Raw genomic sequence first — 56,260 nt, 5'->3', positions numbered from 1 at the left:
CGGCTGGCAGCTGTTTGCCGATACCCCGGAGCAGTTGGCGAATTCGCAAACCATGCCGGCAGAAGGTCGCGCGGCGGGCAGTACGGCAGATGCTCTGAAACAGATGATGGATCAGGTCGCCGACACGCTGGCGGCTAAGTATGCCGTGCCGCTGGGCGGCGCAGCCAGTGATGCCTTCGCCATTGAGGTGGCTAATATCCGCAGCACGGAAGATTTCTTTGCCCTGGAGCGGTTGCTGACCAACCTCACATCGGTCGCTTCGGTCAATGCCAGCCGCTTGCAAGGAAATAGCGTGATCTTTGCCGTGAACCTGTTGAGTACAGAAAACGCGTTTTATCAGGAGCTGGGCCGGGATACCCGCCTGAGCCGGGCATCGGTGGCATTGCCGGGCTCTGAGTCGGGGTCTTCGGAAGTGATGACTCCGGAAGAGAAGCTGCAGGTGTTGTACGCCGGTGTTGAATCGGATACGGCGGCCGATTCGGATGCAGTGGATGTGTCAGCGACCCTGGCTCAGCCTCGGATCGAGCGGAACCAGTTCTACTGGCGCCCTTAGTCCGCTCCCACGTAGCGGTACTGTGAATGATAAAAAACCGGCCCTCTCTGAGAGGGCCGGTTTTTTTATTGTTGCCAGGTTGGTTCCGAGTTGAGGTCGGGTTACTTTTCTTTTTTCTCGTGGGCTTCCCGTTCTTCTTTTTCGACCTGAGACAGTCTTTTCAGCTTAATGCCCAACTCCCGGCCACGCTGACGAGCAAACAGGATGTTGGCGATAAATGCGCTGGTGGTAATGCCCAACTCAATAAAGGCCAGCAGACGCTCTCCATCGTCAATCCACAAAATCGTCAGGGCGTGGAGGAAGTAAAACATCAGAATGAAGTTGGCCCAGGCGTGGGTGTAGGGCTTTCCTTCCAGGATCCCCTTGAGCGGCAACAGCATCGGCAAGACCCACATCCCGGCCACGACCAGATTGTTAAGGTGCGGGTGCGGGGAGATCACACTCTGCCACAGGCCAACCCAAAGGATCAGCGACAGATTGGCGGTCAGCGCGAAGTAACGCAGGTTTTGCGTTGAAGGGCTCATCGGTGTCATGCATTGATCCTTTTATGCCTGATGCAGCTTTTTGGCCGTGTCAGCCAGGCGCTTGCCCAGCGCCTGTGCCAGGGCCGTTTCATCTTGATCCAGTCCGAGGTTCGGGCTGTGGTTGAGGTGCGACGCGCCGTAGGGGGTGCCTCCGGAGCGGGTGGTATGCAGCAGGGGCTCCGAGTAGGGCAGGCCGACAATCAGCATCCCGTGGTGCAGCAAAGGCAGCATCATCGACTGCAGGGTGGTCTCCTGTCCGCCGTGCATGGAAGAAGAAGCCGTAAAAACGCAGGCGGGCTTGCCGATTAAGGTGCCTGAGAGCCAGTGCGCACTGGTACTGTCGATAAAATGCTTGAGCGGCGCGGCCATGTTGCCAAAGCGGACCGGGCTCCCCATCGCCAGACCGGCGCAGGTTTTCAGATCGTCCAGGGTGACACAGGGATCGCCGTCGGTGGGCGATCCTGTGGTCTGGCCCTGGCTGTCGATGTCCGCCACCGTGCGCAGGACGGCTTCGCAGCCGGCTACTTGCTCAATGCCGCGGGCAATGTGCCGGGCCAGCTGGCGGGTGCTGCCGTGGCGGCTGTAGTAAAGCACCAGGAGTTTCAACATTACAGAATATCCAGCACTTGCTCCGGTGGGCGGCCCATCGCGGCTTTGTCGCCGTTGACCACGATCGGGCGCTCAATCAGTTTCGGGTGAGCGGCCATGGCTTCGAACAGTTGCGCTTCGGTGATCCCGGCGTCGCCCAGTCCCAACTCCTTATACAGTTCTTCTTTGGTCCGCATCATGTCACGGGCAGAAGCGTAGCCCAGCTGGCTGAGCAGGGTTTGCAGTTGCGCGACACTCGGGGTTTGCTCCAGGTATTTGACAATCTCCGGGGCGATCCCTTTCTCTTCCAGTAGGGCCAGGGTCTGGCGGCTCTTTGAACAGCGCGGGTTATGGTAAATAGTTACGGCCATGAGATCTCCAATCGATATGGTGCATCCTGCTGTCCCGGTGGGTTAGCGGGATGGAAAATAAATGTTGCAGCCCTATTGTAGTGGAACTGCAACCCGGAATAAAAGTGAAGTGGCTCAGAGATCTGCGACTCTGGCGCGGGCGAGGCGCAGCTGATCGATGCGGGCATCATAGCGGGCCTGATCCAGAGAATTGATTTCCACCAGTTGGCTGGCTTCGATGTAATACTTGATGGCTTTATCCCACTGACCACGCAGGGCCATTAGCTCGGCCCGGGCCGCCAGCTCGGCATCGCGGCGTCCGCTGTGGGCATAAGCCTGGGCCAACAGGTACCAGCCGTTGGTATCGTCGGGATGATCGTGGCTGTAGCGGTTCAGGATCGGGATGCTCTCGCCCGGGCGTCCGGCTTCTTGCAGGGCGTTGGCCAGGTTCAGGCGCAGTACCTGATGTTCCGGATTAGCCTTGAGGGCTTTCTCCAGCCGCGAAATCGCACGGTCGAACTGTTTCTCGTACAGATCAAGATCGGTGGCGGCATCAATATAAAAGCGGTTGTTCGGATCGCCGGCCAGCAGGGGATCCAGCAGCGCATGGGCTTGCTGAAATTGGCGGGCATCAATGTAAACCAGTGCTTTGCCGTAGTTCAGCGCGTCTTTACGGGCGCCGCGGGCTTTTTTCAGCTGGCGATCAAACCAGTCCTGGGCGGCATCGCTGTCGATCCCGGCGTAGCGGGCGACGATTCGGGCCCGGGCCAGCTGGTAGCGGGCTGAGGTTTCGGTTTGTTGAACCGGATACTGATTGGCCCGGCTGCGGGAATCGGAAATCCGGGATTCCGGCAGGGGGTGAGTCAGCAACATGGCCGGCGGTGTGCTGGCATAGCGGTACTGATCGGCCAGTCGGCCGAAAAAGCGTGGCATGGCCTGAGCCTCAAAGCCGGATTTGGCCAGCGTGGCAATCCCGATCCGATCCGCTTCTTTCTCGTTACTGCGGGTATAGTTGATTTGCCCCTGTGCTGAGGCTGCTGTGGTTGCATGGATAGCCGCAATTCCGGCTTCCGGGGAAGCGATGGCCAGCATCATCGAGCCGACCAGGGCTGCCAGGGTCACCGGCGATTTCCGGGCCTGATCTTCCATGCTGCGCGCCAGGTGGCGCTGGGTCACGTGCGCAATTTCGTGAGCCACGACCGAGGCCAGCTCGCTTTCGGTGTTAGCGTGCAGAAATAAACCACTATGGATGGCGACGTGACCGCCGAAAAAGGCGAAGGCATTGATTTCGCGGTTCTGGATCAGGAAAAAGTTAAACGGGGTACGCACATCATTGGCATTGGCAACTAAGCGGTGGCCGAGGTCCTGAATATACTCTGAGAGCAAAGGATCGCTGATCACCGGCATGCTGGCCCGCAGCATGCGCATGTAGGCGTCGCCATAGGCCATTTCTTTCTCGATGGTCAGGGTAGAGGCCGCGGTGGTCCCGATTTCCGGCAAGGCATTGAAATTATCTGCCTGGGCTGCCTGACCCGAGCCCATCAGGGCGGTCAGCAACAGGCAGAGCGGCGCTTTGGTCAATCGAATCATATCTTTAATACAGCCACCAGTCTGAGGTCCTTTTTTGCATTCCGGCAAGGCTGGCGACGGCGCTCAGTTGCCGTGCAAACCTCTCGGGAAAGGTATAACTTACGGAGATATGACAGCAAAACCACTGTCAGGTTTCTTTTTTGTGGTGACAATGTCCATTACAATACTCCGATGGATAATAACTGTCAGCATACCGGAATGGAAATCCCATCGCTCAATTTGACGGCGGAACGTTGCCCCATGGCTTTATTATTGGCGAAGCGGGCGACGAAAGCACTCCGATACGGTCAGCGTATGAAAATACATCTCTCTGACACGGGTGCCAGGCAAGATATCCCCCGATATCTGTTAAACCACGGATTTACTATCGAAGAGCAGGTTGCCGAGGCGCAATCGCTCGTAATTATTGTGACCAGAAGGCAGTAACGAATTTATGCTGGAAATGCTAAACCGCTGGTATCAGCGCCGATTCTCTGATCCTCATGCCGTCAGTCTGGTGGCCATTCTGCTGTTTGGCTTTCTGACGATTTATTTCTTCGGCAATTTGATCGCCCCGTTGCTGGTCGCGATTGTGCTGGCTTACCTGCTTGAATGGCCGGTGATGATGCTGGTCCGGCTGCGGGTGCCCCGCCTGCTGGCGGTGATCCTGGTCTTGCTGCTGTTTGTCGGCCTGATGGTGATGGCGGTGTTCGGGTTGGTGCCGACGATTTGGCATCAGGTCGGCAATCTGATCGCCGATGTGCCGACCATGTTTAACGGCTTGCAGCAATACGTCTCCAGCCTGCCGGAGCGTTATCCGGATTTTGTGCAGCCACACCAGATTGACACCTTCATGAACACCTTACGCGAAAACGTGCTGGGGATGGGGGAGCGCGTGGTGAAAAGCTCATTCTCCTCGCTGGTCAGCCTCGCGACGCTGGCGGTGTACCTGATCCTGGTGCCGTTGCTGGTCTTTTTCCTGCTCAAGGACAAGGATGAAATGCTGGTCACCTTTAAGGGTCTGCTGCCGAAGAACCGACGTCTGGCAAGCAAGGTGGGGGTCGAAATGAACCAGCAAATTTCGAACTATATCCGCGGTAAGGTGACGGAGATCTTTATCGTTGGGATTGTCAGCTACATCACATTTGCGGTGATGGACCTGCGCTACGCCGTGTTGCTTGGGGTGCTGGTGGGCTTCTCGGTATTGATCCCGTATATCGGTGCCGCTGCGGTGACCTTGCCGGTCGCCATGGTCGGCCTGTTCCAGTGGGGGATCAGCCCGGATTTCTGGTGGCTGCTGGTGGCGTACGGCATTATTCAGGCGCTGGACGGCAACGTGCTGGTCCCGATCCTGTTCTCTGAAGCGGTGAACCTGCACCCGGTGGCGATCATCGTGGCTGTTCTGGTTTTCGGCGGCCTGTGGGGATTCTGGGGGGTGTTCTTCGCGATCCCGTTGGCGACTCTGGTGAAGGCGGTCTGGAATGCGCTGCCGTCGACGGAAGTGCAGGAGCCTACGGATCACAGTGCGCCATAAGCGCAGTCAGCCCATCCAAACAACAAAGGCCGCGTAATGCGGCCTTTTTGACCGGTCGATAGGGGATGCGAGCGGTACTGAATGAACTCGGGAAATTGACCTCAGTTCAGACCGGGCAACAATCAATCGTTTCGGTTCAGGTAGTTCAGCACCACCTCGTGGTGGTCTTTGGTTTTGAACTTGTTGAAGACGTGTTCAATCGTGCCGTTTTCGTCAATCAGGAAGCTGATGCGGTGCAGGCCGTCGTACACTTTCCCCATGAATTTTTTCTCGCCCCACACACCGAACTGCTCGGCCACGGCATGGTCTTCGTCTGACAGCAGCGTGAAGTTCAGGTTGTCGCGCTCGATAAATTTCGGCAGGCGTTTTACCGGGTCGATACTGATCCCCAACACTTCGACATTCAGCGCATCCAGCTCAGCTTTGCTGTCGCGCAGGGCACAGGCCTGCGTGGTACAGCCCGGTGTCATCGCTTTGGGATAAAAATATGCCAGGACTTTTTTCCCCCGGAAATCAGACAGCGCGACAGGCTGGTTGTCTTGGTTCAGCAACGTGAAGTCTGGCGCAGGCGTACCGGCGGTCAAGGTCTTCATAGCAGTTTTCCTTATTGATTATGGCCGATAAAAGTCACCGTGCCGGTGACCAGCAGGTCCTGGCAAAGTGCTTCATATTCTTCTTGTAAGGTCATCAGGTTACAGCCATCAGGCAGGTTGGTGCTGATCTGTAGCTGAAAGCGGCTCGGGCCGCCGGCCTGCTCGGCCTCGTGGGTATGGGCACTGAGCGAGGCAATGTCCACCGCTCGGGTGGCAAAGAAATGGGTGAACTGTTCAATCAGCCCCGGGCTGTCATCGGCCTCGATATGGAAATCTGCAGTGTAAGGGAAGAAGCGGTACTCATGCTTGGTTGTTCGCTTCATTACCGTGAGCAGGTCATGTTCCTGGGCCTTGAGGGGCAGGGTCGACTCCACCCGGGAAATGGCGTTGCTGTTGCCGCTCAACAGCATAATGAGGGTAAACTCACTGCCGAAAATGGCAATCCGGCTATCGACGATATTACAGCCGCAATGGGTAATAAGCCGGGTGATTTCGTCTGAGATGCCCGGGCGATCCGTACCAACGGCCGTGATGACTAGGTAATGTTCCATATTTATACACATCGTATTCTTGATTATCTTCAGCATGGTAGCACAGTCATTGCAACTCAGGCCAATGGGGGACCCGCGTTTCTCGGATCCTGTGTCAGCGGAGACACAGTCGGGGAAATCTTCTGCTAAATGTAGAAAATCCAGCAGATTACCGAGTGCCGAAACCGCGGCTTTACTTCACTGATTTACATACTTCTGTCTTGTGTTTGCGGTCACTGAAAAGTACCATGAAAGCTTACAGATATAGGGGAGATGGACATGTTTTCAGGAAGCATGGTAGCGCTAGTGACGCCGCTGGATGAAGCCGGTGAAGTGGATTACGCCAGCCTGGCATCATTAGTGGAATACCACATTGCAGCAGGGACTGATGCAATTGTGGCAGTTGGCACGACAGGTGAATCAGCCACCTTAACGGTTGATGAGCACGTGAAGGTCGTCAGGAAAACCGTTGAGTATGCCAACGGCCGAATTCCGGTGATTGCCGGTACGGGTGCCAATGCGACGCATGAAGCCATCACCTTCAGTAAATTGTTCTCAGGAACTGGTGTCGCCGGTTGCCTGAGTGTCACACCTTATTACAACAAGCCGACTCAGGAAGGCTTGTACCAGCATTACAAAGCCATTTCCGAGTCGACGGATCTGCCGCAGATTCTCTATAACGTGCCGGGCCGTACCGCCGTGGACATGCTGCCGGAAACCGTTGCCCGTCTGGCGAAGCTGAAAAATATCGTCGGGATCAAAGATGCGACCGGTGATTTGACACGCGTTCAGAAAACCCGGGAACTTTGTGGCGAAGACTTTATCCAACTGAGCGGTGATGATGCGACCGGGTTGGATTTCGTCGCTGCCGGCGGTCACGGCGTGATTTCCGTGACGGCAAACATTGCGGCGGCGGATATGGCCACCATGTTCAAGCTGGCTCTTAACGGACAGATGGAAGCCGCGCAGGAGATCAATGCGCGATTGATGCCGTTGCACAAGCATCTGTTTATCGAATCCAATCCAATCCCGGTGAAATGGGCAGCACACCAATTGGGACTGATTGAGCACGGCACCTTGCGTCTGCCGCTGACAGAGCTGAGTGAGTCGGCGCAATCTGTCGTGGCTGAAGCGCTGAAAGATGCCAATGTGCAGCTGTAATTTGCGAGCGTAGGTAGGAGCGCAGAAACTGAATGAAGAATCAATACAGGCTGGCAATCACGGCCGTGATGGTTGCGACGCTGGCTGGATGCTCGGGTGGTGCGGAGCAGCGCCGTCAGGCGAACCAGGATTTTAACTATCTGAACACCAAGCCATTGCAATCCTGGAATGTTCCGGCGGAGGCCCAGCGGTCTCAGGTTGACGATTACCTGATCCCGGTGCAGACCTTCCCCGGCGCGCTGGGGCGTGAGGTCGATATTCGTCCGCCTCAACAAGTGCTGACATTGATCCCCGGCACGCGCGTCGTCAATGACAGCCAGGGGGTCACCCTGGTGCTTGCCAGGCAAGCCGATCAGGCCAAGCTGTGGCGGATGACGCAAAACGTGCTGACCGAGCGCAATGTTCCGCTGCTGAGCCAGTCGGAAAGCCGGATTGAAACGGACTGGGTGAGCTGGGAGCAGAGCGACGAAGATGTCGTGGTGAGCAGCCGTTACCGGATTGAAAAATCAGAGGTGAACAACCAGCCGACCTACCGGATTATTCTGACCGACTGGCGTGAAGGCACGACGGAGGTTCCGGTTTCTGCAAGCAACAAAGAGCGCTACAGCATTCTGATGACCAACCTGATGATGGCACGCTATGATCTTCAGGAGCGTGAGTTGGCCCGTCAGCGGGCACAGGAGCTGGTGAAGCAGATCCCAATTTCGATGGGTAAAGATCGCAGCGGCTTGCCGGTGATTATTGCCCGGGCGCCGTACAACGTGTTCTGGGAGCGTCTGCCGGGCCTGTTGACGCAGCTTGGATTTACGGTCGAAGGCCGAAACCGTTCGCAGGGGATTGTTGAAGTGGAATTTCGCGCGCCGGATGACGAGTTCTGGAGCGAGTTGGGCACCATGCCAATCCAGCTCAACAACCGGGCGTACCGCCTGCAACTGGGTGACCTGGGCAACCGGACCTCGATTAACGTGACCAATACTGATGGCAAACCGGTGACCGAAGCGGCTCTGGAGAGCCTGGCCCCTGTCTTTGCTGCTGTGGTTGAGCGTGATAACAACAGTTAACCCGGGTCCAGCGATGGCTTCAGATTGACTGGAGCTTTGGGCAGCCTGCAACAGAGAATAAAAAACCGCTTCGGTCTCCCGAAGCGGTTTTTTTATTGCCTTGAGCGCGAGTACTGTCTTAAGCGCGAGGCTAAAGGTTGGGCGAACCGGATCGTCCGCCGCAACGGAGCGGTGAGGGTCTTATTTGACCTCTTCCCCTTTGGCCTGCAGATCTGCATGGTAAGAAGAGCGCACGAACGGACCACAGGCGGCATGGGTAAAGCCCAGCGCCAGTGCAATCTCTTTCAGCTCTTCAAACTCTGAAGGCGGAACATAACGCTCGACCGGCAGGTGGTGGCGGCTTGGAGCCAGGTACTGACCCAAGGTCAGCATGGTCACGCCGTGGGCACGCAGATCCTTGAGCACTTCAATGATCTCTTCTTTGGTCTCGCCCAGGCCCATCATCAGACCGGATTTGGTCGGTACTTCTGGGTGCATTTCTTTGAATTTCTTCAGTAGATCCAGCGACCACTGGTAGTTGGCACCCGGGCGGGCCTTACGGTACAGGCGCGGCGCGGTCTCCAGGTTGTGGTTGAAGACATCCGGCGGGCTGTCGCGCAGGATTTCCAGGGCACGATCCATCCGGCCGCGGAAATCCGGGACCAGGGTCTCGATCTTGATGTCCGGGTTCTTGGCACGGATCTCGCGGGTACAATCCGCAAAGTGCTGGGCACCGCCGTCACGCAGATCGTCACGGTCGACCGAGGTCACGACGACGTAGCGCAGTTTCATGTCAGCAATGGTCTGGGCCAGTTGGGTCGGCTCTTCGGCATTCGGTGGCAGCGGACGGCCATGGGCAACATCGCAGAACGGACAGCGGCGGGTACAGATGGCACCCAGGATCATAAAGGTGGCGGTACCGTGGCTGAAACACTCGGCCAGATTCGGGCAGGAGGCTTCTTCACACACCGAGTGAAGGTTATTCTTGCGCATGGCGGACTTGATGTCACGGATGCGTTGACTGTCTGCCGGCAGCTTGATCTTCATCCATTCCGGCTTACGCAGAACCTCTTTCGGCGCTTCTTCCGCAACATTGCGGACCGGGATCAGCGCCATTTTATCGGCATCGCGGTATTTGACACCTTGTTCGATTTTGATTGGTTTGCTCATGAATTGCTTTCCGTTATCCACTCAACGCTCTGATATTCGAGCAGTTTGACAAGCTCTTCTATTAGTACAGGCTGAACGTCTGCCAGTTCAGATGGGCCATTTAAGGATGCTGTCTGGGTCATTTCCATCCCCTGATACCCGCATGGGTTGATCCGTAAAAAAGGCGCCAGGTCCATGTTGATATTGAGTGCCAGACCATGAAAAGAGCAACCACGCCGGATGCGCAGCCCGAGGGAGCATATCTTCTTGCCGTCGACATACACACCTGGGGCATCCGGGCGGGCGTTTGACTCGATCCCGAAATGGGACAGAGTATTAATGACCGTGTTTTCAATATGTGTGACCAGCTCGCGCACACCGATTTTCTTGCGGCGCAGGTCAATCAGAAAGTAAGCGACTTGCTGACCGGGACCGTGATAGGTCACCTGGCCGCCGCGATCACTTTGCACCACAGGAATGTCGCCGGTGTTGAGCAGGTGCTCAGCCTTTCCCGCCTGACCCTGAGTGAAGACCGGATGGTGTTCAACCAGCCAGACTTCGTCTGTGGTGTCGGTCCCACGATGATCGGTAAAATCGTGCATGGCTTGCCAAGTCTGTTCGTACGCTCGGCGGCCAAGGTTCCGAATGATGATGTTCTGTTGCAATGTTACACCCATATTGTCGCCAGGCTCTGCCTGGTTCAATGCACCCAGCCGGGGTGCATTCTGAGACTTGGCAGGCGATGAATCAGCTGCCACAAAGTCGGGGCTTTCGGGATGAATTAAAGCACGACACGAACGATATCGATTTCACCCAGCTCTTGATACAGCGTTTCAACCTGCTCAATCGAGGTGGCCGTGATGGACACGGAGACGGCGCTGTAAGTACCTTTGCCGCTTGGTTTCACGTCCGGGGTGTAGTCACCCGGTGCATGACGCTGGATCACTTCCACAACAAGATCCGGCAGCTCAGGCTTATTGTAACCCATGACCTTGTACGTGAACTTGCACGGAAACTCTAGCAGGTCTTTTAATTTTGGCTGTTCTTGCGGTTGCATTCTGAACTCCAGGAATTGTATTCGGTATGACTGTGGTTTAGCCGAGCATATTAATGGCTCAACCGGGAGAACACAAGCATCGGCCGGGTCGCAGAATGGCAAAAGAGGCAACCGCAGTTGCCTCTTTGTTTGTGTTTTCAAGCGACTGGATTAGCTCAGCCATCCTTTGAACAGCAGCATAATATAGTCGATCAAACGACTGAACAGGCCACCTTCGTTGACATCGTTCAGGGCCAGCAGCGGGTACTCGGCAATATCTTCTTCACCGACACGGTAGTACAGCTTGCCGACCACATCGCCCTTGGCGATCGGCGCTCTGAGCTCTTTCTCCAGCACGAAGCTGGCTTTGAGATCTTTGGTCTGGCCGCGTGGCAGGGTGACAAAGGTATCTTCGCTCACACCCAGCGAGACTTCATCGCTGTCGCCCATCCAGACTTTCTCGGTCACGAACGTGGCGTTAGCCTTGTGCGGAGACACGGTTTCAAAGAAGCGGAAACCGTAGTTCAGCAGCTTCTTGCTTTCGGCTTTGCGTGCATTTGGGCTGTTGGTGCCCATCACCACGGCAATCAGGCGCATCTGACCTTCGGTCGCGGTGCTGACCAGGCTGTAGCCGGCATTGTTGGTGTGACCGGTTTTCAGGCCGTCGACATTCAGGCTTTTATCCCACAGCAGGCTGTTGCGGTTGTACTGGGTGATGCCGTTGTAGGTGAACGATTTTTCTTTGTAGATGGCAAACTCGTCTGGAACGTCGCGGATCAGGCCCTGTGCCAGCAGCGCCATGTCATACGGCGTGGTGAACAGATCCGGGTTATCCAGGCCGTGCACGTTGGCAAAATGGGTTGAATCCATCCCCAGGGTCCGTGCCCAGGCATTCATCAGATCGACAAACGAGTCTTCCGAGCCCGCGACGTGTTCAGCCATGGCGACGCAGGCGTCGTTTCCGGACTGGATTACAATCCCGCGGTTAAGGTCAGACACCTTCACCTCGCTGCCCACCTCGATGAACATTTTCGAAGAGCCCGGGAAGTTCTTGGCCCAGGCATTCTTGCTGATCACCACTGTGTCATCCATCGAGATGTTACCGCGGTTGATCTCCTGGCCAATGACATAGCTGGTCATCATTTTGGTCAGGCTGGCTGGGGGAATCTTGTCGTGTTCCTTGTTGCCGGCCAGAATTTTGCCGGAATGGTAGTCCATCAGGACATAGCCTTTCGCAGCAATTTGAGGCGCTTCAGGCACAACTGCCGGCGCCGCAGCTACAGAAGCTGAAGCGAGCAGCGTCGCAGAGACAGCCACAGAACGAATGAGTGCAGCAGATTTTTTCATGATAGTTGTAACTTAGTTTGTCGAGTGCAAAAAACTGCACACACTATATCAGATTGAACCTTGAGCACCAGTTTTGCGGCCGGATCGTCTCGCGGGCGCATAAACGGAGCGGCTGATATGCGTGTGTCAGACCGTACAGGGTTGCCTGCGCTCAGAGCGTTTGCTCTGACTGGCGCTGGGCAGAAATGATAAATGCCTGCGGGTAGCTGCCGGACTGGGCTTTATCCCGCTGTGCAATGGCTTCATCGCGATCCACATATGGACCGAGTCGCAGCCGGTAGACCTCGGCCGCCTCAGCTTTGACCATATCGACCGGGGTCGCGAAATCCTGTGCCAACTGTTTGGCCATGGCTTGTGCCCGGGCCTGGTCGGTGACGGCGGCCAGCTGAACGAAATACACGTTCAGGTTGGCACTTTGCCATTCATCGCTGTTGGCCGGTTTCGGTACCTGGATCAGCTCGATTTTGACCGGCGCGGTGCCGTGCTTCACCACATCCAGCTTGGTCGCGGCGGCCATGCTCAAGTCGATGATCCGACCGTCATGGAACGGGCCGCGATCATTGACCCGGACCACGGCGGTTTTGCCGTTGTGGGTATTGGTGACTTTGACATAACTTGGCAGCGGCAGGGTCTTATGCGCGGCTGTCATGGAATACATGTCATAAATTTCGCCGTTCGAGGTCTTGTGGCCGTGGAACTTCTTGCCGTACCAGGAAGCAAATCCTTCCTCACTGAACGGCTGGCGGGCATCGACGATCTGGTAGTCTTTGCCCCGCAGGGTGTAATCCTTGTTCCCGGCCAGGCTCAGTGGCTCGTATCGGGGTTGAGCATCTTCAATATGATCCAGGGTCGGCGACGACTCCGGGGCGGTATCGTCGGCCAGATCATAGCGCTTGTGATCGGAAACTGAGCTACAGCCCGCCAGGAGGAGAATAATTAAAACAGGAATTACGCGCATTAGGTCGCCTTAGACAACATTTTTCTGTGAGTGTGGATAGACATCAGGATCCCGAATCCAGCCATCAGGGTGACCATTGAAGTCCCGCCGTAACTGACCAGCGGCAGGGGCACCCCCACCACAGGTAACAGGCCGCTGACCATACCGATGTTTACGAAAATATAAACAAAGAAACTCAGGACGATACTGCCGGCCATCATGCGGCCGAAGGCGGTCTGGGCCCGGCTGGCCAGCAGCAGGCCGCGGCCGATAATGAACAGGTACAGGGCCAGCAGGCAGACGACGCCGATCAGGCCCCATTCTTCGGCGATCACGGCGAAGATAAAGTCGGTATGGCGCTCGGGCAGAAACTCCAGCTGGGACTGGGTGCCTTGCATCCAGCCTTTGCCGGTCAGGCCACCGGAGCCGATGGCAATCTTGGACTGGATAATATGGTAGCCGGCCCCGAGCGGATCGGATTCCGGGTTAAACAGGGTCAGCACCCGGGTGCGCTGATAGTCGTGCATTAAAAACAGCCACAGGACCGGGATAAAGGCGCCGAGCAGAACCGCGGCGGCCCCGATGATTCTCCAACTGATCCCGGACAGGAACAGGACGAAAATCCCGGAGGCTGCGATCAGGATTGAGGTGCCGAGATCCGGCTGCTTGGCAATCAGAATTGTCGGCACGAAAATCATGGTCAGCGCGATGATGATATTGCGAAAACTCGGCGGCAGCGGCTGGTTGCCGATAAAGCGGGCGACCATCAGCGGCACCGCCAGCTTGATCAGCTCCGAGGGCTGGAAGCGGACAAAGCCCAGATTCAGCCAGCGCTGGGCGCCTTTGGAGACCTCTCCGAAGGCCAGCACCCCGATCAGCAGTAACAGCCCGACCCCGAACAGGTAGGGGGCCCAGGCTTCATAGTGGCGCGGCGCAATCTGGGCCAGAATGAACATCACCCCCAGTGACAGACACATCCGCACGGCCTGACGTTCCATCATCGGCAGGCTCTGGCCGCTGGCGCTGTACATCACGACCAGGGCAAAGCCCATCAGGGCCAGGATCCCCAGCAGCAGCGGCATATCCAGGTGTAAGCGATCACTCAGGGTACGTTTAGTGCCGGTGGCGGCCATCACATTCATTGGTTTACCTCGGCTAGCTTGGGATCCGTGACGGATAACGACGGCGTCTCAGGCTTGAGCAGCATATGGTCAAAAATCTTCCGGGCCACCGGGCCCCCGTTGGACGAACCGCCCCCGGCGTTTTCCAGCACCATGGACACCACGACTCGCGGATCCTCATAAGGCGCGAAGGCAGTGAACAGGGCGTGGTCACGTAGGTGCTCTTCCAGCTCGTCGGCGTTGTATTCTTCGTCTTCAGCCAGGCCGAACACCTGTGCCGAGCCGGATTTCCCCCCGGCTTTGTACTCAGCACCGTAGAATGCGCGTCGTGCGGTACCACGCTGGCCGAACAGGACCCGGAACATGCCGTCTTTGGCGATTTCCCAGTGTTTCGGGTTCACATTGTCAATCGGCGGATACTCATCAAAAATCGCCGGCATTTCCGTTTCATTGTCGATGATTCCTTTCAGCAGATGCGGGGGACGGACCACGCCGTTATTGACCAGCACCGTGGTGGCCTTGGCGATCTGCAGCGGTGTTGCGGTCCAGTAACCCTGGCCGATCCCGACCGGAATGGTATCGCCCTGATACCAAGGTTGGCGGAACCGGGCCTGTTTCCACTCCCGGGTCGGCATGTTGGCCTGGCTCTCTTCATGGATATCGATCCCGGTGTATTCGCCGTAACCAAAGCGGCTCATCCACGCCGACAGGCGATCGATCCCCATGTCGTAGGCAATCTGGTAGAAGAAGGTATCCACCGATTCTTCGATGGCTTTGTGAATATTGACCTTGCCATGGCCCCAGCGGAGCCAGTCCCGGAACGGACGGCTCTTGGAGTTCGGGATTTTCCAGAAACCGGGGTCGTTGCGGGTGGTACGCGGGGTGATCACCCCTTCGGTTAGGGCTGCGACCGCGATCATCGGTTTGACCGTTGATGCCGGCGGGTAGATCCCGAGGGTCACCCGGTTGACCAGCGGACGGTTTTTATCGTGCAGCAGGGCCCGGTATGCCTGGCCGGAGATCCCGTGGACAAACAGGTTCGGGTCGTAGCTCGGACTGGAGATCATGGCCAGCACGGACGAGTCACGTGGATCCAGCACCACCACTGAGCCACGCTTGTGGCGGATGATCTCCTCGCCGGTATCCGGATCCTGTTTACGCTCGGTCAGCAGCTCCTGCACATAGAGCTGAAGCTCGATATCCAGGTTGAGGCGGATGTCTTTGCCCGGGATCGGTGGCACGTACTTCAGGGTCCGGATCACCCGGCCGCGGCTGTTGACTTCGACTTCCTGGTAGCCGGACGTGCCGTGGAGCAGATCTTCGTAGTATTTTTCGACCCCCAGTTTGCCGATATCCCGGGTTGCCTTGTAATTGTTGAGTTTGTCTTCGTCTTCCAGGCGGCGCAGATCCCGATCGTTGATCTTGGCTACGTAACCCAGGACATGGGTCAGGGCTTCGCCGTACGGGTAGTAGCGTTTGAGGTACGCCTTGACCTCCACTCCGGGGAATTTGTGCTGGTTGACCGAGAACAGGGCTACCTGCTGCTCGGTGAGCTGGTTCAGGATCGGAACGGATTTAAAGCGGCGGGTACGACGGCGCTCTTTCTGAAACCGCTCGATGTGCTCCTCGGTCAGCCCCATCATCGGCGTGAGCCGGGCAAACATGGCGTCGAGATCCGGGACTTTCTCGGTGGTAATTTCCAGGGAATAGACCGGCCGGTTTTCGGCCAGCAGAATGCCGTTCCGATCGTAAATCAGACCACGGTTCGGTGCGACCGGGACAATTTTGATCCGGTTGTCGTTGGAGCGGGTTTGGTAGTCGTCGTGCTGACTGACCTGAATGCGGTACAGGTTGGTGAGCAGCACGCCGACCAGCGCGATGATGCCGGCAAATGAGACAAGAGCCCGGCGAAAAAACAATGCCGATTCAGCGCGATGGTCGCGGATCTGGGTTCGCTTTTGTCTCATTGGCACCTATTCTCTGTGGTAAGGGTGATTGGCGGTGATACTCCACGCACGGTAGAGGCTTTCAGCCATCACAATTCGTACCAGTGGATGCGGCAGGGTGAGCGGAGAAAGCGACCAGCTCTGCTCGGCGGCAGCTTTACAGGCCGGCGCCAGCCCTTCCGGACCGCCGATCAGGATGGAGACGTCGCGTCCGTCCAGTTTCCAGCTTTCCAACTGGCCGGCCAGCTGGTCGGTATCCCAGCGTTTGCCCGGAATATCCAGGGTGACAATGCGGTTGCCCTTGGCCACCGCAGCCAGCATGGCTTCGCCTTCTTTTTGTAAAATGCGTGCAATGTCAGCATTTTTACCGCGTTTGCCCGCCGGGATCTCAATTAGCTCCAGGGGCATGTCTTTCGGGAAGCGGCGGCTGTATTCCTTGTAGCCTTCCTCGACCCATTTCGGCATTTTGGTGCCAACCGCAATCAGTTGAAGCTTCATGGTGACGTCAGGCCCAAAGTTTCTCCAGCTGATACAGGTTGCGTGCATCTTCCTGCATGATGTGCAGGATCACGCTGCCCATGTCGACAATCACCCACTCGCCGTCTTCTTCGCCGCTGATGCCATACGGCGGGAAGTCGATCAGCTTGGATTCTTTGCTGACATGATCCGCAATTGAGTTGACGTGACGGTTGGATGTCCCGGTGCAGACCACCATGAAATCGGTGATGCTGGATTTACCGCGCACGTCCAGGGTGACGATGTCCTGAGCCTTGATATCGTCAACTTTGTCAACAATGAAATCGTGTAGTTCTTGTACCTGCAAAGGAATCCCCTCATTTGAGTAACTGGTGTAATTTCTGTGGCTTCAGGCAGATCTGAGTCACAATTTAGCGGCGCAGTATAGCATGCACAACCCTGTTCGATACAAGTTGGCAATAACTTTACATTGTCGGTGACGGCCCTTGCGTGTGGGTGGTAATACCGCACATTTCGGCACAGAGCGCCGCCAGCGCCGGCCAGGGCTGCGTATCAAAATCAGTCTTGACCCTTACTTCAAGCATAGCCAGTTGCCGCAGCAGCCGGATCAGGGTCTTGAGCGGCAAGCGGTGCAGGGCGCCGGTATAGAGATCGCGCCGGCTTTGCCACACCCGGAACTGCTCGAAAATGAGGTTAAGCGGGGTGCCTTTGCTGCCCATTTCCTGCATTTTATACAGTTGGGTCAGCTCCCGTTGCAGGGTGCGCAGCAGAATCACTGCTTCGACGCCTTCCCCTTCAAGTTGACGCAGCACCCGTTGGCTGCGCTTGCTTTGTCCGGCCAGGATGGCATCGACCAACTGGAACGGGGTGTAATGGTTGTGGCGGCTCAGGGCGTCTTCCAGGCGAACCACGGTCAGGGCGCCGTCCGGATAGAGCAGGACCAGCTTTTGCAGGCTTTGTGCCAGGGCCAGCAGATTGCCTTCATGCCACTGGGCCAGCATTTGCACCGACTCATGATCGGGCTTGAGGCCGAGCTGTTGGCAGCGGGCCTGGATAAACCGCGGCAGGTGGCGGGCGTCCGGGGTATTACACGGCACGTACAGGCCGAGTGCCAGCAGAGCCTTGAACCACTTGGTGCCTTCCTGCTTCTTGTTCAGCCGCGGACCGTGCATCAGCAGCAGAATATCGTCGTGCAAGGTGGCGATCACTTCCTGCAACGCCTTGGTTTGGTTGGCGTTGAGTCCGGTCTCCGGCACCTCCAGCTCAATGATCTGCCGGGCCGAAAACAGGCTCATGGCCTGGGTACAGTCCAGAACCTGGTTCCAGTCCAGTTGGGCATCGATGGTGAACGCATGGCGCTCGTCAAATCCATGTTGCTGGGCGGCCTGGCGGATCTGCAACTGACACTCCTGTTTCAGCAACGGCTCGTTGCCAAACAACAGGTAGGTTTGACGCAGCCCTTTGGCCAGTTGCTGCGTCAGTTGTTCCGGGTAGACTCTCATGGTGTGGCGGTACCTGGCTCGATGATCTGCGTGGTGCTGCCGGCACCGTCATTGAGCATGGCTTCGAGCTCAGCTTCTTCGAGTTTGTTGAATACCGCGGTCAATCGGGCCAGCTGGCGCATGATCTGGCGCGCTGCCTGCTGGCGCATTTCATCTTCGATCATGTCGCGCTCGACGGATTTCGCCAGCGCGGTCAGCGGGTTGTCGAGGAACGTCCGGTTGACGCGGGTGGTGTAGGCTTGCGAGCCTTTGTCCGGCACCACGATGCTGTAGTTGACGGTATAGGTCAGCTCATACTCGGCTGCGCGGCTGTTCTGGTACAGCGACAGGGTACGCTGGCCGACCGATTCGCTGATCAGGTGCAGGTTCGGGACGGTTTCTGACGGTGGGACGGCTTCAATCCCGTGCATTTCGAACTGGGATTCGACCTGGCGCTTGAGCTGGCCATATTCGTCGAAACTGGTCAGGGAGAGTTTGGCGATGTCGTCCGGCAGCATGTAGTTCCCGCGCAGGTGGAAGCCGCAGGAGGCCGTGGCCAGGGCAAGCAGGCTGACAAGAAGAAACCGGATGGTTTGTGTAAGGGAAAAGACAGCTTTCACCGTGTCTGCTCCATGAAAAATTAAGTGGCAACGGACCGGTCTGGGATGTCAAACCGGTAAAATGAGGATGGACCGGTCGGGGCCATCCAGGGCCCCCGCCAGGCGGGGACCACTGGTTAGGCAAGATGATATTGTTTTAGTTCGCAACAATATTCAGCAGTTTACCCGGGACATAGATGACCTTGCGGATCGTCTTGTCGTCGGTGAACTTGGTCACGTTCTCATCGCTCATTGCCAGCGCTTCGACCTGATCTTTGTCGGCATCGGCCGCGACGGTCAGTTTCGCACGCAGCTTACCGTTGACCTGAACAATGATCAGCTTCTCGTCTTCAACCAATGCCTTCTCGTCTGCAACCGGCCATTCGGTGCTGTCGACATCGCCTTCACCCAGAGCTTCCCACATGGTGAAACAAATGTGTGGGGTCATCGGGTACAGCATGCGAACAATGGCTTTCAGGGCTTCGTCCAGCAGGGCACGGTCTTGTGCACTGTCCTGAGCCGCTTTCGCCAGTTTGTTCATCAGCTCCATGATCGCCGCGATCGCGGTGTTGAAGGTCTGACGACGGCCGATATCATCGCTGACTTTGGCAATGGTCTTGTGGACGTCACGGCGCAGCGCTTTCTGATCAGAGGTCAGTGCGGCCACATCCAGAGCTTCCACGGCACCTTTTGACGTATGCTCGTGCACCAGTTTCCAGACGCGTTTCAGGAAGCGGTTGGCCCCTTCTACGCCGGATTCCTGCCATTCCAGCGTCATATCGGCCGGAGAAGCAAACATCATGAACAGACGCACGGTATCGGCACCGTACTTGTCGACCATTTCCTGCGGGTCGATGCCGTTGTTTTTCGACTTCGACATTTTGGTCATGCCGGAGTGAATCACTTCGTTACCGTCGTTATCGACTGCTTTGGTGATGCGGCCTTTCTCATCACGCTCTACGGTGACATCCGTCGGCGATACCCAAATCTTGGCGCCTTTGTCGTTGTTGTAGTAGTAAGCATCGGCCAGCACCATGCCCTGGCACAGCAGTTGTTTGAACGGCTCGTCGCTGCTGACCATGCCGCTGTCGCGCAGCAGTTTATGGAAGAAGCGCGAGTACAGCAGGTGCATACAGGCGTGTTCAATCCCGCCGATGTACTGGTCAACCGGCAGCCAGTAGTTGGCCGCATCAGAATCCAGCATCTCGTCTGCTTGTGGTGAGCAGTAACGCGCGTAGTACCAGGAAGACTCCATGAAGGTGTCGAAGGTATCGGTTTCACGCAGGGCTGGCTCGCCGTTGAACGTGGTTTCCGCCCAGGACTTGTCCGCTTTGATTGGGCTGGTGACGCCGTCCATGACCACATCTTCCGGCAGGATCACCGGCAGTTGGTCAGCTGGAACCGGATGCACTTCGCCGTCTGCTGTAGTCACCATCGGGATCGGTGCGCCCCAGTAACGCTGACGGGAAACCCCCCAGTCGCGCAGGCGGAAGTTGACGGTTTTCTTGCCTTTACCTTCGGCTTCCAGTTTGGCGGCAATCGCATCAAACGCGTCCTGGAAGTTCAGGCCGTCGAATTCACCAGAATCGAACAGTACACCTTTCTCGGTGTAAGCGCCTGCAGAGATATCCAGCTCGCTGCCGTCTTCCGGCTTGATCACCGGGATAATATCCAGGCCGTACTTGGTCGCAAACTCAAAGTCACGCTGATCGTGGGCAGGAACAGCCATCACGGCGCCAGTGCCGTAGTCCATCAGCACGAAGTTCGCGATGTAGACCGGGACTTCACGGCCGTTCAGCGGGTGAATGGCCGTCAGGCCGGTGGCCATGCCTTTTTTCTCCATCGTTGCCAGCTCAGCTTCGGCAACTTTGGTGTTTCGGCACTCGTCGATGAAGGCTGCCAGCTCCGGATTGTTCTCGGCTGCTTTTTCTGCCAGCGGGTGACCGGCAGCAATCCCCACGTACGTCACACCCATCAGGGTGTCCGGACGGGTGGTGTAGACTTCCAGATTGGTATGGCCTTTGACTTCAAAGCTCAGTCCAACCCCTTCAGAGCGGCCGATCCAGTTGCGCTGCATGGTTTTGACCATGTCCGGCCAGCCTTCCAGCGTATCCAGATCGTCCAGCAGCTCCTGAGCGTACTCGGTGATCTTGATAAACCACTGTGGGATTTCTTTCTGTTCTACCGGGGTGTCACAGCGCCAGCAGCAGCCGTCTTCCACCTGCTCGTTGGCCAGCACGGTCTGATCGTTCGGACACCAGTTCACGGAAGAAGTCTTCTTGTAAACCAGGCCCTTGTTGTACAGCTTGGTGAAGAACTCCTGCTCCCAGCGGTAGTATTCCGGGGTACAAGTTGCGAACTCACGGTTCCAGTCGTAGCCGAAGCCCAGCAGTTTCAGCTGGTTCTTCATGTATTCGATGTTTTCGTAGGTCCATGGCGCCGGTGCGGTCTTGTTCTTCACCGCGGCATTTTCCGCCGGCAGACCGAAGGCATCCCAACCGATTGGCTGCATCACATTTTTGCCCTGCAGACGCTGGTAACGGGAGATCACATCACCGATGGTGTAGTTACGAACGTGACCCATGTGCAGTCGACCACTCGGGTACGGGAACATGGAGAGACAGTAGAATTTTTCTTTATTTGGGTCTTCACTTACAACAAAGGTCTTGTTGTTGTCCCAGTATTCTTGAACTTTCTGTTCAATGTCCTGTGGGCGATATTGTTCTTGCATCGATGACATCCAGGATTTTGTGAGTTGAGTACAAACACATTCAATATAATCGACATAGAATAACCAAAGGGAGAGACGTCAACAATAGCTGAGGCCATTTCGGCCGGGAAATGTGGCGATTGTGCTGATGTTGGCCGGTAAGCCGGGTCAGCGTGGTTGCTGGTGCGGGTATATTGCTGATGACGGTGAGTAGGAGGTGATCGATGGCGACTCAGAAAAAGGACTATGAAGCCCTGCTGGAGCAAGTAACAGAAGCCCTGAAGCACAGCCCGGATGAGCTGAAGCACTGGGGTGAGGTCACGGCAAAATACCGGGAAGCGGCGAGTGACATGACCAAGGATGAGCTGGCACTGATTTCAGCTTATCTGAAGCGGGACTTGCAGGAGTTCGGTCAGAACGTCGAGGAGAGCCCGGTGCCGTTCAGTGAGAGTCCGTTTTATCAGGTGGTGAAGGAAACCATCTGGGAAGGGCTGGCTGAGATCACCGACAAAACCCAGATTGAATGGCGCGAGATTATGGACGACCTGCAGCATCAGGGGGTGTACCAAGCCGGAGAAATCGTGGCGCTGGGGAACCTGGTGTGTGAAAAGTGCGGCCACCGGGAGTTGATCACGCATGTGAAAAAAATTGAGCCTTGCCTCAAGTGTGGTCATACCCAGTTTACCCGCCAGCCTTTGTCTCCCTGACGCTCCGGTGACGAGGGAGGTGGAACGCTTGCGTTGGATCGCTGGCACAGGCACCCGCTCGGGTTTTGGCTTGGGTTTTCGGTTCGGTGTTTTGCTCGGGACACAACATTAGCTTGAGCTACATCATTTGCTTGAGCCACAAAAAAGGCGAAGTACTCACTTCGCCTTTTGTCGTTTTCAGGGGGCCTGCCGGTTAGTCGTGGTAGTTGATCTCGGGCTGGTGATCGCGAAAGCGACCGGCCTGGCGGCGGATCAGGATCCACGACAGGGTGACGGACCACAGAATGTAGAGATACAGCGGCCAGCTGCCCAGTGTGGTATACGGGGTCAGGCCGTTGGTCGGCACCACGGTGGCCTTGAGGACCGCGGTTTCAAATTGCGGGATTTGCGCCGTGATCCGGCCGGTGTGGTCGACAACGCCGGTGATGCCGTTGTTAGTCGATCGCAGCAGTGGCTTGCCAAGCTCCAGCGCGCGCATCTGGGCAATTTCCATATGTTGGAACGGGCCGATGGAATGACCGAACCAGGCATCGTTGGACAGGGTGAGCAGCAGATCGGTTCCGAGTCCGACGTTCTGGCGCACCTGCTCGCTGAAGGCGATTTCATAACAGAGCGCCGGTGCAATGGCATACCCGTTGGCTTCCAGATTGGGCTGGATGAACGTACCGCGGCTGAAAGACGACATCGGCAGGTTGAACAACGGTGCCAGCGGACGCAGCAGCTCGCCAAACGGGACAAACTCGCCAAACGGCAGCAGGTGATGCTTGCTGTAGCGGGTGGCAGCCTCGTACTGATAAGGACCGTCGGCATTGACGCCCAGCGCCAGAATATTATTGAAATATTCACCGCTTTCCGTTTGATCCAGGACCCCGGTGATCACCGTGCTGTTGTTATAGCGGGCGGCGCTGTCGAGGTTTTGCAAAAAGCGCTGCACCTGGGTTTCCAGTGCTGGGATCGCCGCTTCCGGCCAGACGATCAAATCCGCACTCCAGTTCTCGCGGGTCAGATCGGTATATTTCATCAGGGTCGGCCAGCGCTGGCTCGGGAGCCATTTGAGCTCCTGCGGCACATTGCCCTGGATCAGGGCGACATCCAGGCTTTTCTCCGGCGCTGGCGTGACCCACTGGAGCTGACTCAGGCCATAGGTGAAGCCGGTCAGCAAGAGTGGCACCAGCAACGGCTTCCAGGTCTGGTAAAACAGGGCGGCGGTCAGGGCCGCGCTGCCCAGCACCAGCACCAGGGTGATCCCCTCGACACCGAAGACCGGCGCCAGTGCGGTTAATGGGCTGTTGATTTGGCTGTAGCCCAGCCACAGCCAGGGAAAGCCGGTCAGGAACCAGCCGCGGAACCAATCCAGCAGCAGCCAGATCACCGGACCGCTCAGCATCAGCTGGTGGAACGGGCGGCCGCGGTTAATGCGGTTGAACAGGGCACCAAAGGCGGCAGGGAACAGGGCCAGATAGCTAATCAGCAGGACCATCAGAAACAGGCTGGCGATTTTCGGCATCCCGCCGAAAGTATCAATGCTGACGTGGACCCAGCTGATCCCGGTACCGAATAATCCCAAACCCCATCCCAAACCGATCAGGGCGGAGCGTTTCGGGGTTTGATGGAGGAGCAGGGAGAAAAAGAGAATCAGGGAGACTGGCGCGAGATACCAGTGTTGATAGGGGGCAAACGCCAGGGTGGCGAGGGCACCCGCTGGGGCGGCAATTGCCAGCCGCCCCAACGTTGATAATGAAATACGCTTCATTCGTTATGATGTCGCCGTCTGTTGATGAACTTCGCTCGGCACGGTTACCTGTAACTGAATGACCCGACGGTTGTCGGCAGAGGTCACCTTGAAGGAATAGCCATCCAGTTCGACGATTTCTCCCCGGGTGGGCAGGTGGCCGAAGCTGGTCATGACCAAACCGCCGACGGTGTCGACTTCTTCATCGCTGAAGCGGGTCTGGAACATGGTGTTGAAGTCTTCAATGGTGGTCAATGCTTTGACCGAGTAGGTATGTTTACTTAGTTGGCGAATATCCTGCTCTTCCTGATCGTCGAATTCATCTTCGATTTCACCGACAATCTGCTCCAGGATGTCTTCAATGGTGATAACACCGGATACCCCACCGAACTCATCGACGACAATCGCCATATGGTAGCGTTCTTCGCGGAATTCCTTGAGCAGGCGATCCACGCGCTTGCTTTCCGGCACCACGACGGCCGGGCGCAGGATTTCATCCAGATCAAACGGCTCGCTGTCCTGGCGCAGGTAGCGCAGCAAATCTTTGGCCAGCAGAATGCCTTCGACATGATCTTTGTCGTCACTGATCACCGGGTAGCGGGAGTGTTGGGCGTCCACAATTAAATCAATCAGGTCTTCCAACTTCTGAGAACGTTCGATGGTGACCATTTGCGAGCGGGGGATCATGATGTCCCGGACCCGCATTTCTGCTATTTCCATGACCCCTTCGAGCATGTCGCGGGTATCGTGGTCAATCAGGTCATTTTCTTCCGAGTCACGGAAAACTTCGACCAGGTCCTCGCGGTTTTGTGGTTCACCCTGGAACAACTGGCCTAAACGTTCAAAGAAGGACTTTCTACTCGGACCTTCAGAATTTTGTGAGTTATCTTCGTTCATTGATTTAAGAAAAACATCTTTCAGTTATGTGGCAACAGCCACGGGATGGTTTACGTGCCCCAGAACAATTCTGGGGTACGTATTGGACAACGGTTTTGCGGAAATATTACCGTTTCTCGTCGGCATAAGGATCGGCGAAGCCCATTTTTTCCATGATTTCGGTTTCCAGCGCTTCCATTTCTTCGGCTTCGTCATCCTCAATGTGATCATAACCTAGCAAATGAAGGCTGCCATGTACAACCATATGAGCCCAATGAGCATGGAGCGGCTTTTCTTGCTCCCGGGCTTCCTGTTCGACGACCTGACGGCAGATGATGAGATCGCCCAGCAGATCCAGCTCGATCCCCGGTGGGGCGTCAAACGGGAACGACAGGACATTGGTCGGTTTGTCCTTGCCCCGGTACTCATGGTTCAGGGCATGGCTTTCGGCATTGTCGACCAGGCGAACGGTAACTTCGGCATCGGCCTGGAACGGGGTAATTGCCGCATCCAGCCACTGTTGAAATTCAGCTTCGCTCGGCATGCCGTCCGGGTCGTCTGTCGCGACCTGGAGATCAAGATAAATGGCCATCAGTCTGTGTTTTCCGTTGCTGTTTCTGTCATGACAGGGGCCGGTGCGACGGCGGCTTGTCGGGCAGCCTGCTCATCCCGGCGGCGCTGCTCGGCGAGCTTGCGCTGTTTTTGATCTTCGTTTTCCCACACTTCGTAGGCCTGGACGATCCGGGCTACGACCGGGTGACGGACGACGTCATCGGCCTGGAAGAAGTTGAAGCTGATTTCATCGACTTCAGACAACACTTCAATGGCGTGGCGCAGGCCGGAGCGGGCACCGCGCGGCAGGTCGATCTGGGTGACGTCACCGGTGATCACTGCCCGGGAGTTGAAGCCGATCCGGGTCAGGAACATTTTCATCTGTTCGACTGTGGTGTTCTGGCTCTCGTCAAGGATGATAAACGCATCATTGAGGGTCCGGCCGCGCATGTAAGCCAGCGGCGCGACTTCAATCACGTTGCGCTCAATCAGCTTCTCAACGCGCTCAAAACCCAGCATTTCAAACAGGGCATCGTAGAGCGGGCGCAGGTACGGGTCGACTTTCTGGCTCAGATCACCCGGCAGAAAGCCCAGCTTTTCACCGGCTTCGACGGCCGGGCGGGTCAGCAGGATCCGGCGAATTTCCTGGCGTTCCAGGGCGTCAACTGCCGCAGCGACAGCCAGGTAGGTTTTCCCGGTCCCGGCCGGGCCGATGCCGAAGGTAATGTCATGGCGTACCATGTTGGCAATGTACTGGGCCTGGTTCGGCGTCCGCGGCTTGATCACCCCTTTCTTGGTTTTGATCGTGACTTCTTTACCATAGGGGATGCTACTTTCGGTATGTTGCTCCAGCACGCCGGATTCTTTGATCGCAAGGTGGATCTGCTCGGGCTCAATATCCGGGATGGTATTGTGGACCGGGGCGGTATCGACGTACAGGGTTTTGATAATGTGCGCTGTGGCCTCGGCCGTATGCGGCTGGCCGACCACACTGAAACTGTTGCTGCGATGGTTAATTTCGACACCCAGACGGCGTTCAAGTTGCTTGATGTTATCGTCGAAAGGGCCACAAAGGCTGGAAAGACGCTGGTTATTGGCGGGTTCCAGATTGAATTCTACAGTAATAACTTTGCTCAAGATTTGCCTCTCAGTGCGGCTGCCCGGTGTGCGGGCAGCCAATAGTTCAGGGCGCGTCAGACGTGGTGTTCAGACGGACGTCTTACTATGGAGTATATACGCCAACACCCAATTCATCTTCCTTGCGTGTTTTCTCTATCACTTCGCTTGGCGACATGGCAACACGCAGATTCATTTCGGCTTCGGTCCGGAGCAGCTCGCCACGCAGGGAGTTGCTGAAGACGTCGGTAATTTTGACATCGACGAACTGGCCGATCAGGTCAGCAGAGCCTTCGAAGTTCACCACGCGGTTGTTCTCGGTGCGGCCGCGCAGCTCCATGATGTTCTTCTTCGACGGTCCTTCGACCAGAATGCGTTGCTCGGTATCCAGCATCTGGCGGGAATAGCGCATCGCCTGAGTATTGATCTGCTGTTGCAGTTCATACAAGCGTTGCTTCTTCACTTCTTCAGACAGATCACATGGATAGTCGGCTGCCGGGGTGCCCGGACGCGCGGAGAAGATGAAGCTGAAGCTCATGTCGAAGTCGACATCGCGGATCAGTTTCATGGTGTCCTGGAAGTCCTGATCGCTTTCCCCCGGGAAGGCCACGATAAAGTCGGAACTGATGGTAATGTCCGGACGGGCTTTACGCAGCTTACGGATTTTCGACTTATATTCAATCGCGGTGTGCGGACGCTTCATCATCGCCAGAATGCGATCGGAGCCGCTCTGGACCGGCAGGTGCAGGAAGCTGACCAGTTCCGGGGTATCGGTGTACACGTCGATGATATCGTCGGTAAATTCAATTGGGTGGCTGGTGGTGTAACGAATGCGGTCAATCCCGTCGATCGCCGCGACCAGGCGCAGCAGCTCAGCAAAGGTGGCAATGCCGCCATCGTGGGTTTCGCCGCGGAAGGCGTTCACGTTCTGGCCCAGGAGGTTGACTTCCCGGACGCCTTGCTCCGCCAGTTGTGCAATTTCGAACAGTACGTCATCCAGCGGACGGCTGACTTCTTCACCACGGGTGTAAGGCACCACACAGTAAGTACAGTACTTCGAGCAGCCTTCCATGATCGAGACAAATGCAGTCGGGCCTTCGGCACGCGGTTCCGGCAGGCGGTCGAATTTCTCGATTTCCGGGAATGAAATATCCATGACAGGCGCATCGGTCGATTGTGACTGTTTGATCATTTCCGGCAGGCGGTGCAGGGTTTGCGGACCGAAGATCACGTCGACATACGGAGCACGAACGCGGATGGAATCGCCTTCCTGCGTTGCTACACAACCCCCGACGCCGATCACTAAATCAGGCTTTTTGTCTTTGAGTGTTTTCCAGCGGCCCAGCTGATGGAACACTTTTTCTTGCGCCTTTTCACGGATCGAGCAGGTGTTAAGCAGCAGAACATCTGCTTCTTCTGGTTCTTCCGTTAACTCGAAGCCATTGGCTGCATTGAGAAGATCGGCCATTTTTGATGAATCATACTCGTTCATCTGGCAGCCCCAGGTTTTAATAAGCAGTTTCTTAGCCATGTTTAACTCTTCACTCGTAGTGTATTTTCATTGCATTCAACAGTGCTGCACTCGGCTAACAAGGCGCGCAACGGGCCGTTAGCGGTAGCAAGCCGCGTATTGTACTGCTTTCGGTCCTGCCTGACCAGATCATCGCCACCCCGAATCCATTGTGGGTTTTCGCGTTACAGCCGATCAAGGGTTTGTAGGCCCAGTTGGCGCATTTTCTGGCGGATCCAGCGGCTACGCCGGGCGACGTAGTCGCTCATCGGGGTCGGGCGGATCTTGTACGGGTTGGGCAGCACCGCCGCCAATTGGGCGGCTTGCCGGGCAGACAGCCTTGCCGCCGGGACGCCAAAGTAAGTTTGGCTGGCCGCTTCGATGCCGTACAGTCCGGGACCGAATTCAGCAATATTGAGATAGACTTCGAGAATACGCGACTTGTCCCACAGGCCCTCCATCCACAGGCTGAAATATAGCTCAATCCCTTTGCGCCAGAAGGTACGCGAAGGAAACAGGAACAGGTTCTTGGCGGTTTGCTGGGTGATGGTACTGGCGCCCCGGCGCAGACCGTCCGTACCACTTTGTTTAATCAGGGTCAGGACAGCGTTGATATCCAGGCCGAAATGATCCGGGAAATGCTGGTCTTCCGAGGCGATCACCGCCAGCTGGGCATGACGGGAAATGGCCGACAGCGGCTGCCAGTCATGGATGGCCCGGTCCGGATAACCGACGGGCGGAAACAGGCTGCGGTGGATCTGCCAGCCCCAGAGCGGCGGATTGAGAACCTTGCCGGCAGCCACCAGAGCGGGTGAGAGAAGCAACAGGAACAGGAGCAGCGTGAGCAGTACACGTTTCAGGCGGGTGAACATCGGGGACGGGTCTCCATAGTGGCCGACTGCTGTCATGTTGCGATTAAGCACTGATTGCGTTGTCAAAATTAGGTAAAATGAACGCAAAGCAGGTCACAGGACCTGGCAACCCTAGAGTAGTGAGCATAACAAATGGAAACCGGAATGGAACAGTTTGATGTGGTCGTCGCCGGTGGCGGCATGGTCGGGGCTGCGACGGCTATCGGCCTGGCGCAGCAGGGATTACACGTTGTGGTGCTTGAGGGCACGGCGCCCGCGGTGTTTGCAGCGGATCAGCCGATGGATCTTCGGGTTTCTGCCATTTCACCAAACTCTGTGGCGTTGCTGGAGCGCCTGGGTGCCTGGGACCATGTGCGGGCGATGCGCCTGTGTCCTTACAAGCGGTTGGAAACCTGGGAGCATCCGGAGTGCCGGACCCGCTTCAGCGCTGAGCAGATGCACCTGGAGCAACTGGGCTTTATCGTGGAAAACCGGGTGATCCAATTGGCGCTATGGCAGCAGTTTGAGCACTACCCGAATTTGACGCTTCGCTGTCCGGCCCGGATGGCGACCGCGACGGCCACTGATGCCGGATATACGATCCAACTGGCCGATGGCGAAAGGCTTCAGACCCGCTTGCTGATCGGAGCGGACGGAGCCAACTCTCAGGTGCGCCAGCAAGCAGGGATCGGGGTCACGGCCTGGGACTACCGTCAGCACTGTATGCTGATTAATATTGCCACGGCACTGCCGCAACAAGACATCACCTGGCAGCAATTCACCCCGCAAGGGCCACGATCGTTTTTGCCGCTGCCGGGTCATCAGGGCTCTTTGGTTTGGTATGACAGCCCGTCTCGCATCAAGCAGCTCTCGGCGATGGGCCCCGAACAGCTCAAAGCAGAAATTCAGGCTCATTTTCCGCCGGAGCTGGGGGATTTCACCGTGCTGGGGCAGGGGAGCTTTCCATTGACCCGACGCCATGCTCAGCACTATTGCAAACCGGGCGTGGTGTTACTGGGCGATGCAGCCCATACCATCAACCCGCTGGCCGGACAGGGGGTTAACCTAGGCTTTAAAGATGTTGATACCCTGCTGCATGAGATTGAAAAAGCGGGCAGCGATTGGGCTGACTACCGGGTATTGCGCGCTTATGAGCGCCGCCGCCGGCCGGATAATCTGCTGATGCAAAGTGGAATGGACTTTTTCTACACCACTTTCAGCAATGATCTGCTGCCGGTGAAATTATTGAGAAATGCCGGACTGAAACTGGCCGAGCATGCCGGACCGATGAAACAGCAGGTGCTGAAGTACGCGATGGGGATGTAGCGCGTTGTTGAGGTTGAATCGTTAACGTGTTGAAGTTGAATAGTAAATGAGTGGGCTGCGGCCCACTTTTTGTATCTGAGGTTGAATAGCTGCGTCGTCAGAAGATCGCCGGTGATCTGTTGGCGGGTGTTACAGCAAGAGATGAAAAAAGAAAAAGCCGAATGCGATATCGGCATTCGGCCGTACAACCAGAGAGATACGATCATTGGGTAGGTTGTTAAAGTGGTATGGTCCGGAGATAAGCTCCAGACACAAGAAAACCCACCAAAGGGTGGGTTTTCTGAATAATGGTGCGGAGGGAGGGACTTGAACCCTCACGTCCTTGCGGACACTAGCACCTGAAGCTAGCGCGTCTACCAATTCCGCCACCACCGCACGTGGTATTTGTTGCCCAGCCCTGAAATAATCAGAACCGTTTTAATAATGGCAGGGCTACCTGGATTCGAACCAGGGAATGGCGGCATCAAAAGCCGCTGCCTTACCGCTTGGCGATAGCCCTGCAGGGTGTTGCTTTCACAACTGCTTCAATTGAAGCTCAGAATCATGGTGCGGAAGGAGAGACTTGAACTCTCACACCTTGCGGCGCCAGAACCTAAATCTGGTGCGTCTACCAATTCCGCCACTTCCGCATAATTCTATGTCATCGATCCGAATATTGGCAATTCAGAACGAATTTGTATTGGTGCGGAGGGAGGGACTTGAACCCTCACGTCCTTGCGGACACTAGCACCTGAAGCTAGCGCGTCTACCAATTCCGCCACCACCGCACGTGGTATTTTTTACCCAGTTCAGAAATACTCAGAACTGTTTGAAAATGGCAGGTCTACCTGGATTCGAACCAGGGAATGGCGGCATCAAAAGCCGCTGCCTTACCGCTTGGCGATAGACCTGCAGTTGCTCTTTTCAGAGACTTAAATCATGGTGCGGAAGGAGAGACTTGAACTCTCACACCTTGCGGCGCCAGAACCTAAATCTGGTGCGTCTACCAATTTCGCCACTTCCGCATGATTTTTCTATCAACCTGAACATTGGCATTTCAGATCGAATTAATTTTGGTGCGGAGGGAGAGACTTGAACTCTCACGTCCTTGCGGACACTAGCACCTGAAGCTAGCGCGTCTACCAATTCCGCCACCACCGCACGTGGTTTATTTTTACATTCTCCGGGGAGAATGGTGGCTACGACGGGATTCGAACCTGTGACCCCATCATTATGAGTGATGTGCTCTAACCAACTGAGCTACGTAGCCATTTCAGAGATGATGATTGAAAACCAGCATCTTCAAATGATGGCAGGTCTACCTGGATTCGAACCAGGGAATGGCGGCATCAAAAGCCGCTGCCTTACCGCTTGGCGATAGACCTGCAGTTGCTCTTTTCAGAGACTTAAATCATGGTGCGGAAGGAGAGACTTGAACTCTCACACCTTGCGGCGCCAGAACCTAAATCTGGTGCGTCTACCAATTTCGCCACTTCCGCATCAGAAACGTTGAAACAACGTCTCCTTAAATAATGGCAGGTCTACCTGGATTCGAACCAGGGAATGGCGGCATCAAAAGCCGCTGCCTTACCGCTTGGCGATAGACCTGCAGTTGCTCTTTACAGAGACTTAAATCATGGTGCGGAAGGAGAGACTTGAACTCTCACACCTTGCGGCGCCAGAACCTAAATCTGGTGCGTCTACCAATTTCGCCACTTCCGCATGATTTTTTATATCAATCTGAACATTGGCATTTCAGATCGAATTGTTTTGGTGCGGAGGGAGAGACTTGAACTCTCACGTCCTTGCGGACACTAGCACCTGAAGCTAGCGCGTCTACCAATTCCGCCACCACCGCACGTGGTTTATTTTTACATTCTCGCGGGGAGAATGGTGGCTACGACGGGATTCGAACCTGTGACCCCATCATTATGAGTGATGTGCTCTAACCAACTGAGCTACGTAGCCATTTCAGAGATGATGATTGAAAACCAACATCTTCAAATGATGGCAGGTCTACCTGGATTCGAACCAGGGAATGGCGGCATCAAAAGCCGCTGCCTTACCGCTTGGCGATAGACCTGCAGTTGCTCTTTTCAGAGACTTAAAGCATGGTGCGGAAGGAGAGACTTGAACTCTCACACCTTGCGGCGCCAGAACCTAAATCTGGTGCGTCTACCAATTTCGCCACTTCCGCATGATTTTTATATCAACCTGAACATTGGCATTTCAGATCGAACTAATTTTGGTGCGGAGGGAGAGACTTGAACTCTCACGTCCTTGCGGACACTAGCACCTGAAGCTAGCGCGTCTACCAATTCCGCCACCACCGCACGTGGTTTATTTTTACATTCTCCGGGGAGAATGGTGGCTACGACGGGATTCGAACCTGTGACCCCATCATTATGAGTGATGTGCTCTAACCAACTGAGCTACGTAGCCGCTTTAGGGTTGCCGACTATACCGATAATCCACAACCTTGTAAAGATGGCAGGTCTACCTGGATTCGAACCAGGGAATGGCGGCATCAAAAGCCGCTGCCTTACCGCTTGGCGATAGACCTGCAGGGTTACTCTTACAAAAGAGTTGAACCAAATTTTGGTGCGGAGGGAGGGACTTGAACCCTCACGTCCTTGCGGACACTAGCACCTGAAGCTAGCGCGTCTACCAATTCCGCCACCACCGCACGTGGTTTATTTTTACATTCTCGCGGGGAGAATGGTGGCTACGACGGGATTCGAACCTGTGACCCCATCATTATGAGTGATGTGCTCTAACCAACTGAGCTACGTAGCCGCTTTAGGGTTGCCGACTATACCGATAATCCACAACCTTGTAAAGATGGCAGGTCTACCTGGATTCGAACCAGGGAATGGCGGCATCAAAAGCCGCTGCCTTACCGCTTGGCGATAGACCTGCAGTTGCTCTTTTCAGAGACTTGAATCATGGTGCGGAAGGAGAGACTTGAACTCTCACACCTTGCGGCGCCAGAACCTAAATCTGGTGCGTCTACCAATTTCGCCACTTCCGCATGATTTTTTCTATCAACCTGAACATTGGCAATTCAGATCGAATAAATTTTGGTGCGGAGGGAGAGACTTGAACTCTCACGTCCTTGCGGACACTAGCACCTGAAGCTAGCGCGTCTACCAATTCCGCCACCACCGCACGTGGTTTATTTTTACATTCTCGCGGGAGAATGGTGGCTACGACGGGATTCGAACCTGTGACCCCATCATTATGAGTGATGTGCTCTAACCAACTGAGCTACGTAGCCATTTTCTTCATTCCCAGCGGGCGTTTAGCACAAGCCGCTGTGTCGGGAACGGGGCGCATTATGCTTACCGCAGTCAAAAGCGTCAATAGTTTTTTTTAATATCTCCATAAAATCCGCTTGTTCGATGGATATTTGGACGAAATGCACGAATGGCGGACGGAAACGGACGGGGAAGGGCACAATATCGAGTCTTGGCGGCAAAAGCCTGGCAAAAAATAAGCCAGCTGGCAGGCTGGCTTATCAAAAATTCACTGCGAATTATGGGTGAAAATTACACGTTGAAGCGGAAGTGAACCACATCGCCGTCCTGAACGATGTAATCTTTACCTTCCAGACGCCACTTACCGGCTTCTTTGGCACCACTTTCACCGTTGAACTCGATGAAATTGTCGTAGCCGATAACTTCGGCGCGGATGAAGCCTTTTTCGAAGTCGGTGTGGATTTTACCGGCGGCTTGCGGTGCGGTTGCCCCGACAGGAATGGTCCAGGCACGCACTTCTTTCACGCCAGCGGTGAAGTACGTTTGCAGGTTCAGCAGCTCGTAACCGGAACGGATCACGCGGTTCAGGCCCGGCTCTTCGATGCCCATATCTGCCAGGAACTCTTCGCGATCCGCATCTTCCAGTTCGGCGATTTCAGATTCGATAGCCGCACAAACTGCCACAACAACCGCATTTTCTTTGGCCGCGTGTTCACGAACCAGATCCAGGAATGGATTGTCTTCAAAACCATCTTCATTGACGTTGGCAATGTACATGGTTGGTTTCAGCGTCAGGAAGTTCAGGTAACCGATCGCCGCTGCTTCTTCTTTGCTCAGCTCAACCGAGCGTACCATCCCGCCTTCTGTCAGAGTCGGCAGTATTTTTTCCAGCACGGTGATTTCAAACTTCGCGTCTTTGTCACCACCTTTGGCGCGCTTGGCCTGGCGTTGGATGGCGCGTTCACAGGTATCCAGATCAGCCAGGGCCAGTTCCAGGTTGATGATTTCGATATCGTCCAGCGGGCTGATCTTGCCGGCAACATGCACGATGTTGTCGTTTTCGAAACAACGCACCACGTGACCGATCGCATCGGTTTCACGGATGTTTGCCAGGAACTTGTTCCCCAGACCTTCACCTTTGGATGCCCCGGCAACCAGGCCAGCGATATCGACGAATTCCATGGTGGTCGGCATGACGCGTTCCGGGTTGACGATCTTCGCCAGTGCGTCCAGACGCAGATCCGGCACCGGTACGACACCGGTGTTTGGCTCGATTGTACAGAACGGGAAGTTTGCTGCTTCGATGCCTGCTTTCGTCAAGGCGTTGAATAGGGTGGACTTACCGACGTTTGGCAGGCCCACGATTCCGCATTTAAAACCCATGGTTGGAAACCCTTTTGGTGATGATTCGGTGAAACAACTCAGTGCCTGGGCAGGCATGCCGCCCGGGCCGAGTCAGAACAAATGAGTAAGACTACGCTTATTCGGCTTTGAATGAATGTAGTCGATTCTGCGCCTTATTCAGGCCGTCTTTGAGCAGAATATCCATGCAGCGCACCGCTTCGTCGACGGCCGCATCAATATTTTCTTGCTCTTTGGCCGGCGCTTTGCCCAGGACAAAGCCGGACACTTTGTTTTTGTCACCCGGATGGCCGATGCCGATCCGCAGGCGATAGAAATCTTTGTTGTTGCCCATCTTGCTGATGATGTCACGTAAGCCGTTGTGGCCGCCGTGGCCGCCGCCTTTCTTGAACTTAGCCACACCCGGCGGCAAATCCAGTTCATCATGGGCGACCAGGATCTCTTCCGGTTTGATCTGGAAGAAATTGGCCAGGGACGAGACTGATTTACCGGACAGGTTCATGTACGTCGACGGGATCAGTAAGCGAAGATCGTGACCATTGGCCTGGATCCGACCGGTCTGGCCGAAATATTTGGGCTCTTCCCGCAGGGTGATCTGATGGGCACGGGCCAGTTCTTCAACCACCCATGCGCCCGCGTTATGGCGGGTTCTCGCATACTCGGCACCAGGATTGGCCAGGCCGACCAATAGACGGATATTGTTACTCACGCTAGTCTCTCAAGTCTCAGGGGCTCAAACGCGCGCTATGTTATACCAAACGGCGCTGGATTGATACTGATAGCAAAACGCCCCGCGGGTGCGGGGCGTTTTATGGGCGGTGCTGTCGCAGCAGGACGCTTATTGCGCGAACATCGCCGAAATCGATTCTTCGTTGCTGATGCGACGAATGGCTTCAGCCAGCATGCCTGACAGTGTCAGTACAGAAACTTTACCGGTATCCAGCATTTCCTGAGACAGCGGGATAGAGTCGGTCACGATCACTTCATCGATCACGGACTCGCGGATGTTCTGTGGTGCGTTGCCTGAGAACACCGGGTGGGTTGCGTAAGCAAACACGCGGTTGGCGCCACGCTCTTTCAGCGCTTCAGCAGCTTTACACAGCGTACCGCCGGTGTCGATCATGTCGTCAACGATGATACAGTCGCGGCCTTCAACATCCCCGATCAGGTGCATCACCTGGGAAACGTTGGCGCGTGGACGACGCTTGTCGATGATCGCGATGTCGGTGTCATCCAGCAGTTTTGCCGTTGCACGGGCACGAACCACGCCACCGATGTCCGGAGAAACGACGACTGGATCGTCTAAGTTTTTCGCCAGCATGTCTTCCAGCAGAACCGGGCTGCCGAAGATGTTGTCTACAGGCACATCAAAGAAGCCCTGGATTTGTTCAGCGTGCAGATCAACGGTCAGGACGCGGTCAACACCCACGTTTGACAGGAAGTCAGCAACGACTTTCGCTGTAATTGGCACACGCGCAGAGCGGACGCGACGGTCTTGGCGGGCATAGCCGAAGTAAGGGATAACAGCAGTAATACGGCCTGCAGAAGCACGGCGAAGTGCATCGATCATCACAACCAGTTCCATCAGGTTGTCATTGGTTGGTGCACAGGTTGATTGAATGATGAATACGTCGCTACCACGAACGTTCTCATTAATCTGAACACATACTTCACCATCGGAAAAGCGGTTGACTGTGGCATCTCCCAGGGAGATGTAAAGACGGTCAGCAATGCGTTGGGCTAGTTCTGGTGTAGCGTTACCAGCAAACAGCTTCATATCAGGCACGGTGGAAACCTCAGGTTGCGTCCAAGTTGTAGTTACTGACTTTCCGTAGAGTATGCGTTCAAGGTGTTCAAAAGCGGAGATGTGTTAACACCTTTTGCGACGAATCCTTGGAGCCAGTCAGGTAGTTGTTTCAGCGTAGCATCGGCGGCCTGTTGGGTGCTAAATTCCGCAAACATGCAAGCGCCGGTGCCGGTCAATCTTGACGGCGCGTATTCTAACAGCCACAAAAGAGCCTTATCAACCTCAGGGTACACTCTTCGGACGATTTTTTCGCAATCGTTTTCGTAAACACCGGCCAAACGTGCTGCCAGGCTCATTTTTGCGCTGTTTCGCGGCAAGTCCGGGTGGGTAAAAATATCGACAGTCGCGATACTTACCTCCGGTTTGACCACCAGATACCACTTCTCCTGCGGTGCGGCCGGCTGCAAGACTTCGCCCACCCCTTCGGCAAAGGCGCTGAAGCCGCGGACAAACACCGGGACATCGGCGCCCAGCCTAAGGCCAATTTCGGCTAGTTCGTCATTGCTCAGCCCGGTTTGCCACAGGTAATTCAGAGCCACCAGGGTGGTGGCAGCATTTGACGAGCCGCCGCCGAGTCCGCCGCCCATCGGCAGTACCTTGTTGATTTCGATGTCGGCCCCGGCGCGGATCCCGGCCGCGCGGCGCAAGGCATCAGCGGCGCGGTAGATCAGGTTATCTTCGGTTGCAACGCCGTCGATGTCCGGCAGCAGACGAATTTCATCTGAAGTATTGGCCGTAATGGTCAACGTATCCCCGAAGTCCAGGAACTGAAACAGGGTTTGCAGTTCGTGGTAACCGTTCGGGCGACGGCCGGTGATATAAAGGAACAGGTTGAGCTTGGCCGGTGCCGGCCAGCGGGTGGTACGGGTAATCATCGTCGGATTCGTGCTCATATCGGTTACTTGGAGTTTAGTTGCCATTCATTGATGACCAGCGTAATACGGAGGGTGTCCTGGGTCAGCTGCAGGCGGCGCGGCAGTGCTGGGGTGACGGCGTCGTCATATTCCAGATAATCCAGTTGCCAGAGCTGATCGCCAATCTGTTTGGCCAGGTAGGCCACCCGGTTGTCGCTGTTGAGCTGATAGGTATCAGCCCCGGTCGGCAGGCCGATCAGCCAGTGACGCATATGCTCTACGGGCAAGTTGATGTCGGTCAGCTGATAGATCAGCAGCGAGGCATCGCGACCCTGGTAGGTTTTGCCGTCATGGCTGAGCAGGGTGACCCGGCTCGGTGTGGCATCCAGTTTGAGCAGCGTCTTGCCGAGGAAATTGGTCAGCAGCAGGTGATCGGCTCCCGGTACGGTTTGCCACACCAGGTTGGCGCCAAAACGCTTGGTGCCGCGATAGCCCAGTTTGCCCTTGGCCTGATAATGACTCAGTTGGGTCAGGCTGGCCTGGTGCGATGGCCAGTCGACAGCCTGGCGTTCCGGTTGGGCGGCACAGCCGGCCAGCAGGGCCAGCAGCAGCGAGGCGCTGGCGACGTGCCGAAGCCATTTGCCGGACGGCGTGCGGGACAAGCGTTGCGAAAAACTTGAGAACATAACTTGTGATATACGAAATGAGTTTAGGCAAACAATAGCGATTCTTGAGCCATAATACCAACGACGACAATGAATTGTTGTCCTGATTAATTCCTGAAAAGGGTATTTGAATCACAACATTTGGCCCGGAATGCCATATTGATTACATGAGTATTCTTTTATTACGTTGGGGCATCAAGTAAAATCCCGGCCTGGATCTTTTTCACCGGCGAAGTGGTACACCGTCTCCATGACCTTGCTTGCATTAGGAATCAATCATAAAACAGCTTCTGTGGACTTGCGCGAGCGGGTTGCGTTTTCTCCGGAAAAGCTGACTCAGGCGCTGCAGCAACTCGAAGCTCATCCGGATGTGACCAGTGGTGTGATCCTTTCGACCTGTAACCGTACCGAAATCTATTGTGACGTGACCCACAGCGGTCCGGGCATCCTGATTGACTGGCTGACCAAATTCCATCAGCTCAATGCCGAGGATCTGATGCCGAGCCTGTATTTCCACGAAGAGCAGGCTGCGGTCCGCCATCTGATGCGGGTTTCCTGCGGGCTCGACTCTCTGGTACTGGGCGAGCCGCAAATTCTAGGTCAGGTGAAGCAGTCTTATTCAAATGCCCGAGAGAGCTCGGCAGTGAATGGCATGCTGGAGAAGCTGTTCCATAAATCGTTCACCGTGGCCAAGCGGGTGCGCACCGAAACCGACATTGGCGGCAATGCGGTTTCCGTGGCATTTGCGGCCTGTACCCTGGCGAAACAGATTTTTGAGTCCCTGTCGGAAGCGACCGTGTTGCTGGTCGGCGCCGGGGAGACCATCGAGCTGGTGGCCCGCCACTTGGCTGAGCAGGGGTGTAATCGCCTGATCGTAGCCAACCGGACCAAAGAGCGCGCCGACAACCTGGCACAGGAATTCGGCGCTGAGGTGATTGGCCTGCCGGAGATCCCTGAACACCTGCACCGGGCGGATATTGTGATCAGCTCGACGGCCAGCCCGCTGCCGATCATCGGCAAGGGGATGGTTGAGAAGGCGATCAAAGTTCGCCGCCATCAGCCGATGCTGCTGGTGGATATCGCGGTGCCGCGGGATATTGAAACCGAGGTCGGTGATCTCAATGATGCCTACCTTTATACGGTCGATGACTTGCAAAGTATTGTTGAGAAGAACCGTGAGCAGCGCAAGCTGGCAGCCATTCAGGCAGAAGCTATCGTTAGTGAGGAAAGCGCTGCCTTCATGAGCTGGCTGCGCTCGCTGGAAGCCGTCGACAGTATTCGTCAATATCGTTGTCATGCCGAAGAGATCAAAAGCGAGCTGCTGGCGCGAAGCCTGCAGGCAATTGCCAACGGCAGCGATCCGGAAAAAGTGCTGGCGGAGCTGAGCAACAAACTGACCAACAAACTCATTCACGCCCCGACCCGGGCAATGCAGCAGGCTGCCCACAATGGTGAGCCGGAGAAGCTGGCGGTGATCCGGGAGACGCTGGGGCTCGATCCCTTCAAGAATTAATATGAGGCAGGGCGAGTGCGCCCTGCCGTGATTCGGACATAAGTTAAGTCAACTATGAAACCTTCAATTTTAGTGAAATTAGAAACGCTGGTTGAGCGCTACGAAGAAGTCCAGCACCTGCTGGGCGATCCTGGTGTGATCGGTGATCAGGAACGATTCCGTGCGCTGTCCCGCGAATATTCTCAGCTGGAGGAAGTGACCCAGTGCTTCCAGGCCTATCAACAGGCGAAAGAAAATCTGGAAACCGCTGAGGAAATGGCGAAGGAAGACGATCCGGACATGCGCGAGATGGCTTTGGAAGAAGTCAAAGATGCCAAGGCAGACATTGAGCGCCTGGAAGATGAGTTGCAGGTGCTGCTGATCCCGAAAGATCCGAATGACGAGCGTAACTGTTTCATTGAAATTCGTGCCGGTGCCGGCGGGGATGAAGCAGGTATTTTTGCCGGAGACCTGTTCCGGATGTACAGCAAATACTCAGAAAGCCGCGGCTGGCGGATTGAAGTGATGAGTGCCAACGTGGCAGAGCATGGCGGTTATAAAGAAATGATTGCCAAGATCAGCGGCGAAGGCGCGTACGGGATCCTGAAATTCGAGTCCGGTGGTCACCGGGTTCAGCGTGTTCCGGCGACCGAATCTCAGGGCCGGGTGCATACATCGGCCTGTACCGTCGCGGTTTTGCCGGAGATCCCGGAAGCGGAGATCCCGGAAATCAATGCCGGCGATCTGAAAATCGATACCTTCCGCGCCTCGGGTGCCGGTGGTCAGCACGTCAATACCACCGACTCCGCGATCCGGATCACCCACTTGCCGACCGGGATTGTGGTTGAATGTCAGGATGAACGTTCGCAGCACAAGAACAAGGCCAAAGCCATGTCCGTGCTGGCAGCCCGGATCATTCAGGCGGAAGAAGAGAAGCGTCATGCCGAAGAAGCAAGCACGCGCCGAAATCTGCTGGGCTCGGGCGATCGCTCGGACCGTATCCGGACCTATAACTACCCGCAGGGCCGGGTTTCGGATCACCGCATTAACCTCACCATTTACCGTCTGAATGAGGTGATGGAAGGGGAGATTGATACCCTGATCCAGCCGGTGCTGCAGGAGTACCAGGCCGATCAGCTGGCCGCGATGGCCGAGCAGAGCTGATGGCGTTGAGCATTGAGGCGCTGCTGAAACAGGCAGCGCTCCAACTGAGCGATTCCGGCTCCGACAGCCCGCAGATCGATGCTGCGGTGCTGCTGTGTCATGTGCTGGACAAGCCGCGCAGCTACCTGCTGACCTGGCCGGAGAAAGTGCCGGAGCCGGCGCAGCAGGCTGCGTTTGATGCTTTACTCCAGCGCCGTCTTGCCGGTGAGCCGGTGGCGTATCTGGTCGGGGAGCGGGAATTCTGGTCGCTGCCGCTGAAGGTGGCGCCGCATACCCTGATCCCGCGTCCGGATACCGAACGTCTGGTTGAGCTGGCGCTGGAGAAAATCCCGGCGGGTCCGGGGGCGGTGCTGGATCTCGGTACCGGAACCGGCGCGATTGCGCTGGCGATTGCGTCCGAGCGACCGGATCTGACCGTTACCGGGATTGATTTGCGCCCGGAAGCGGCTGCGCTGGCTGGCGAGAATGGCAAGCGGTTGCAGATCCGCAATACCCGCTTTTTGTCGGGAAGCTGGTATAGTCCCCTGGCGGCCGACGAACAATTTGCGGTCATTGTCAGTAATCCGCCTTATATTGATGCGGCCGATCCGCATCTGGCGCAGGGCGATGTTCGCTTTGAACCGAAAAGTGCGCTGGTGGCGGACGATCATGGCTTGGCCGACATCCGCCACATCAGCGAGCAGGGGCGACAGTTTCTGTTGCCGGGCGGCTGGCTGCTGATGGAGCACGGCTTTGAGCAGGGAGAGGCTGTGCGGCATATTTTACAGGACCTGGGGTATCAGCAGATCATGACGGCACAAGATTATGCCGGTCTGGATCGGGTCACCCTGGGCTGCTGGCAAGGATAGAGAGAGAAAAGAATGTACGTTGCACTGAAACATATTCACATGGTTGCCATCGCACTGAGCGTGCTGCTGTTTGTCGCGCGTTACGGCCTGATGATGGCTAACTCGTCGCTGCTGGAGCGCAAAGCCCTGAAGATCACCCCGCATGTGGTGGATACCTTCATGTTGCTTAGCGGTGTGGCCCTGATTGGGGTGACCGGCTTTATTCCGTTTACCGAAGCCGGTGGCTGGCTGACCGAAAAACTGAGCTGTGTGCTGGCCTATATCGCGCTGGCATTCTTTACCCTGAAGTTCGGTAAGAACAAGGTCTTTAAGACCTTTGCCTTCCTGGGCGCACTGGGCTGGGTGGTTGCTGCCGGCAAGATTGCCGTCACCAAGACACCGTTTCTGGGGTGAGCATGTTCGAGATTGATTTCGACGAGCTGGAGCAGATGGCCCTGGTCGAAGGCGTACTGGAATTGACAGCAGCGCTGGACCCGGGCTTTCCGACAGGCTGGGTCCGGTTGCAACTGGAACGGCTGGCTCAGGAAGCGGAACACGCCCTGATGGAGGAAGTGAATCCGCAGCTGCGTCTGGATGGCCTGATCCGCCTGTTCTATCGGGAATGGGGATTTCGGGGCGATCAGGACCAGTATTATGCTTCTCAGAACCTGTATCTGGATCAGGTGCTGGATCGCAAAATGGGGATCCCGGTGACCCTCGGTGCCGTGTTCTTGTATCTGGCCCGTCATCTGGAATTGCCGGTCAGCAGTGTCGGCTTCCCGACCCAGTATCTGATCAAGATCGACTGGCGGGATCGCGAGCCGCAGTATCTCAACCCGTTCGACGGGGAATACCTTAGCCGGCGGACGATGGCTGCCTGGCTGAAAGGGCACCGTGGCCCGTTTGCCGAGCTGCGCCGTGAGCACCTGGAAGAAGCCGACAACGGCGATATTCTGGCGCGCTGGCTGACGGTCATGAAAAGCGCTCTGCTGCGGGAAGAGCGTTATGCCGATGCGTTGCGTTGCAGCGATTTGGCGCTGGCGTTTCGTCCCGGTGACCCGCATGAGATCCGCGATCGCGGCTATATTTACCAGCAGCTTGACTGCAATCATGCGGCGGCGATGGATTATGAGTATTTCATCGAGCAGTGCCCGGAAGATCCGGCGGCGAAGCTGCTGAAGCTGCAGGTGAAAGCCCTGCATGAAGAGCCTTTGGTGCTGCACTGAGTCCGAAATGAATCCAGGGGGGCTGCTGTAATACCAATCGCAGTAAATAAGGGGTCATCCTAGCTTGTTAAAATGCTCGATAACCGCGTTAGAATTTTTGATTGTAGAGTCACTACTTATCAAAAAATCCCGCTTTGTTCTCAAACATTTTTCCTGCGCTATTATTGAACACTTACTTACTTTGATTGGTATAAAGCGGGCAGCTACCCGTACAACAGAATGAGAAGAGAGTTGATCATGGAACAAAAAGTTGTTCGAGTCGGCGATATTGAGGTTGCCAACGACAAGCCGTTCGTCCTGTTTGGTGGCATGAATGTCCTGGAGTCTCGCGATCTGGCGATGGCGATCTGTGAAAAATATGTCGAAGTGACGGACAAACTGGGGATCCCATACGTCTTTAAAGCCTCTTTCGACAAGGCAAACCGCTCTTCCGTGCATTCTTACCGCGGTCCGGGGATGGAAGAAGGCCTGAAAATCTTTCAGGAGCTGAAAGATACCTTCGGCGTGAAAATTATCACCGATATCCACGAGCAGTACCAGGCGCAGCCTGTGGCCGATGTGGTCGATGTGATCCAGCTGCCGGCTTTCCTGGCGCGTCAGACTGACCTGGTTGAGACGATGGCCAAAACCGGCGCGGTGATTAATGTGAAAAAACCTCAGTTCATGAGCCCGGGGCAGGTCGGCAATATCGTCGAGAAATTTGCCGAGTGCGGCAATGAGCAGATTATCCTGTGTGAGCGCGGCGCGCTGCATGGTTACGATAACCTGGTTGTGGATATGCTGGGCTTTGATGTGATGAAAAAGGCCTCCAAGGGCAGCCCGATCATCTTTGATGTCACCCACGCGCTGCAGTGCCGTGACCCGTTGGGTGCCGCGTCCGGCGGTCGCCGGGAGCAAACGGTCGATCTGGCGCGTGCCGGCATTGCGACCGGGATTGCCGGTCTGTTTATGGAAGCGCATCCGAATCCGGATCAGGCCCGTTGTGACGGCCCGTCAGCCTTCCCGCTGGATAAACTGGAACCGTTCCTGGCGCAAATCAAACAGCTGGATGATCTGATCAAGAGCTTTGCCCCGATAGATATTCAATAATCGATATCACGTCCTGATGTCGCGCCCGGCGGCATAGGGGAGGCATGGTCTCGTGCTCTCGGGCTAATCTTTCAAGATTGATATCAATGACTTGCGGGTAACCGATCTCAGACCCGGCAGCGTAGGCTGCCGGGTCTTTTTTTGTCCGTTTCAACACCTGTATCGGTTTTAAGCGGGAATGTGCTGTATTTATCCCGAAATTTTTTTTCAAAATGTAAAAATTCAGAGAATAATACTGCCAATATCGACTGTTTATAGTGTCATCGCACAACGGGTTCCTGATTGATGGACTATCCCCCTGGTGATGCGGGGAAACGGGAGTGTGATGTCTGCCAGTGCCCAAATGAGAATTTAATCCTGTATGGGTATACTCCTGCCGCTTAAAATTTTAAATGTGTAGGGTGTTGCGTGGCATTATCTCAAAACAAAGCTCTGAGTCAGACAGGGGAAGCGGCTCCACGCTGGAGTCAGCACGATACCAGCTGGATGCTGAGTTTATTTGGAACGGCCGTGGGGGCCGGGATTTTATTTCTGCCGATTAATATCGGGGTCGGCGGATTTTGGCCGCTGGTGATCATGGCCCTGCTGGCCGGGCCGATGACCTTTCTGGCGCACCGCGGGCTGGCGCGTTTCGTGCTGTCTTCATCGCGTCCGGATGCAGATTTTACCGATGTGGTCGAAGAGCATTTCGGTGTCGGGGCCGGACGGTTGATTGCGCTCCTTTACTTCCTGTCGATCTTTCCGATTTTGCTGATCTACGGTGTCGGTCTGACCAATACGGTCGAAAGCTTCCTGATCCATCAGTTGGGGATCACCCCGCCGTCGCGGGTGCTGCTCTCGGGCGGGCTGATCTTTGCCATGATTGCGGTCATGATGGCCGGTGAGAAAGCCATGCTCAAAGCCTTCGCCGTGATTGTCTATCCGCTGGCTGCGATCCTGGCCGGGCTATCCCTGTATCTGGTCCCGAACTGGCAGTTCCCTGTGATGACGGTATGGCCGCAGTGGCAGGAGCTGTCGCTGACCCTGTGGCTGGCGGTGCCGGTGACGGTGTTCGCGTTCAGCCATGCGGCTGCGATTTCCAGTTTCGTTCATGCCCAGCGGCGCCATTACGGGGCGCAGGCAGGCGCCAAGAGTGAGCACATCTTGCGGCGTACCTCGGTGATGCTGATTGTCTTTGTGCTGTTCTTTGTCTTTTCCTGTGTCCTGAGCCTGACTCCGGCGCAGCTGATGGAAGCCAAGGCACAGAACGTGTCGGTGCTGTCCTACCTGGCCAATGTGCACAACAGCCCGTTCATTGTCGCCCTGGGACCGTTGATTGCCTTCATCGCCATTACCTCGTCGTTCCTCGGACACTTCATGGGGGCGCGCGAGAGCCTGAACGGATTACTGCACAAGCAAACCGGGGTGGCCGTTGCCAAACTGGATAAGCTGGGAATTGTGCTGATGTTTCTGTCGATCTGGCTGGCGGCAGTCCTGAACCCGAGCATCCTCGGCATGATGGAGGCCCTGTCCGGCCCGGTGATTGCGATGATCCTGTTCATTCTGCCGATGCTGGCGGTCTACCGGGTGGAGGGGTTGAAAGCCTATCGCGGGCAGTTGAGTACGTATTTTGTGCTGGTGGTGGGGTTGCTGGCCGTCTCGGCCATTCTCTATAACTTGCTTTAATTGCTTCCCCGACGCGCTTCGGGCGGGCGAAAACAAAAAGGCTTGCCGCGGGGCAAGCCTTTTTTTAGATCGCTTCTCGGGGCCGGTTTACAGCTTAAAGCGGTTGATTTCCTGTTGCAGCTCATGGGAGAGGTGCGACAGTTCTGCCGCCTGTTTCGCGGCTTCCTCCGCTTCCATCGCCAGCTCATTCGATACATCACGGATCCCTTCGGTATTGCGGGTAATTTCCGAGGTGACGGACGATTGCTCTTCGGCTGCCGAGGCAATTTGGGTGGCCATATCACTGATGTTGGTCACGGCACTGTTAATTTGTGACAGGCTGGCCGAAGCGGCGTTGGCATCATCGACACTGGTCTCAGCCAGGCGACGGCTGTCTTCCATGATCCCGACGGCACGACCTGTGGTCTGCTGCAAGGTTTCAATCATTTGCTGAATTTCTTGCGTGGAAGCATGGGTACGCTGGCTCAGTACGCGCACCTCATCAGCAACCACGGCAAATCCGCGGCCTTGCTCACCGGCACGGGCTGCTTCAATGGCCGCATTCAGCGCCAGCAGGTTGGTTTGCTCGGCAATGTCCTGGATGGTCGACAAAATGGTGTTGATGCTCTGGGCATGGGTGTTCAGCTCGCCGATCACCCCGGTGGCCATATCCACTTCTGTGGCCAGGCTGGTGATTGATTGCTGGCTCTGGCTGACCTGTTGAGCGCCGTGCTCGGATACATCTACCGTTTCACCCGAGGTGCGGGCCGTATTGTCGGCGTTGCCGGCGATTTCTTGGGTTGCGGCGGCCATCTCGTTGATGGCGGTCGCGACCATATTGATCTCATCCTGCTGGTGCTGGATACGGGTGCTACGCTCTTCCGCTTGCGAGGCCGTGAGATGGGCCTGCTGGCTCAGGGCTGAAGAGACTTCGTTCAGGCGGCTGACCATGCCGTGCATGTTGCCGACAAACCGGTTGAAGTTATGGGCCAGTTGGCCGACTTCATCGTCGCTGCGCGGCTCCAGGCGCTGGGTCAGATCCCCTTCACCGGTGGCGATTTCAGCCAGGGCTTGCGAGACGCGGCCTAGGTCGCGGAACAGGAAGCCGACCAGCCAGGCAACGGCAGCAACCACTGCCAGGGTAATGATAATCGAAGCGATGATCAGCTGGCTCAGCAGTTCGCTGTGGCTGGCTTCTTCAGTCGCGCGATCCAGCTCTAGGCCCAGGATCCAGTCGGTGCCCGGCACGTTGGCAAAATACAGCAGTTTATCCTGGCCTTTGACCGTCGCTGCGGTAATTTCATGCGATTGAACGGCAGTATTGATTGTCGCCATGCTGATGTTTTTGCTGTAGCGGCTGATCGGCTGGAGCAGCAGAGACTTATCAGGATGGGCTAGAAAAGTGTTGTCCTGCTTGTTGATCAGCATTGCAAAGGCATTGTCGCCCACATTCAGGTTGATCACATCGTTGATCAACTGGTCGATCAGCACGTCGGCACCGACCACGCCAACCAGGGAGCCGTTGTGGCGAACCGGCTCGGCAATCGTTACCAGCAGGGCATTGGTAATGGCATCTTTATAAGCGGTGGTAATCATCTGCTTGCCGGCATTTTGTGCATCCTGGTACCACGGACGGGTGCGCGGATCATAGTCGGCGCGATTACGCTCCGGGTGCGAACGGAACATCTCACCGGCCGGGGTGCCGAAGAAGATATCGTCAAAGCCGCCGGCAATACGTGCCTGTTGCAGATACGGCACTTTGTCGGCTTCAGCGGTGTAATTGTTGAAGGCACTGGCAATGTTGCTGCGAATCGAAATCCATTCTGAAATACCATCCGTGGCCGCTGAAGAGATGCTCTGGGCACGGGCGTAGATACCGTTTCGGGTTTGATCAGCGAGTTGCTCAGCGGCCAGCCAGGTCAGAGCCGTCGCCATGATAACCACGGCGGATAAACTGGCCCCGATGAGCTTTTGCTTTAAAGATAATTTCATTGTTATCGATTCTCAAAAGACATAGGTATAGGGATTTGCGGTCGGATTTTATCGATAATTTAAGCGACATGCACGAAAAAGTGACGCAGCTCATAATAATCATACAATTTACAAAGATATTTCATTTAAATTGACGTAGTTGTAAATAGTACTGTCAACTTATTGACGGCTTTCAAGCTTCATACAATGGTCTAACTTTGATCAAAATCCGGATTTTGCGGAATAAAATTCGATTTAGCTTGAAAAGTCCATTTTATCGACGTGATGAATGCTTTTGGGGAATATTATTTATTCAACACGTGCAGTGATATCGGTTGATTATTGGGCGGAATATGATTTGCCGTCATCTAAGAAAATATCGGATGTTTAGACGTCTAGAAGTTGACACTGCTAGGTGGAAGCTCTAGGCTAGGGCAAATTTTAAAATAGATGTCCTGTAGTCATCATGCCGAACACAACACCACAATCGCACACGACCCCAGCGCCCTCTGCACTGGCACTATTGCCACTGGGTATATTTCTGGCCTTGTTCATTGGCGTCGGAAGTTACCTGACCCTGCAGGGCGTCGATTTTGCCTTTTATCAGTTACCGGCACCGGTTGCCGCGCTGCCGGCGATTATGATCGCCCTGCTGCTGAGTAAAGAAACCCTGAACAAGGCGATTGAGCAGTTCCTGCGGGGTGTGGGCCATGGGGATATCATCGCGATGTGCATGATCTATCTGCTGGCCGGTGCCTTTGCTGCGGTTGCCAAAGCGACCGGTGGGGTGGATGCGACGGTGAACCTGGGATTATCAATGCTGCCGGCCAGTCTAATCCTGCCCGGGATCTTTGTGATTTCAGCGTTTATTGCCACCGCGATGGGAACGTCGATGGGGACGATTGCGGCGGTGGCGCCGGTTGCCCTGGGGATCGCCGAGGCGGCGGAAATGGATGTGGCCCTGACCGCCGGGGTGGTGCTGAGCGGTGCCATGTTCGGTGATAACCTGTCGATTATCTCAGATACCACCATTGCCTCGACCCGCTCGCAAGGCTGTCAGATGAAAGACAAGTTCCGCGAAAACATTCGCATTGCACTGCCAGCGGCGATCGCGGCAATTGTCTTATTTATGATCAGCAGCACCCCGAGCCAGGTTCCGGCTGCCGAAGCAGTCGAGTGGCTGAAAGTACTGCCGTATATCGCGATTCTAGTTCTGGCGGTGTCCGGGGTGAATGTCTTCGTCGTACTCGGGCTGGGCATCCTGCTGGCCGGGAGCGTTGGTTTGATGACGAGTCCGGATTACAGCCTGGCGACTTACGGTCAGGATATTTATGCCGGCTTTGGCAATATGCAGGAAATCTTCCTGTTGTCGATGTTGATTGGCGGGATCAGTGAGCTGATGCGCCAGCAGGGCGGCCTGGCTTTCTTGACGCAACTGATCAGTAAGGTGATCCGGGTGTTCGGCAAGGCACACAGCCAGAGCCAGAACCTGCGTGCCAGTGAGCTGGGGATTGCGTCGCTGGTCAGTTTGACCAACTGCTGTACCGCTAACAATACGGTCGCCATTATCGTTTCCGGTGGCGTAGCCAAAGAGCTGGCCGTTGAGCATGGGGTGACGCCGCGCCGCGCTGCCAGTTTGCTCGATATCTTCTCTTGTGTGATTCAGGGCGTATTGCCGTACGGCGCTCAGGCATTGTTGCTGGGCTCTGTCTTTGGTCTGTCGCCGCTGGCCGTGGTCAGCCACTCTTATTATTGCTTCTTCCTGGCGATTGCCGCGGTGGTGGCGGTGTTTGTCAAGCATCCGGCCCGACAACCAGTTTGTGCGTAACACCACAAAAATTCCAGTAACCTGATCCGATGCCCTGCAATTGCAGGGCATTTTTTTGCGTTTAGTCCGCTGTTTGAGAAATTTCGCGCCTTGTAAGGTGATCTGGTCAACAGATTTATGAAATCAACAGAAAAGTGCTCATGGTTTATTTTAAACTTGCGCCATTGTTTGAATATAAACAGCTGCTTAAGCCTTTTTATCAAGGATGAACGGTGGCAGTGGTTACGTCAGGTTGAACGCTGTGATGTGCGGGTTTTCGGGCACGGAAGTCCGACCGGTGCGCGGTCTGGCCAATATAATGAAGAATGGTTAAGGGGAATCCCATGAAGCAACGCTTATTTGCTAAAACAGCATTAACGGCAGCCGTCCTGGCAACCTTGTCGGGTTGTGCCAATCAGGCTGATGTCACAGAGCCATCCTGGGAAGCGGATACAACATATAAGCTGACTATTCTGCACACCAACGATCACCACGGTCGTTTCTGGCAGAATAAATACGGTGAATATGGCATGGCTGCGCGCAAGACCTTGTTAGATCAATTGCGGGCTGAGATCGAAGCTCAGGGCGGCACGGCACTGCTGCTCTCGGGCGGTGATATCAATACCGGTGTGCCGGAGTCGGATCTTCAGGATGCTGAGCCGGACTTCAAAGGCATGAATATGCTGGGCTATGATGCGATGGCGTTGGGGAACCATGAGTTTGATAACCCGCTGGAAGTGCTGCGTAAGCAGGAAGCCTGGGCTGAGTTCCCGATGCTGTCGGCGAACATCTACGACAAAGCCACCGGCGAGCGCCTGTTCCAGCCTTACCAGATTTTTGAGCGCCAGGGCATTAAGATTGCGGTGATCGGCCTGACGACGGAAGATACGGCCAAGATCGGTAACCCGGAATATATCGGCGGTATCGATTTCCGCGATCCGAAAGTGGAAGCGCAGAAGCTGATCAATGAACTTCAGGCCACCGAGAAACCGGATGTGATCATTGCGGCGACGCATATGGGCCACTACGAAAACGGGAACCGTGGCGTGAATGCCCCGGGCGATGTAGCACTGGCGCGTTCGCTGGAAGCGGGTGATCTGGATATGATCGTCGGTGGTCACTCCCAGGAGCCGGTGTGCATGGAAGGTCCGAACATGTACAACAAGCAGTTCAATCCGGGTGATGAATGTAAGCCGGATCAGCAGAACGGCACCTGGATTGTCCAGGCTCATGAGTGGGGCAAATATGTCGGCCGCGCGGATTTCGAATTCCGCAACGGTGAGTTACAGATGGTGAGCTACGATCTGATCCCGGTGAACCTGAAGAAGAAGGTGACACTGGCTGACGGCAGCAAGAAACGTGTCTTCATCGAAGATGAAATTGCCGAGAATCAGGACGTGAAATCCTTCCTGCAACCTTACCAGGAGCGCGGTCAGGCCCAACTGAACATCAAGATTGCAGAGTCAAATGGCAAGCTGGAAGGGGATCGCAACAAGGTTCGTTTCCAACAGACCAATCTGGGTCGTCTGATTGCGGCTTCTCACATGCAGCGTGCCAAAGCGGACTTCGCCGTGATGAACTCCGGTGGCGTGCGTGACTCGATTGCCGGTGGCGATATCACGTATAAAGACGTGCTGACGGTTCAGCCGTTCGGCAACATCGTGACTTACACCGACATGAGCGGTGCGGAAGTGATGGATTACCTGAATGTGGTCGCGACCAAGCCGACGGATTCTGGTGCTTATGCCCAGTTCTATGGCATCTCGATGAATGTTGCGAATGGCAAGGTCAGCAATGTGAAGATTGGCGGCAAAGCGCTGGATCTGAACAAGACTTACCGCTTTACCATCCCGAGCTTCAATGCGGCGGGCGGTGACGGCTATCCGAAGCTGAATACGCATCCGGGTTATGTGAATACTGGGTTTGTGGATGCGGAAGTGCTGAAAGACTTCCTGGAAGCAAACAGCCCGGTTGATGTGAATGCGTTCGCACCAAAAGGCGAGATTACCTATAAGTAACTGATCATGAGTCAGTAACCCACAAAGCCCCGGTCTGTGCCGGGGCTTTTTTCTTGCGGTCAGGTTGGCTATATTGATGCCATCACCCATAGCAAATGATAACTGATCCATGACACCGGCCATTAACCTCGCCAAAAAGAAGAAAATTTCCTATACCGTTCACCAGTATGAGCATGATCCGGCCAATACCAACTTCGGCCTGGAGGCGGCGAATGTACTGGGCCAGGACCCGAATCGGGTATTCAAAACGTTGTTGTTTGCACTCAATGGCGATCCGAAAAAACTGGCCGTGGCGATTGTACCGGTCGCCGGCATGCTGGATTTGAAAGCGGCAGCCAAAGCGGCAGGCGGCAAGAAAGCCGATATGGCCGATCCGCAAATTGCCGAGAAAACCACCGGCTACATTGTCGGCGGGATCAGCCCGCTGGGGCAGAAAAAACGCCTGCCGACCTTTCTTGATGCCTCTGCCGAGCAGTTTGAAACGATTTGTGTCAGTGCCGGGCGCCGCGGGCTGGAGATTGAACTGGCGCCGCAGGAGCTGTTGGCGCTGACACAGGGACAATTCGCATCGTTGGCGAAAACGGCCTGATCGCTCGCCGCCGCACATGAGGGTGTATGGAGAAACCGATGAACCTGAACCTGCTGCGAACCCTGCAGGTGTTACTCGATGAATGCCATGTCAGCCGGGCTGCGGGACGGTTACATCTGACACAGTCAGCAGTCAGTCGGCAGTTGACCCAGTTGCGGGGGCTGTTCGACGACCCGTTGCTGGTACGCGAAGGCAACCGGTTGTTGCTGACCCCGAGGGCTGAGCAGCTCAAACTCAAGCTGGATGGCGTACTGGCGGAATGCCAGGGGCTATTGGCAAACGGGGCGTTTGATCCGCATTCTTGGCAGGGGAGTGTGGTGCTGGCTTCTTCCGATTATGTCGCCCAGTACATTCTGCCGGATATCGTGGCGCAATTTCAGCACGCCGCACCCCGGCTCCGGGTGGGATATCAGCTCTGGTCGCCGGAGCAACTGGCGCAGTTGAGGGAGCTCAATATTCACCTGGTTTCGACCATGCTACCGGCAATCCCGCCGGGGCTGTGCGGGCGAGCGATTGGCGCCGATCAGCCCGTGTGTGTGATGCGCCAGGCCCATCCGCTGGCGGCTGAGCCGTTGACTTTATGCGCATTTACCCGGTATCCGCATGTGAAAGTCTCTGGTGGAGGGGATAAGGACAGCTTTGTCGATCGCCACCTGAGCAGCGAAGGACTGGCACGGCAGATCCAGTTTACGGTACCCTTTTTCGGCTCCGCGTTTGAGACCGTGAGCCGGACCGATATGCTGATGGTGATCCCCGAGCATATTGCCCGCAATATGAGTCAGTTGTTTCCCATCACCTATCAGCCGCTGCCGTTTGCTGTGCCGGAGCATCAATACTGGCTGCTGTGGCATCCGCGCTTCGAAGCCGATCCGGCGCATCAGTGGCTGCGCAACCAGGTGTTGGCGATCATGCAAGGCTCGATGTATTCCATCACTATGACTGAAAATCATAAAGGCGATGATTTCTTTTGATTTCAGCAAATGCCCTCAGGCTGCTACTTTAGTTTTTTTAAAGGAGTAGATGATGACATTCAGTATCTGGCTTTCGCTGTTGATGATTTGCATGCTCGGAGCCATGTCACCGGGCCCCAGTCTGGCCGTGGTGGCGAAACACAGTTTATCCGGTGGGCGGTTGCACGGCGTCGTGACGTCCTGGGCCCATGCGTTCGGGGTTGGGGTTTATGCGCTGCTGACGTTGTTGGGACTGGCCGTAGTGCTGAAGCAGTCGCCAACCTTGTTTACGGCGATCACCTACGCCGGTGCTGCATACCTGGCCTATCTGGGCGTCAATGCCCTGCGCTCCAAAGGCGGGGTCGCCGCGAAACTCTCGGCAGGGACCCCGGTCCGATTGGGGATTGCCGCGCGGGATGGCCTGATGATCTCCATCCTGAATCCGAAACTGGCGCTATTCTTTCTCGCTCTGTTCAGCCAGTTTGTTGCGGTCGGGACTGAGCTGTCGAGCCGGGCAATTATTGTCGCCACCCCGCTACTGGTGGATGGGTTGTGGTACACCCTGATTGCACTGGTGTTGTCGAATCCCAAGGTTCTGGACAAGCTGCGGATGAAAGCCCAGTTGATTGACCGTCTGTCCGGGGTGGTGCTGATCTTGCTGGCACTGCGGGTGGTAATTCAGGCATAGCCGAATATCATGGTAGTTGTGGGTTGGACGAAGAGAAACAGAGGCGCTGGTGCGCCTCTGTGGTATGGGGAATTTAGCGCTGGCGTCGTTGGTGTCGCTCGCGGTTTTCCAGTTTACGCTCCTGGCTTTTCTTCAGCATGACATAGAGTGCGCCGGTCCCGCCGTGCTGGCGCAGGGCAGAATGAAAGCCCATCACATCAGAAATCTGGGTCAGCCAGCTGGCGACAAAGCTTTTCATCAGGGCTGGTGGGTTGGAACGCTCCCCTTTGCCGTGAACGATGATAACGGTACGAATATCCATCCGCTGACACTGCTTGAGAAAGTGCAGCACTTCGTCACGGGCTTGCTGGAGTGTTTTTCGATGCAGATCCAACCGGGCCTGAAGCTCATATTTGCCCAGCCGTAGTTTACGAAAGACGCCTTCCTGGACGCCATCACGCTTGAACTCGATCATATCGTCGGGCTTCAGCATTTCCGCATGGTCGATGGATAAATAGTCGGGGTCACTTTCCGTTAAAGTCTGGGCAGCCAGACGCCGGGCAAGGTGTGCCTCAGACGTTTGATGTTTGGGGCGGCTCTCAATCTTGTCTTGTTTGATCGGCGAGACATCAGCCATCATCTCACGAAAGAGATCCAGTTCATCGGAATCAGACATGGTGTTCAGGGAATTGACTAGTGGGATATTGGTAAGTATACCAAGAGCTTTCCGGGACCAAAAGAAGTCCAGGGTCAAGACCGACAGATTGACCCTGGTGCAAGCCTACGGCTGTGCAAATGGCTCTAGTGAGGAGAAGAGGACGACATTGTTTTATAGATAAAGTAGCCGCCGAAAAATAACATCAGGCCTAATGCGCCAAAGATCACGATCATTGATGAGAGGCCAACGGCGTTGCCAAATAAAAGATCCAGCCAAAAATCCATGAATAGTCCCTAGGTCGTGAAGTAGTGGTCATAAGATAACGAATGCAACCAATTTGTTATGCTGATCTGGATCAATGGTCGATATGATGTTTCTTCCATGTGCCAGAAGTTGCGGTTTGGATCACTTAACATCTGAGTCTGGGACGTGAAATTGCCAAATTTGCTGCATCCTTGAGCAATCGAATCCTGAACTGAAATCTTCCTGTAAAAAAGTCCGGTCAGGGGCTTGCGTAATTTTTTTTGCTTAGTAATATAAGCGGCCTCAGCAATGAGACAGCTGAGAATAAAGTCGGTGAATAGCGCAGTTTGGTCGCGCATCCCAGGGTTTTGGGAATAGCGGACCAGAGGGCGACCCTCGGACAGGGTTCACCATTGTCCAACGATTGTCGGTGAATAGCGCAGTTTGGTAGCGCATCTGGTTTGGGACCAGAGGGTCGGGGGTTCGAATCCCTCTTCACCGACCACTCTTTCAGTGGTAGGTTTTAAACGTGCCACATATTGTCGGTGAATCACGCAGTTTGGTTATGCATCTCAGGATTTTGAGAATAGCGGACCAGAGGGCGACCCTCGGACAGGGTTCACCAGAGTCCAACGATTGTCGGTGAATAGCGCAGTTTGGTCGCGCATCTCAGGGTTTTGAGAATAGCGGACCAGAGGGCGACCCTCGGACAGGGTTCACCAGAGTCCAACGATCGTCGGTGAATAGCGCAGTTTGGTAGCGCATCTGGTTTGGGGCCAGAGGGTCGGGGGTTCGAATCCCTCTTCACCGACCACTCTTTCAGTGGTGGGTTTTAAACGTACCACATGTTGTCGGTGAATCACGCAGTTTGGTTGTGCATCTCAGGATTTTGAGAATAGCGGACCAGAGGGCGACCCTCGGACAGGGTTCACCAGAGTCCAACGATAGTCGGTGAATAGCGCAGTTTGGTAGCGCATCTGGTTTGGGACCAGAGGGTCGGGGGTTCGAATCCCTCTTCACCGACCACTATATGAAGCCCCGGTCAACTGACCGGGGCTTTTCCGTTTTACGGTCTGTCATTTTGTGGTTTCCTTCGTATAGGGTTTACCACAGTCCAACAATTGTTGGTGAATCACGCAGTTTGGTCGCGCATCCATAGCCTTGGAGTCGGCTTTTGGGAATAGCGGACCAGAGGGCCGGGTACGGAAGGCCGCCCCGTCCGAATCCCTCTTCACCGACCACTATATGAAGCCCTGGTCAACTGACCAGGGCTTTTCCGTTTTACGGTCTGTCATTTTGTGGTTTCCTTCGTATAGGGTTTACCACAGTCCACCAATTGTTGGTGAATCACGCAGTTTGGTCGCGCATCTCAGGATTTAGGGAATAGCGGACCAGAGGGCCGGGTACGGAAGGCCGCCCCGGCCGAATCCCTCTTCACCGACCACGATACGAAGCCCCGGTCAACTGACCGGGGCTTTTCCGTTTTACGCTCTGTCATTTTGTGGTGTCCTTCGCCTAGGGTTTGCCACAGTCCAACAATTGTTGGTGAATCACGCAGTTTGGTCGCGCATCTCAGGATTTAGGGAATAGCGGACCAAAGGGTCGGGCACGGAAGGCCGCCCCGTTCGAATCCTTCTTCACTGATCACGATACGAAGCCCCGGTTATTCGATCGGGGCTTTTTCCGTTTGGTGGGTTGGGGTTAGTCCCCTTGGACAGGGTTCACCCAGCCCAAAGATTGTCGGTGAATCGCGCAGTTTGAGAGCTTCTGGGAGTTCAGGGAGCAGATTGCTGTCGACAGATAAAAAAACAGCCCGGTGTTCGGGCTGTTTGCATTGAATATCGAATTAGCGGGATTCCAGCCAGCGTGGAATCAAAGTGGCGTATGTCTGCTGGAATTGGGTAAAGCTGGTGACTTCGCCATTGGCTTTGGCGCTGATCTCGTCAAAGCGGGCAGCAAAAGCCGTTTCGAGCTCGTTGGACATGACGCAATCACCGGTGTAATTGACACCATCGCCGACAAAGCCCTCACAGCCATTTTGGGTTGGTGTGCTGTTGACGTGCCAGCGATCACTCT

Annotated in this window: 52 protein-coding genes and 28 tRNA genes (2 of these 80 only partly in view); 22 read left to right on the top strand and 58 right to left on the bottom strand. The window is 55.6% G+C overall.

Annotation, left to right across the window (positions count from 1 at the left end; all coding sequences use genetic code 11):
• Positions 1–553, top strand: the end of a protein-coding gene (locus VV869_RS02645; RefSeq protein WP_337733429.1) for a DUF2066 domain-containing protein. 629 nt of this gene lie to the left of the window's left edge; only the last 553 of its 1,182 coding nucleotides appear in the window; the start codon falls outside the window, past its left edge; the stop codon is at positions 551–553.
• Positions 554–654: 101 nt separating this feature from the next.
• Here the strand turns inward: VV869_RS02645 and VV869_RS02640 are convergent, their stop codons facing one another.
• From VV869_RS02640 to VV869_RS02625, 4 genes are all read right to left on the bottom strand, one after another.
• Complete coding sequence (locus tag VV869_RS02640; protein ID WP_337733428.1) at positions 655–1,086, bottom strand: DUF2069 domain-containing protein; 432 nt, start codon at positions 1,084–1,086, stop codon at positions 655–657.
• A 12-nt stretch (positions 1,087–1,098) separates the two neighbouring features.
• Positions 1,099–1,686: an NAD(P)H:quinone oxidoreductase gene (gene wrbA, locus VV869_RS02635; RefSeq protein ID WP_337733427.1), complete on the bottom strand. Its 588-nt coding sequence runs from the start codon at positions 1,684–1,686 to the stop codon at positions 1,099–1,101.
• Positions 1,686–2,036 (bottom strand): arsenate reductase (glutaredoxin), encoded by a 351-nt coding sequence (gene arsC / locus VV869_RS02630; protein WP_337733426.1) that lies wholly within the window; start codon positions 2,034–2,036, stop codon positions 1,686–1,688. Before arsC ends, wrbA begins: the two co-directional genes overlap by 1 nt.
• 114 nt (positions 2,037–2,150) lie before the next feature.
• Positions 2,151–3,605, bottom strand: a complete 1,455-nt coding sequence (locus tag VV869_RS02625; RefSeq protein ID WP_337733425.1) for a M48 family metallopeptidase — start codon at positions 3,603–3,605, stop codon at positions 2,151–2,153.
• 171 nt (positions 3,606–3,776) lie between these two features.
• On the opposite strand from VV869_RS02625, the gene VV869_RS02620 reads away from it, so the two are divergent.
• Together VV869_RS02620 and VV869_RS02615 are read left to right on the top strand one after the other, a co-directional pair.
• Positions 3,777–4,031, top strand: coding sequence for a sulfurtransferase TusA family protein (locus VV869_RS02620; RefSeq protein ID WP_337733424.1), 255 nt, complete (start codon positions 3,777–3,779; stop codon positions 4,029–4,031).
• Positions 4,032–4,038: 7 nt separating this feature from the next.
• Positions 4,039–5,118 (top strand): AI-2E family transporter, encoded by a 1,080-nt coding sequence (locus VV869_RS02615; RefSeq protein WP_337733423.1) that lies wholly within the window; start codon positions 4,039–4,041, stop codon positions 5,116–5,118.
• A gap of 122 nt (positions 5,119–5,240) precedes the next feature.
• On the opposite strand, the gene bcp is transcribed toward VV869_RS02615, so the two are convergent.
• Together bcp and VV869_RS02605 are read right to left on the bottom strand one after the other, a co-directional pair.
• Positions 5,241–5,711 (bottom strand): thioredoxin-dependent thiol peroxidase, encoded by a 471-nt coding sequence (gene bcp, locus VV869_RS02610; protein WP_337733422.1) that lies wholly within the window; start codon positions 5,709–5,711, stop codon positions 5,241–5,243.
• Positions 5,712–5,722: 11 nt separating this feature from the next.
• On the bottom strand, positions 5,723–6,262 hold the full coding sequence (locus tag VV869_RS02605; RefSeq protein ID WP_337733421.1) for an ACT domain-containing protein: 540 nt from the start codon (positions 6,260–6,262) through the stop codon (positions 5,723–5,725).
• Between the two features lie 258 nt (positions 6,263–6,520).
• On the opposite strand from VV869_RS02605, the gene dapA reads away from it, so the two are divergent.
• On the top strand, positions 6,521–7,402 hold the full coding sequence (gene dapA / locus VV869_RS02600; protein ID WP_337733420.1) for a 4-hydroxy-tetrahydrodipicolinate synthase: 882 nt from the start codon (positions 6,521–6,523) through the stop codon (positions 7,400–7,402).
• A 32-nt stretch (positions 7,403–7,434) separates the two neighbouring features.
• Positions 7,435–8,463, top strand: a complete 1,029-nt coding sequence (bamC, locus tag VV869_RS02595) for an outer membrane protein assembly factor BamC (RefSeq protein WP_337733419.1) — start codon at positions 7,435–7,437, stop codon at positions 8,461–8,463.
• 180 nt (positions 8,464–8,643) lie between these two features.
• Here bamC and lipA read toward each other — a convergent pair whose 3' ends face one another.
• The 12 genes from lipA to leuS form a co-directional block, all read right to left on the bottom strand.
• Positions 8,644–9,612: a lipoyl synthase gene (gene lipA, locus VV869_RS02590; protein WP_337733418.1), complete on the bottom strand. Its 969-nt coding sequence runs from the start codon at positions 9,610–9,612 to the stop codon at positions 8,644–8,646.
• Entirely contained in the window at positions 9,609–10,256 is a 648-nt protein-coding gene (gene lipB / locus VV869_RS02585; protein WP_337733469.1) for a lipoyl(octanoyl) transferase LipB, read from the bottom strand. The genes lipA and lipB overlap by 4 nt, the downstream gene beginning before the upstream one ends.
• Before the next feature lie 116 nt (positions 10,257–10,372).
• The gene (gene ybeD, locus VV869_RS02580) at positions 10,373–10,648 is read right to left on the bottom strand and encodes a DUF493 family protein YbeD (protein ID WP_337733417.1); all 276 of its coding nucleotides are present in this window, start codon (positions 10,646–10,648) and stop codon (positions 10,373–10,375) included.
• Between the two features lie 150 nt (positions 10,649–10,798).
• A complete protein-coding gene (locus VV869_RS02575) occupies positions 10,799–11,974 on the bottom strand; it encodes a serine hydrolase (RefSeq protein ID WP_337733416.1) in 1,176 nt (391 codons plus the stop codon).
• A 151-nt stretch (positions 11,975–12,125) separates the two neighbouring features.
• Positions 12,126–12,932, bottom strand: coding sequence for a septal ring lytic transglycosylase RlpA family protein (locus tag VV869_RS02570; protein WP_337733415.1), 807 nt, complete (start codon positions 12,930–12,932; stop codon positions 12,126–12,128).
• Complete coding sequence (mrdB, locus tag VV869_RS02565; protein WP_337733414.1) at positions 12,932–14,053, bottom strand: peptidoglycan glycosyltransferase MrdB; 1,122 nt, start codon at positions 14,051–14,053, stop codon at positions 12,932–12,934. Before mrdB ends, VV869_RS02570 begins: the two co-directional genes overlap by 1 nt.
• Positions 14,050–15,999, bottom strand: a complete 1,950-nt coding sequence (gene mrdA, locus VV869_RS02560; protein WP_337733413.1) for a penicillin-binding protein 2 — start codon at positions 15,997–15,999, stop codon at positions 14,050–14,052. Before mrdA ends, mrdB begins: the two co-directional genes overlap by 4 nt.
• 6 nt (positions 16,000–16,005) lie before the next feature.
• Complete coding sequence (gene rlmH, locus VV869_RS02555; RefSeq protein WP_261601928.1) at positions 16,006–16,476, bottom strand: 23S rRNA (pseudouridine(1915)-N(3))-methyltransferase RlmH; 471 nt, start codon at positions 16,474–16,476, stop codon at positions 16,006–16,008.
• 7 nt (positions 16,477–16,483) lie between these two features.
• Positions 16,484–16,801: a ribosome silencing factor gene (rsfS, locus tag VV869_RS02550; RefSeq protein WP_337733412.1), complete on the bottom strand. Its 318-nt coding sequence runs from the start codon at positions 16,799–16,801 to the stop codon at positions 16,484–16,486.
• A 118-nt stretch (positions 16,802–16,919) separates the two neighbouring features.
• Positions 16,920–17,957 (bottom strand): DNA polymerase III subunit delta, encoded by a 1,038-nt coding sequence (gene holA, locus VV869_RS02545; protein WP_337733411.1) that lies wholly within the window; start codon positions 17,955–17,957, stop codon positions 16,920–16,922.
• The gene (locus VV869_RS02540) at positions 17,954–18,556 is read right to left on the bottom strand and encodes an LPS-assembly lipoprotein LptE (protein WP_337733410.1); all 603 of its coding nucleotides are present in this window, start codon (positions 18,554–18,556) and stop codon (positions 17,954–17,956) included. Before VV869_RS02540 ends, holA begins: the two co-directional genes overlap by 4 nt.
• 136 nt (positions 18,557–18,692) lie before the next feature.
• Positions 18,693–21,266: a leucine--tRNA ligase gene (leuS, locus tag VV869_RS02535; RefSeq protein WP_337733409.1), complete on the bottom strand. Its 2,574-nt coding sequence runs from the start codon at positions 21,264–21,266 to the stop codon at positions 18,693–18,695.
• A gap of 203 nt (positions 21,267–21,469) precedes the next feature.
• Between leuS and VV869_RS02530 the strand changes: the two genes are divergently transcribed.
• Entirely contained in the window at positions 21,470–21,952 is a 483-nt protein-coding gene (locus VV869_RS02530) for a zinc ribbon-containing protein (protein ID WP_337733408.1), read from the top strand.
• Positions 21,953–22,145: 193 nt separating this feature from the next.
• On the opposite strand, the gene lnt is transcribed toward VV869_RS02530, so the two are convergent.
• The 6 genes from lnt to mtgA form a co-directional block, all read right to left on the bottom strand.
• The gene (lnt, locus tag VV869_RS02525; RefSeq protein WP_337733407.1) at positions 22,146–23,705 is read right to left on the bottom strand and encodes an apolipoprotein N-acyltransferase; all 1,560 of its coding nucleotides are present in this window, start codon (positions 23,703–23,705) and stop codon (positions 22,146–22,148) included.
• A 3-nt stretch (positions 23,706–23,708) separates the two neighbouring features.
• Entirely contained in the window at positions 23,709–24,581 is an 873-nt protein-coding gene (gene corC / locus VV869_RS02520) for a CNNM family magnesium/cobalt transport protein CorC (RefSeq protein WP_337733406.1), read from the bottom strand.
• Between the two features lie 106 nt (positions 24,582–24,687).
• Entirely contained in the window at positions 24,688–25,152 is a 465-nt protein-coding gene (ybeY, locus tag VV869_RS02515) for an rRNA maturation RNase YbeY (protein WP_337733405.1), read from the bottom strand.
• Positions 25,152–26,249, bottom strand: a complete 1,098-nt coding sequence (locus tag VV869_RS02510; RefSeq protein ID WP_443147284.1) for a PhoH family protein — start codon at positions 26,247–26,249, stop codon at positions 25,152–25,154. Before VV869_RS02510 ends, ybeY begins: the two co-directional genes overlap by 1 nt.
• An 85-nt stretch (positions 26,250–26,334) precedes the next feature.
• On the bottom strand, positions 26,335–27,759 hold the full coding sequence (miaB, locus tag VV869_RS02505; RefSeq protein ID WP_337733404.1) for a tRNA (N6-isopentenyl adenosine(37)-C2)-methylthiotransferase MiaB: 1,425 nt from the start codon (positions 27,757–27,759) through the stop codon (positions 26,335–26,337).
• Positions 27,760–27,923: 164 nt separating this feature from the next.
• Positions 27,924–28,610: a monofunctional biosynthetic peptidoglycan transglycosylase gene (gene mtgA / locus VV869_RS02500; RefSeq protein ID WP_337733403.1), complete on the bottom strand. Its 687-nt coding sequence runs from the start codon at positions 28,608–28,610 to the stop codon at positions 27,924–27,926.
• A 144-nt stretch (positions 28,611–28,754) separates the two neighbouring features.
• On the opposite strand from mtgA, the gene VV869_RS02495 reads away from it, so the two are divergent.
• Entirely contained in the window at positions 28,755–29,915 is a 1,161-nt protein-coding gene (locus VV869_RS02495) for a 2-octaprenyl-3-methyl-6-methoxy-1,4-benzoquinol hydroxylase (RefSeq protein WP_337733402.1), read from the top strand.
• Between the two features lie 288 nt (positions 29,916–30,203).
• On the opposite strand, the gene VV869_RS02490 is transcribed toward VV869_RS02495, so the two are convergent.
• From VV869_RS02490 to lolB, 30 genes are all read right to left on the bottom strand, one after another.
• Positions 30,204–30,290 (bottom strand) — tRNA-Leu (locus VV869_RS02490).
• A 49-nt stretch (positions 30,291–30,339) separates the two neighbouring features.
• Positions 30,340–30,414, bottom strand: a tRNA-Gln gene (locus VV869_RS02485).
• Between the two features lie 45 nt (positions 30,415–30,459).
• Positions 30,460–30,544: transfer RNA gene (locus tag VV869_RS02480), tRNA-Leu, on the bottom strand.
• 51 nt (positions 30,545–30,595) lie between these two features.
• Positions 30,596–30,682, bottom strand: a tRNA-Leu gene (locus tag VV869_RS02475).
• A 48-nt stretch (positions 30,683–30,730) separates the two neighbouring features.
• A tRNA-Gln gene (locus VV869_RS02470) sits at positions 30,731–30,805 on the bottom strand.
• Between the two features lie 29 nt (positions 30,806–30,834).
• Positions 30,835–30,919: transfer RNA gene (locus VV869_RS02465), tRNA-Leu, on the bottom strand.
• 49 nt (positions 30,920–30,968) lie between these two features.
• Positions 30,969–31,055, bottom strand: a tRNA-Leu gene (locus tag VV869_RS02460).
• A gap of 32 nt (positions 31,056–31,087) precedes the next feature.
• A tRNA-Met gene (locus tag VV869_RS02455) sits at positions 31,088–31,164 on the bottom strand.
• Between the two features lie 40 nt (positions 31,165–31,204).
• Positions 31,205–31,279, bottom strand: a tRNA-Gln gene (locus VV869_RS02450).
• A 29-nt stretch (positions 31,280–31,308) separates the two neighbouring features.
• A tRNA-Leu gene (locus VV869_RS02445) sits at positions 31,309–31,393 on the bottom strand.
• A 34-nt stretch (positions 31,394–31,427) separates the two neighbouring features.
• Positions 31,428–31,502 (bottom strand) — tRNA-Gln (locus tag VV869_RS02440).
• A gap of 29 nt (positions 31,503–31,531) precedes the next feature.
• Positions 31,532–31,616 (bottom strand) — tRNA-Leu (locus tag VV869_RS02435).
• A 49-nt stretch (positions 31,617–31,665) separates the two neighbouring features.
• Positions 31,666–31,752 (bottom strand) — tRNA-Leu (locus tag VV869_RS02430).
• 33 nt (positions 31,753–31,785) lie between these two features.
• A tRNA-Met gene (locus VV869_RS02425) sits at positions 31,786–31,862 on the bottom strand.
• Positions 31,863–31,902: 40 nt separating this feature from the next.
• Positions 31,903–31,977: transfer RNA gene (locus VV869_RS02420), tRNA-Gln, on the bottom strand.
• Positions 31,978–32,006: 29 nt separating this feature from the next.
• A tRNA-Leu gene (locus tag VV869_RS02415) sits at positions 32,007–32,091 on the bottom strand.
• 49 nt (positions 32,092–32,140) lie between these two features.
• Positions 32,141–32,227, bottom strand: a tRNA-Leu gene (locus VV869_RS02410).
• A 32-nt stretch (positions 32,228–32,259) separates the two neighbouring features.
• Positions 32,260–32,336 (bottom strand) — tRNA-Met (locus tag VV869_RS02405).
• Positions 32,337–32,382: 46 nt separating this feature from the next.
• Positions 32,383–32,457, bottom strand: a tRNA-Gln gene (locus tag VV869_RS02400).
• Positions 32,458–32,493: 36 nt separating this feature from the next.
• Positions 32,494–32,580, bottom strand: a tRNA-Leu gene (locus VV869_RS02395).
• Between the two features lie 33 nt (positions 32,581–32,613).
• Positions 32,614–32,690, bottom strand: a tRNA-Met gene (locus VV869_RS02390).
• 46 nt (positions 32,691–32,736) lie between these two features.
• Positions 32,737–32,811: transfer RNA gene (locus tag VV869_RS02385), tRNA-Gln, on the bottom strand.
• Between the two features lie 29 nt (positions 32,812–32,840).
• Positions 32,841–32,925, bottom strand: a tRNA-Leu gene (locus VV869_RS02380).
• Positions 32,926–32,975: 50 nt separating this feature from the next.
• A tRNA-Leu gene (locus tag VV869_RS02375) sits at positions 32,976–33,062 on the bottom strand.
• Positions 33,063–33,094: 32 nt separating this feature from the next.
• Positions 33,095–33,171 (bottom strand) — tRNA-Met (locus VV869_RS02370).
• 271 nt (positions 33,172–33,442) lie between these two features.
• Positions 33,443–34,534 carry a redox-regulated ATPase YchF gene (gene ychF / locus VV869_RS02365; RefSeq protein WP_337733401.1) on the bottom strand — a complete coding sequence of 364 codons (1,092 nt, stop codon included), beginning with the start codon at positions 34,532–34,534 and terminating at the stop codon, positions 33,443–33,445.
• Positions 34,535–34,631: 97 nt separating this feature from the next.
• The gene (gene pth / locus VV869_RS02360; RefSeq protein ID WP_337733400.1) at positions 34,632–35,222 is read right to left on the bottom strand and encodes an aminoacyl-tRNA hydrolase; all 591 of its coding nucleotides are present in this window, start codon (positions 35,220–35,222) and stop codon (positions 34,632–34,634) included.
• A gap of 129 nt (positions 35,223–35,351) precedes the next feature.
• Positions 35,352–36,299: a ribose-phosphate pyrophosphokinase gene (locus VV869_RS02355; RefSeq protein ID WP_261601942.1), complete on the bottom strand. Its 948-nt coding sequence runs from the start codon at positions 36,297–36,299 to the stop codon at positions 35,352–35,354.
• Positions 36,300–36,331: 32 nt separating this feature from the next.
• Positions 36,332–37,213 (bottom strand): 4-(cytidine 5'-diphospho)-2-C-methyl-D-erythritol kinase, encoded by an 882-nt coding sequence (gene ispE, locus VV869_RS02350; RefSeq protein ID WP_337733399.1) that lies wholly within the window; start codon positions 37,211–37,213, stop codon positions 36,332–36,334.
• A gap of 5 nt (positions 37,214–37,218) precedes the next feature.
• Positions 37,219–37,860, bottom strand: coding sequence for a lipoprotein insertase outer membrane protein LolB (gene lolB, locus VV869_RS02345; protein ID WP_337733398.1), 642 nt, complete (start codon positions 37,858–37,860; stop codon positions 37,219–37,221).
• A gap of 229 nt (positions 37,861–38,089) precedes the next feature.
• Between lolB and hemA the strand changes: the two genes are divergently transcribed.
• The 7 genes from hemA to VV869_RS02310 all read left to right on the top strand — a co-directional run bounded on the left by hemA (position 38,090) and on the right by VV869_RS02310 (position 45,302).
• On the top strand, positions 38,090–39,352 hold the full coding sequence (gene hemA, locus VV869_RS02340) for a glutamyl-tRNA reductase (protein ID WP_337733397.1): 1,263 nt from the start codon (positions 38,090–38,092) through the stop codon (positions 39,350–39,352).
• 54 nt (positions 39,353–39,406) lie between these two features.
• Entirely contained in the window at positions 39,407–40,495 is a 1,089-nt protein-coding gene (prfA, locus tag VV869_RS02335; protein ID WP_337733396.1) for a peptide chain release factor 1, read from the top strand.
• On the top strand, positions 40,495–41,343 hold the full coding sequence (gene prmC, locus VV869_RS02330) for a peptide chain release factor N(5)-glutamine methyltransferase (RefSeq protein WP_337733395.1): 849 nt from the start codon (positions 40,495–40,497) through the stop codon (positions 41,341–41,343). The genes prfA and prmC overlap by 1 nt, the downstream gene beginning before the upstream one ends.
• A gap of 12 nt (positions 41,344–41,355) precedes the next feature.
• On the top strand, positions 41,356–41,736 hold the full coding sequence (locus VV869_RS02325; RefSeq protein ID WP_337733394.1) for a SirB2 family protein: 381 nt from the start codon (positions 41,356–41,358) through the stop codon (positions 41,734–41,736).
• Between the two features lie 2 nt (positions 41,737–41,738).
• Positions 41,739–42,548, top strand: a complete 810-nt coding sequence (locus tag VV869_RS02320; protein WP_337733393.1) for a SirB1 family protein — start codon at positions 41,739–41,741, stop codon at positions 42,546–42,548.
• A 237-nt stretch (positions 42,549–42,785) separates the two neighbouring features.
• Positions 42,786–43,637: a 3-deoxy-8-phosphooctulonate synthase gene (gene kdsA, locus VV869_RS02315; RefSeq protein ID WP_337733392.1), complete on the top strand. Its 852-nt coding sequence runs from the start codon at positions 42,786–42,788 to the stop codon at positions 43,635–43,637.
• Positions 43,638–44,045: 408 nt separating this feature from the next.
• Positions 44,046–45,302 carry an aromatic amino acid transport family protein gene (locus VV869_RS02310; RefSeq protein WP_337733391.1) on the top strand — a complete coding sequence of 419 codons (1,257 nt, stop codon included), beginning with the start codon at positions 44,046–44,048 and terminating at the stop codon, positions 45,300–45,302.
• 87 nt (positions 45,303–45,389) lie between these two features.
• On the opposite strand, the gene VV869_RS02305 is transcribed toward VV869_RS02310, so the two are convergent.
• Positions 45,390–47,273: a methyl-accepting chemotaxis protein gene (locus VV869_RS02305; protein WP_337733390.1), complete on the bottom strand. Its 1,884-nt coding sequence runs from the start codon at positions 47,271–47,273 to the stop codon at positions 45,390–45,392.
• 445 nt (positions 47,274–47,718) lie between these two features.
• Between VV869_RS02305 and VV869_RS02300 the strand changes: the two genes are divergently transcribed.
• The 5 genes from VV869_RS02300 (at position 47,719) to VV869_RS02280 (ending at position 53,304) form a co-directional block, all read left to right on the top strand.
• Positions 47,719–49,080 carry a Na+/H+ antiporter NhaC family protein gene (locus VV869_RS02300; protein ID WP_337733389.1) on the top strand — a complete coding sequence of 454 codons (1,362 nt, stop codon included), beginning with the start codon at positions 47,719–47,721 and terminating at the stop codon, positions 49,078–49,080.
• Between the two features lie 323 nt (positions 49,081–49,403).
• Positions 49,404–51,077: a bifunctional UDP-sugar hydrolase/5'-nucleotidase UshA gene (gene ushA, locus VV869_RS02295; protein WP_337733388.1), complete on the top strand. Its 1,674-nt coding sequence runs from the start codon at positions 49,404–49,406 to the stop codon at positions 51,075–51,077.
• Positions 51,078–51,186: 109 nt separating this feature from the next.
• Positions 51,187–51,666, top strand: coding sequence for a Cys-tRNA(Pro) deacylase (gene ybaK / locus VV869_RS02290; RefSeq protein ID WP_337733387.1), 480 nt, complete (start codon positions 51,187–51,189; stop codon positions 51,664–51,666).
• Between the two features lie 26 nt (positions 51,667–51,692).
• Positions 51,693–52,637: a LysR family transcriptional regulator gene (locus VV869_RS02285; protein ID WP_337733386.1), complete on the top strand. Its 945-nt coding sequence runs from the start codon at positions 51,693–51,695 to the stop codon at positions 52,635–52,637.
• Between the two features lie 52 nt (positions 52,638–52,689).
• Positions 52,690–53,304, top strand: coding sequence for a LysE family translocator (locus tag VV869_RS02280; RefSeq protein ID WP_337733467.1), 615 nt, complete (start codon positions 52,690–52,692; stop codon positions 53,302–53,304).
• A 73-nt stretch (positions 53,305–53,377) separates the two neighbouring features.
• On the opposite strand, the gene smrA is transcribed toward VV869_RS02280, so the two are convergent.
• The gene (gene smrA, locus VV869_RS02275; protein ID WP_337733385.1) at positions 53,378–53,959 is read right to left on the bottom strand and encodes a DNA endonuclease SmrA; all 582 of its coding nucleotides are present in this window, start codon (positions 53,957–53,959) and stop codon (positions 53,378–53,380) included.
• A gap of 125 nt (positions 53,960–54,084) precedes the next feature.
• Complete coding sequence (locus VV869_RS02270) at positions 54,085–54,225, bottom strand: DUF3149 domain-containing protein (RefSeq protein WP_261601959.1); 141 nt, start codon at positions 54,223–54,225, stop codon at positions 54,085–54,087.
• A 387-nt stretch (positions 54,226–54,612) separates the two neighbouring features.
• Here VV869_RS02270 and VV869_RS02265 point away from each other — a divergent pair.
• The 3 genes from VV869_RS02265 (at position 54,613) to VV869_RS02255 (ending at position 55,210) form a co-directional block, all read left to right on the top strand.
• Positions 54,613–54,689, top strand: a tRNA-Pro gene (locus VV869_RS02265).
• 232 nt (positions 54,690–54,921) lie between these two features.
• A tRNA-Pro gene (locus VV869_RS02260) sits at positions 54,922–54,998 on the top strand.
• A 135-nt stretch (positions 54,999–55,133) separates the two neighbouring features.
• Positions 55,134–55,210 (top strand) — tRNA-Pro (locus tag VV869_RS02255).
• 820 nt (positions 55,211–56,030) lie between these two features.
• Here VV869_RS02255 and VV869_RS02250 read toward each other — a convergent pair.
• Positions 56,031–56,260, bottom strand: the final stretch of a protein-coding gene (locus VV869_RS02250; RefSeq protein WP_337733384.1) for a hypothetical protein. Its footprint extends 802 nt past the window's final position; the window shows 230 of its 1,032 coding nt (coding positions 803–1,032); the start codon falls outside the window, past its right edge — the gene reads right to left on this strand; the stop codon is at positions 56,031–56,033.

Source organism: Photobacterium sp. MCCC 1A19761 (assembly GCF_037389125.1).
In the GTDB taxonomy this organism is placed as follows: Bacteria; Pseudomonadota; Gammaproteobacteria; order Enterobacterales; family Vibrionaceae; genus Photobacterium.
This window is presented reverse-complemented; position numbering and strand designations above follow the sequence as displayed.

Coding starts and splice junctions, on each gene's coding strand:
- VV869_RS02640 (WP_337733428.1), bottom strand. CDS start 1,086: ATGACACCGATGAGCCCTTCAACGCAAAACCTGCGTTACTTCGCGCTG.
- wrbA (WP_337733427.1), bottom strand. CDS start 1,686: ATGTTGAAACTCCTGGTGCTTTACTACAGCCGCCACGGCAGCACCCGC.
- arsC (WP_337733426.1), bottom strand. CDS start 2,036: ATGGCCGTAACTATTTACCATAACCCGCGCTGTTCAAAGAGCCGCCAG.
- VV869_RS02625 (WP_337733425.1), bottom strand. CDS start 3,605: ATGATTCGATTGACCAAAGCGCCGCTCTGCCTGTTGCTGACCGCCCTG.
- VV869_RS02620 (WP_337733424.1), top strand. CDS start 3,777: ATGGATAATAACTGTCAGCATACCGGAATGGAAATCCCATCGCTCAAT.
- VV869_RS02615 (WP_337733423.1), top strand. CDS start 4,039: ATGCTGGAAATGCTAAACCGCTGGTATCAGCGCCGATTCTCTGATCCT.
- bcp (WP_337733422.1), bottom strand. CDS start 5,711: ATGAAGACCTTGACCGCCGGTACGCCTGCGCCAGACTTCACGTTGCTG.
- VV869_RS02605 (WP_337733421.1), bottom strand. CDS start 6,262: ATGGAACATTACCTAGTCATCACGGCCGTTGGTACGGATCGCCCGGGC.
- dapA (WP_337733420.1), top strand. CDS start 6,521: ATGTTTTCAGGAAGCATGGTAGCGCTAGTGACGCCGCTGGATGAAGCC.
- bamC (WP_337733419.1), top strand. CDS start 7,435: ATGAAGAATCAATACAGGCTGGCAATCACGGCCGTGATGGTTGCGACG.
- lipA (WP_337733418.1), bottom strand. CDS start 9,612: ATGAGCAAACCAATCAAAATCGAACAAGGTGTCAAATACCGCGATGCC.
- ybeD (WP_337733417.1), bottom strand. CDS start 10,648: ATGCAACCGCAAGAACAGCCAAAATTAAAAGACCTGCTAGAGTTTCCG.
- VV869_RS02575 (WP_337733416.1), bottom strand. CDS start 11,974: ATGAAAAAATCTGCTGCACTCATTCGTTCTGTGGCTGTCTCTGCGACG.
- VV869_RS02570 (WP_337733415.1), bottom strand. CDS start 12,932: ATGCGCGTAATTCCTGTTTTAATTATTCTCCTCCTGGCGGGCTGTAGC.
- mrdB (WP_337733414.1), bottom strand. CDS start 14,053: ATGAATGTGATGGCCGCCACCGGCACTAAACGTACCCTGAGTGATCGC.
- mrdA (WP_337733413.1), bottom strand. CDS start 15,999: ATGAGACAAAAGCGAACCCAGATCCGCGACCATCGCGCTGAATCGGCA.
- rlmH (WP_261601928.1), bottom strand. CDS start 16,476: ATGAAGCTTCAACTGATTGCGGTTGGCACCAAAATGCCGAAATGGGTC.
- holA (WP_337733411.1), bottom strand. CDS start 17,957: ATGAGAGTCTACCCGGAACAACTGACGCAGCAACTGGCCAAAGGGCTG.
- leuS (WP_337733409.1), bottom strand. CDS start 21,266: ATGCAAGAACAATATCGCCCACAGGACATTGAACAGAAAGTTCAAGAA.
- VV869_RS02530 (WP_337733408.1), top strand. CDS start 21,470: ATGGCGACTCAGAAAAAGGACTATGAAGCCCTGCTGGAGCAAGTAACA.
- lnt (WP_337733407.1), bottom strand. CDS start 23,705: ATGAAGCGTATTTCATTATCAACGTTGGGGCGGCTGGCAATTGCCGCC.
- corC (WP_337733406.1), bottom strand. CDS start 24,581: ATGAACGAAGATAACTCACAAAATTCTGAAGGTCCGAGTAGAAAGTCC.
- ybeY (WP_337733405.1), bottom strand. CDS start 25,152: ATGGCCATTTATCTTGATCTCCAGGTCGCGACAGACGACCCGGACGGC.
- miaB (WP_337733404.1), bottom strand. CDS start 27,759: ATGGCTAAGAAACTGCTTATTAAAACCTGGGGCTGCCAGATGAACGAG.
- mtgA (WP_337733403.1), bottom strand. CDS start 28,610: ATGTTCACCCGCCTGAAACGTGTACTGCTCACGCTGCTCCTGTTCCTG.
- VV869_RS02495 (WP_337733402.1), top strand. CDS start 28,755: ATGGAACAGTTTGATGTGGTCGTCGCCGGTGGCGGCATGGTCGGGGCT.
- ychF (WP_337733401.1), bottom strand. CDS start 34,534: ATGGGTTTTAAATGCGGAATCGTGGGCCTGCCAAACGTCGGTAAGTCC.
- ispE (WP_337733399.1), bottom strand. CDS start 37,213: ATGAGCACGAATCCGACGATGATTACCCGTACCACCCGCTGGCCGGCA.
- lolB (WP_337733398.1), bottom strand. CDS start 37,860: ATGTTCTCAAGTTTTTCGCAACGCTTGTCCCGCACGCCGTCCGGCAAA.
- hemA (WP_337733397.1), top strand. CDS start 38,090: ATGACCTTGCTTGCATTAGGAATCAATCATAAAACAGCTTCTGTGGAC.
- prfA (WP_337733396.1), top strand. CDS start 39,407: ATGAAACCTTCAATTTTAGTGAAATTAGAAACGCTGGTTGAGCGCTAC.
- prmC (WP_337733395.1), top strand. CDS start 40,495: ATGGCGTTGAGCATTGAGGCGCTGCTGAAACAGGCAGCGCTCCAACTG.
- VV869_RS02325 (WP_337733394.1), top strand. CDS start 41,356: ATGTACGTTGCACTGAAACATATTCACATGGTTGCCATCGCACTGAGC.
- VV869_RS02320 (WP_337733393.1), top strand. CDS start 41,739: ATGTTCGAGATTGATTTCGACGAGCTGGAGCAGATGGCCCTGGTCGAA.
- kdsA (WP_337733392.1), top strand. CDS start 42,786: ATGGAACAAAAAGTTGTTCGAGTCGGCGATATTGAGGTTGCCAACGAC.
- VV869_RS02305 (WP_337733390.1), bottom strand. CDS start 47,273: ATGAAATTATCTTTAAAGCAAAAGCTCATCGGGGCCAGTTTATCCGCC.
- VV869_RS02300 (WP_337733389.1), top strand. CDS start 47,719: ATGCCGAACACAACACCACAATCGCACACGACCCCAGCGCCCTCTGCA.
- ushA (WP_337733388.1), top strand. CDS start 49,404: ATGAAGCAACGCTTATTTGCTAAAACAGCATTAACGGCAGCCGTCCTG.
- ybaK (WP_337733387.1), top strand. CDS start 51,187: ATGACACCGGCCATTAACCTCGCCAAAAAGAAGAAAATTTCCTATACC.
- VV869_RS02285 (WP_337733386.1), top strand. CDS start 51,693: ATGGAGAAACCGATGAACCTGAACCTGCTGCGAACCCTGCAGGTGTTA.
- VV869_RS02280 (WP_337733467.1), top strand. CDS start 52,690: ATGACATTCAGTATCTGGCTTTCGCTGTTGATGATTTGCATGCTCGGA.
- smrA (WP_337733385.1), bottom strand. CDS start 53,959: ATGTCTGATTCCGATGAACTGGATCTCTTTCGTGAGATGATGGCTGAT.
- VV869_RS02270 (WP_261601959.1), bottom strand. CDS start 54,225: ATGGATTTTTGGCTGGATCTTTTATTTGGCAACGCCGTTGGCCTCTCA.